This window comes from Microcoleus sp. D3_18_C2 (assembly GCF_036702395.1).
Taxonomy (GTDB): Bacteria; Cyanobacteriota; Cyanobacteriia; order Cyanobacteriales; family Microcoleaceae; genus Microcoleus.
The window spans coordinates 1-43,424 of record NZ_JAUBTG010000054.1 but is presented as its reverse complement, the minus strand read 5'-3'; the positions used below and the strand labels follow the sequence as shown (position 1 = coordinate 43,424).

Sequence of the window (43,424 nt, the reverse complement as noted above, 5' to 3'; positions counted from 1 at the left end):
GATTTTAGATTTTAGAATTGAAGCATTGACTTGCGCGAGATAAATACGTTCGGCAAGTTTCTCGGATACAGGTTTTTAATTTCTCCACGGATGAATCACGTGGCGGGTATCCTGGATGTTTTCGGTCATTACCAATTTTTTACTCTAAAATATAAAATCTAAAATGGTATGGGCTATTTTGGGTTTTGAGGGAGCGGGTATGGGCTGTTTTTTGATGTAATTGAACTATTTTGGAATTTTAAATCTGTCAGCGCAATTCTGGCGGTTGTATCCTAAAAAGTAATTTGTGGAGATGATAGAAGTATGGCAAAGATTCTGGCGATCGTCGCGGATACTGTGACTTTTCAAGTTGTGAAAGAGTTACTCAGCCAAGAGGGACATCAGGTGAGAGTCGTTTCCGACGACAAGGAGGGTTTAGACTTGGCGAAGGAATTGTCCCCCGATGCGATAATTTGCGACGGGACTTCGCGTCAAATCAACTTCTTGGAGGTGTGCCGGCTGGTGAAAGCCGAGCGAGAATTGGCGGCAGCCTATTTTATTCTGCTGACAACACCGGAGCAATTTGATGAAGTTCAAGCATTGGATGCGGCCTTTGACGATTTTCTGTTTAAACCGATAGTTAAGCAGGAATTATTGGCGCGGGTGCGCGCGTCTAAGCGATCGCACGAGTTGAGGGCGCGGTTGGAGTTAACCCAGCAAGAATTGGATCTGTCGCGCGATCGAATGCTGCAAAATGAAAAAATGTCTAGTTTGGGCGAATTGGTGTCTGGGATAGCCCACGAAATTAACAACCCCATTACTTTTATTTACAGCAATCTAACTCACGTCCAAAGCTACGCAGCCGATTTAATTGAACTGCTGCGATTGTATCAAAAAGAGCTAGTCAATCCCGGAGCGGAAATTATGCAAAAACAACAAGATATGGATGTGGAATTCGTTCTGGACGATTTATTGAAAATTGTGAGTTCCATGCGTACCGGGAGCGATCGCATCCGCCAAATAATTTTGTCGCTACAGGATTTTTCCCGCAGCGATCGATCGGGCTGGCAGTTATTTGATGTTTCCGACGGTTTAGAAAATACTCTGTTGTTGTTGCAGCACCGCTTGCCGGCTCGCGAGGGAAGGCGAGACATCAAGGTGATCAAACAATTCGGCAATTTGCCACAGATTGAGTGTTATGCAGGTCTGCTAAATCAAGCTTTTCTGAATATCATCAATCACGCGATCGATGCTTTGGAAGAGTCGGCTCAAGAGTTGGAGGAGTTGGAATCAATCAAATTTAAGCCCGTGATTTTGATAACCACTCAGGTAGTCGATGGTCAGCGAATTTCGATTGAGATTGCTGATAACGACATCGCACATAGCAAAGATATCACAGCCCAAATTTCCGATCCATTTTTGGCAGCAAAACCTGCGGAATCACCCATATCATCGGGACTTGCTCTCAGCTATCGGATAATTGTAGAGCAGCACAAAGGAGAGTTCAAGTGTTTTTCCGAACCGGGTAAAGGCACTAAAATTCAGATAGAGATTCCGCTGCGTCACAGTTAATTAGGAATGAGAATTAAATAACTTACAATGCGTGATGGTTCTTGTGGGATGGGCCTGAAAGCCCGTCCAGAAAGGGCGAGCTAAGAGTGCCCAACCCCTAGTCCCCACAAACTTGTGTAAATTATTTAATTCGCGATCCTTAATAGTATTTACCGTTGGTGGGGGCGGATTTTTGAGATTGTTGGTTTTAGCCTGAGATTATGGTGAATCCGCCCCTACAATGACTGCTTTTTTTTAAAGGTAAAATTTTGTAGAGGGAATGGCAGAAGTTATCGAGAAGAGACTTGAGTTGATCTTCCAGAGATTTGAAGGAGAGAGGAAGAGAATAGAAATATGAATAATTCCACGGAGAGGGGCAACGACGGGGGGTTGCCCCTACAAAACACGGTTATGTAGATGTTGTGTGTCTAGGAGTGAAATAACTAAAGGGAGACTTGCGCGCCTTGAGTATCGAGGGCGATCGCCCTTACATCAGCCTTTACCCCAAATTCCATCCAAGCAGCCGCCATCCCTTTCTCAACCGCATCAGCATTAGTAACATCCGTTAAAGCTAAAAGCGTTGGCCCCGCACCGCTAATTACCATTTCATAGGCCCCTGCATTCAGGGCAGCTTGCTGCACCGCTTCATATCCCTTAATCAGAGATTGCCGGTAAGGTTGGTGAATTTTGTCTTGGAGGGCGCAGCGCAGCCAGTTTTCATTGCCAGTTTCCAAAGCCCGCACTAGCAAACCGAGGTGTGCAGCATTAAAAATCGCGTCAGCCCGACTGTAATCTGCTGGCAAAACTTTGCGGGCTTCGGCTGTAGACAGTTCAAAATCTGGGATGGCTACCACCGGCACAACATTCGGATGCCAGGGAATATCGCAAATTTCCCAGGAACCCCCCCCCTGCCCCCCCTTGCTAAGGGGGGGTGATTGTGTGAGCCCCCCCTTAGCAAGGGGGGGTGATGGTAGAATTTCCGCATCTAAGGGTGATTGTTCTGTTAGCCCCGCTTCACGGAGAGAGAATTCTTCTCTTAGCCCCCCCTTACTAAGGGGAAGTTGTTCTCTTAGCCCCCCCTTACTAAGGGGGGGTTGGGGGGGTGCATTGCTAGCAGCTTCGGTAAGTGCGGGTGATTGTTCTGTTAGCCCCGCTTCACGGAGAGGGAATTCTTCTGTTAGCCCCCCCTTACTAAGGGGGGGTTGGGGGGGTGCATTGCTAGCAGCGAGGCGACATCCTCCCAGTAAAGCGGGGACAACGTTGTCGGGATGTCCTTCAAGTTCGATCGCCAATTGCATCACTTCCACCTGACTCAAAGGCGCACCGGCTAACTCATTTGCACCGACTAACCCACCGATAATAGCTGTGGCGGAACTTCCTAAACCTCTAGCCAGCGGCACTTGCATATCTATATGTATGGCTACGGGCGGCGGCGATTGGTTCAGGCGATCGTATAACTTTATAAATGCTTGATAAGCGAGATTGCTGTCATCTGTCTTGACTTTGGCGGCTTCAGAGCCTGTAACAGTAATTTTTAGTTTCTCGGTTGCTGAGGGTTCGAGTCGGGAGAATTGGAAGCGGTTGTAGAGGCTTAAAGCGGCGCCGATGCAGTCGAATCCTGGGCCTAAGTTGGCGGTTGTGGCGGGTACGGTGACGGTGACGGTGGAAGTTTCGAGCATTTTTTGAATAGTTAATTTGGAATGTTTAACCGCCGATGAATGCGGATGAACGCAGAGCGAAGGATATTATACTATGTTTTCAAAAGCACTCTATTTTTGCAGCATTTCAAGATGCTTGATGGCATCTTGATAATCGTTGGTATTGCCATCTTTTTGATATAGTTCGGCTGCTTTCTGATAATCAGCGATCGCCCCGTCTTTGTCTTCTAAGAACTCGCGGACTCTGGCGCGGTTGTAGTAGGCATCGCCGTAGTTGGGGTTGATTTCAATTGCGCGATCGAAATCTGCTTTAGCTGCTGGGTAATCTTTGAGATTGCGGCCGTGGATGATGCCGCGTTTGTTGTGGGCTTTGGCGTAGTTTGGGTTGAGGCGGATGGCTTCGGTGTAATCGGCGATCGCCCCTTGAATGTCTCCCGCCTCTGATTTGGCTAAAGCACTATTGAATAAATCTTCAGCAGGATTTTGAACAATCGTTTTTTGAGCTATTAATATTGCTGAGGATTTAGCAGAGACAGCAAGGGATATATTACCAAAGATAGTAAAGATTACTAGAGTAGCAATTAAATTGTAAAATGATGATTTCATAATTTAGGCAAAAATTTGAGCGACAGAACAACTAAAACCGGGCAACAAAGGCGAAGTTAGTTCATCATTGCTCAACAGCGTAGCAATGAGCCTTAAACTTGCTTGTTCCCTGCGATAAACTTCTATTTGCTGCAATTGCCAATTCACAACCCAGTATTCCTGCACTCCTCGCACTGAATAGAGTCTAAGTTTCAAATCTCGATCGCGTCTCTGATTGTCTGCACCGGGGGATAACACTTCAACAATTAACTCGGGTGCGGCGGTTAAATGGCCGGCTTCGTCTAGCAAGATAGCCAAGCGTTCATTACTCGCCCAAACTACATCAGGAATGACGTTATCAGCGTCCGTGAAAATAAGACCCGGATTGATGGCGGCTCGTCCCAAACCAGTAGACATCGACCAAGTATCAAGGCAAGAAAAAAATCTGCCACAAGTCTGTTGATGCCCCCAATGCGGTGCTCTAGTCATAAATAGCTCCCCATCAATAATTTCATAGCGATCGCCGTTATCGGGCAATAGTTCTAAATCGGCGGTAGTCCAGCGTACTTTATCAGATATTGTCTGGTTCATACAAGCACTCTTGATAGGTGATAGAAACATTCTAAACCATCGAGCTTCTTGTCGCTCCACAGCTTGAAACAATCCGGCTACACTGACTTTCGCTTTTTGCAGGCGAGACTCAGAATATTGAAACCCGCCTGGGCGCGGGTTTCGTTTTTGTAGGGGCGATTTCGCATCGCCAAATTGTCCGATCGCCCAATTTAAAATTATTGAAAATTTAAAATCGCGCGATTACTTCAAAATAGTTTTAGAAGCAATCCGAGTTTTCTTGCGATCGGCTTCACTCAATTGTTCGCCAGACTGCAAGCGAGTAGCAGAGGTTTGGAGCACAGTTGCGGCACTTTTATCGCCCATTTGCAGAGCAGTTTTAGCTGCAGTTTGCAGCATTGTCGCCGCACCGGCTCGATCGCCCTGTTGCAATCGGGTTTCGGCCAGTTGAGTTTGGCGGTATTTAGCCAAAGCTAAAATGTGCTGCTGCACCATTGGGTTAAGTGCCGGCTGATAAACTTTCACGACATTAGCGGAAAGTGCAACAGGATCGGAAAGCAAACCTTGGCCGACACTCGGATCGTCGTAGCGAATTTGCAATTGCCCGATCGCCTGTGTACCTTCGGGCAACTGTCCAATATAAATATTAGCCAAAACTACTCGCTCTATATCCTTCATTAAATCTCCCAGGCGTACCATAAAACGATCGCCCTCTTGCTGTACCGGTAATTCGATCGTATCCGGGGCAACTTGGGCGATCGGTTTGAGTTCGGCTAACCGTACTTTTGGCATCAGTGAAAATAGCAAATAAGCATTAGTCAAACCTACACCTTGGATGCGAGTAAATAGTTTGCTAAACTCGTCAACCGCATCTTCGGGACGCTGAATGTGAGCCAGAGCACCGCCACCAGCATCAGCAATCTTTTCCAAAATATCCTGGTTCCAGTTATCGCCAAATCCTAGAGAATTTAAAGTCATGTTGTAGTCGGCAGCCAATTTAGCCAACTTCAAACAGCGGCTGTCGTCGCCGTGTTCGTTTTCGCCGTCAGTCAGCAGAAACGCCTGAGATATAGCTTCTTTTTTGCCTTTGCCCAACTCTTCAATACCTAACTTAATGCCCTCATCAATTGCTGTGCCACCGGCCGATCGCAATTGCTCAATTTGCCGTTTAATACTGCTGGGGTCTCCCACAATTTGATTGGGGACGAGGACTTTGGCTTTATGATCGAAAGCCACCGCGCAAAAGCGATCCCCGGGCTTCAACCTGTCCAGCAACCGTCCGGCGGCTTGTTTGACTGTTTCCAAGGGGCGTCCGCCCATCGAACCGCTGTGGTCGAGAATCAGGCACAGGTTTAAGGGTACGCTGGAGTCGATCGAGCTTGCCGTCGCAGACACCGAAATCGCTAGCTGGCGCTGCGTTGAGGGCGCAGCAGCGTCAAGGTTAGGGTCGTTTAAAACCGGGAGCAAACTAACTTTCATGCGGGATACCTAAAGATTGCGTTAGTATTTCTTTAAGAATAGCTCCATCAGTTCAGGCAACATTTCGGTTATGTCAGGAACCTCAGCCTAAGTGCATGAGGCTTGTAAGAGATTCTTGCGAGCCGTCCTGACCAGCCTAAGACTTTCGAGGTCTACGTTTTTTGAGTCATGACACCCTGGGATGCGAAGCTAGTCCCCTGCCCTGTCATTTGCAGTTAAACAGTTTTAAGGTCACTGAAACAGTGCTGCAAGTTTAACAAGCTCTAAAAACATTGGCGAAGCTAACTTTACCCGTAAGGGAGTTTTGGAGAAGACCACATCTCCACGGAGGGGCAACCATACCCCTCCACCCCAATCCAATGTAAAGCCGTCCTAGAAGGACGGGGTTTCAGACTCATTTTTCTGATGAACACACCCATTAAAGCAGTGCAATCGCCATACTACGGGGAAGGGAACTCTCGGACGCCACCTCCCGATTTGCCATCCCTGTTGCTGAAGGAGCGGATCGTTTATCTGGGGATGCCTCTGGTGCCTGCGGTAACAGAACTGATTATTGCTGAACTGTTGTTCTTGCAGTACGAAGACCCCGAGAAGCCGATCAAAATCTACATCAACTCGACCGGCACTTCTGGTTACAGTGGCGAACCCGTCGGCTTTGAAACAGAAGCCTTCGCTATCTGCGATACGATCAGGTACATTAAGCCGCCCGTACACACTATTTGCCTCGGTTCGGCAATGGGGATGTCTGCGATGCTGTTAGCGGCTGGTACAAAAGGCTTTCGAGCGAGTTTGCCCCACGCTTCCATTGTGTTGCACCAACCCAAGGCTTACACGCGGGGTCAAGCAAGCGACATTCAAATTCGCGCTAAGGAAGTGCTGGCAAATAAAGCGACGATGCTTGATATTTTTGCAAGCTGTACTGGCCAACCGATCGAAAAGATTACTAAAGATATGGATCGGTTGCTGTACCTGACGCCCCAGGAAGCTAAAGAATACGGTTTGATCGATCGCGTTCTTGAAAGTTCTGAAGAATTGCCGAAACCGCTGCCGGCTGGAGTCCTCTAATTCGGTTAGGGGGTATTAGTTATTAGTTATTAGTTATTGGTTAGGGTTTATTGGTCATTATAACCACAAACTAAAAAACCGGAAATAACAACTAACAAATAACTAATAAACCATAACCAATTGCCCGATCACCAATTACCAACTAAACGGAGTTCCGAATTATGCCTATCGGTGTGCCAAAAGTTCCCTACAAGATGCCGGGGGGTTATGATACTCAGTGGATTAATATCTACGATCGCCTCTACCGGGAACGGATTATTTTCTTGGGCAGGGACGTTGACGATGAAATTGCCAATCAAATCATCGCTGTGATGCTCTATCTTGATTCGGAAGATTCAGGTAAGGATATTATTTTATACATCAATTCCCCAGGCGGGATGGTGTCGGCAGGCATGGCTATTTTTGATACCATGCAGCACATTAAATCAGACGTGGTGACGATTTGTGTGGGCTTGGCTGCTTCGATGGGTTCTTTCCTGTTAGCTGCCGGTGCGAAGGGGAAACGGTTAGCTTTGCCTCACTCGCGCATCATGATTCACCAGCCTTCTGGGGGCACGCGGGGACAAGCAACGGATATTCAGATTGAGGCCAAAGAGATTCTGCGACTGCGCCACCAACTCAACGGTATCTATGCTAAGAATACTGGCAAGCCGATCGAGAAAATCGAGAAGGACATGGATCGCGACTATTTCATGTCCGCTGAGGAAGCCAAGGAATACGGCTTGATTGACAGAGTGATCGAAGATCGTCCGTAAGTTATTTTTGCGCTACCGTAGTGCGGGCAAGCCTCGCACTACAACCCAGTTTTTCGGTAAATTTTGGCAGAATCTTTACATTGAAGGATTCTGCCATATTTAATGGTACTATCAACGCTCATTCATGCTAGATGGATATTGCAGATTATTACCGACAGTTAGGGCTGAGGTTAGGTGCGAGTTTATCGCAAGTTAAGACCTCTTATCGGCAGTTAGCGAGACAGTATCACCCCGATGTGAATCCGGGAAACGAACAGGCTAAAAATAAGTTTATTGCTATTACTGAGGCTTATAAGTTCCTGGTGAATGTTGCCCCCCACCATGTTGCGGAGTCGAAAGTTGCCAATTCCACTGTGCCGCCTAGTTCGACACCGCCGGATCGGGGGGTGAAAGCTCAACCGCAGGCAGTTAAGGTGACTCGAAAAGAGGCTGCGGTTCAATCTCATGCGGATCTGTCGGCGGTGGAACAAAAGTTAAAGCAAGATGCTTATGTTGAGTTGCAGCAGTTGCTGAAATATCACAGGTTCCCGCGGGCGATCGCCTTGATTGAGGGTTTGGCCCAGCGGGTTCCCGAAGATTTGGAGGTGCGTCAGTGGCAGGCGATCGCCTATCAGCGCTGGGGACGGCATTTGATCGGAGAAAAGCAGGTTGATAAGGCGAGAATTTATTTGAAAAAGGCTGTGAAAACTGACCCTCACAATCGGGCTTTGTGGGCGGAAGTTGAGCGGGATTTTCGCAGGTTGGAAGAGATTTATTGAAGCGATGTTGCGTCCCCCTTTTGCAGGGGGTCTGCGTCGTGAATTTTTAATTTTTCTAAAATAACTTGGGTATTTTCAGGTCTGTTTTCTGGTAGCGGTTCCATCAATTCGTCGATCGACTCTAGGAGTAACGGGTCAATATCTACAGCCTGGTTCCTCCAATTAATTTTACCAGTTTTTTCATTAACGGGAAAGTCGATCGGCTCTATGCCTGTTAATAAATGTACAAAAGTACGCCCTAGGGCAAAAAAGTCCGATCGCACGCCTGCTTTACCTAGAATTTGTTCCGGTGCAGCGTATCCAGCAGAACCTATGGGTGCGGTCTCTATCTCTGCTTCTGTGGCGGCGCCGAAGTCAATTAATCTCAATTTTCCATTGGCTTCAACCATCAGGTTGGATGGTTTAATATCCCGATGCACTACATGATATCTGTGGATTTCCTGCAAAATGTGAAGCATTTGTTGCAGCCAATCAAGGGCGAGCTTTTGAGAAACGTAGTGTTTTTTAGTTAATAATTCTGCCAAGTTTTCTCCGCTAATTTTTTCCATCACCAAACAAGACAATTTCTGGAAGTTCTGGGGGATTTTAATTGGGAAATAACCGTCTGGTTCGACTTGGGGAACAGATCCCTTTCCGGCCAGCCAAATCAAAACTCGCGCTTCTTGCTTGAACAAGCGAACTAAATCGGGGTTGTGGGCGTGTTTCAAGACTTTTAAAATTTTGACAGTGCCCCATTCGTTTTCCCCGGTTCCCAAATCTTCAACTTCAAAGATGTCTGTGGGGCGTGCGGGATTGGGCGATCGCACTGGTTTAAGGATGCGATAGCGATCGGCAATTAACAAATCCGTGCCACAAGCTTGACAATTTTGAGCAGCAGCAGGATTTTCGCGTTGTTCGCATTGAGGATTGATGCAGTAAATCATACCATTTTAGATTTTAGATTTTAGATTTTAGATTGGAAATGACGGACGCTGTATCGGTTTAGAGCTTGGTTTTGCATTTTTTTTTTGGGGAAGTCGTATCACTTTGATTGATAAATTACCATAAAACCCAGCAGTTCTGATCGTCTACAGTTATGTCAGCGCGGGCGCTACAATTTGTCCAATCTTTGGTTGCGGTTACGTCGAAGAGTTTGGTCAAAAATTCAGTCATTTTGCGGATAATCTCTTCGGCTTTGACTTCAACTTTTTTGGACTCTGGCGGCAGTTGTTCGCCTTCTTCGTCTTTGGGGCGGTATGTACGGGAGATTCCAGAAAGCACAGCGGGCTTCTGGAGTGCTTTTTGAGCTTCTGCGAGTTCTTGGACGGATCGGCTTTTGATGCCTTTTTCGATCGCAATAATCTGATTTAAGCGTGCCATTGTTCGATTTTATTGACGCTGAACTCATATCAAGCCGGGTTGATACTGATCATCAAATTGTTTATGCTGTGGCTTTTAGGGCTTTGATAACTCTCCCTCATCAGTACAAACCTCACGATCGTTCTTGAACCAAACTTGCTCATCATGTAGTATTCCATAATTCAATATAAATTACAAGCTTTTTTATCGGCGCGGTGCCAACAGAGCCCGTCGCTACCGTACTCAGCAATTTATATCTCAAAAACTCGGCAAACTCTCTAGCATCCTACCAAAGTGTAGCAAATATCACTCTTTATGAGCGCTGCGACTACCTCTTGAGATAGATGCGGAAATACCTCCCAGGGCGCGTTGTCATTTCGGGAAACATTTCTTAACATATAGATAACAAAGGGAATCCGAGGAGACACTAAAAATCCTTAAGCCCTTGGGGTGCCCGGTTAATCAAACTTTTCGCAAACAAGGGCTAAATTAATGAACAAGCAGCAAAACTCCGAAGTTTCAGCATTTTTGCCCATGCTCCAAAAAGGCATTTGGCTGTTTGGGATTCTCTCTTGGATATTCGGGCTGACAGATAGAAGTATTGCACTATTATCTGACGGATATTTGTCGGCGATCGATATTGTCCAGCTATTTACAGCATCATTTTTCTTCATTAGCTGGCTGTTTTTAAGCCCGTTTTTGGGCCTTAACTCCCAGAGTCAGCCGAAGGAAGAAGCATCTCCCTAGTTTTTAAGTTGTAATGTTAGTTTCTCGATCGCTCTTTCTTTCTTCGGGAGCAAAGCGGGCCGGCCAAATGCGATCGCAAAAAAACAAAGTTCCCGCCGTCACGCACAGCGGAATTGCCAACAAATTCAACAGCGGAATGCTCACCAAACCCAAACAAACCAAACCAAAACTCCCGCTGGCCGGCAAACTCGCCCAAATTATCTCCAACTTCTCCTGAAAAGGTCGCCTCCGCCTCTCCAAAGGTGCATCTAAAAAGTCCAAACAGACAATAGTCGCGCCCAAAGCTACGCCACCAAAACTGCTAAGAATAGAGCCGACACCAGGAATAAAATTTAGCAGCAGCAGGGGTATACCGACGCTCAACAAAATTTGTAGTTTTCGCAGTTCAAAGGCGATCGCCCTTTGAATATCGCCAAAACTACTCGCCAAATTCATTGGTGCTTCTGCGGGCAATTGACCGTTCCGCAGCAGTTCCAATTGTTCGGAAAGTTTGCCGTACCAGGGCGAACCTAAAATCACGCCAAACTGCACTAACAAAAATCCAATTATCAGCAAAAGTCCTGACACTAGGAGTACGCGCAGCAGCCAGCCGAAAGCAACTGTTAACACGCCGAGAAAGCTCAGCCAAGCGGGAAAACTCGCAATTAGAGCATTAAATCGGACGGACAAATCGGCAACTAAAACATCTATCCCAGCCAAACTAGGAAATAGCAAGCTTAAATAAAGACCAATACCAATTATAAAATTTAGCACCACGGGAACTAATACATAAGTCCACAGCTTGGGAGTTTGCAAAATCAGCGTGAAAGCTCGCAAAGGATAGGTGAAACCTGCCAGGAGTCCAATTGGTGCGGTAATGGCGGCGCGGGCGGGGTTTGAATTTAACTGTTTTGACATATTTTCTGCTTTTGAGGACTCGACTCTATTTTCTATCATCCATTTTCCATTATTATGACTGATGAGGATTTATCGCAGGTTGCCCAAAAGTGAAGCTTTTTATTTACCATACCCCGGAACTTACGCCAGCCGACAAAATGCCGGCTTGCGCGATCGCAGTTGATGTGCTGCGGGCGACTACGACAATGGCAACGGCCCTGAATAATGGGGCGGAAGCTGTCCAAGTTTTCAGCGACTTAGATAAGCTAATGGCAAGCAGCGAAAAATGGCCTGCTGATAAGCGGATTCGCGCTGGAGAGCGCGGCGGCGGGAAAGTTGACGGATTTGACATGGGGAATTCTCCTCTCGACTGCACGCCAGAAAAGGTGAGTGGGAAGCGAATTTTTATCAGCACAACTAATGGTACTCGCGCTCTGGAACGAGTGCAAGCTGCTGCAACTGTGTTAACGGCGGCTTTGATTAACCGCAAATCTGTGGTGCAGTTTTTGTTAAGTAAACGGCCGGAAACTATTTGGATTGTGGGTTCTGGTTGGGAAGGAAGTTATTCGTTGGAAGATACGGTTTGTGCTGGTGCGATCGCCCAAAGTCTCCTAGCAGAAAGCGGTATTCCTGCGAGCGATTTTGCTGGTAACGATGAAGTATTTGGGGCTATTGCTCTTTATCTCCACTGGCAAGATCGGTTGCACGAATTGTTGGAAAGAGCCAGTCACGGTCAGCGCCTCCTCGGTTTAGGTGTTATTGAAGATTTAAAATATTGCGCGCAAACGGATACTTTAGATGTGCTGCCGATGCAGCGAGAACCGGGAGTTTTGGTTAAGTCGGATTTTAAAATTCCTCAAGCTAATTTCTGGGATCAATCTTCGGAACAAACGGCGAATTAAATTTTTCTGCCAGTGGTGTAAGCTGTCGCGCATTTAAATTGTATATTCAGGGCGGGCGGGACGCTAGGGCCCCTACTCCCCACAAGACTTTGATTTTTTTTGACATACAATTTAAAGGCCGCAACAGCTTATTAGTAAGGTGCGCGGCCCTGCACACCTACTCGAACAACCACAATAAAATTGGTTTGCAGCATCGGAATGCAAGTCCTCATAAAAATCAGAGGACTTGCATTCCTCACTACAGACAACGGAAGTTAGTAGTTATATCATGTCCGGTCGATTACCCGGATTCCTGTAGGGGCGGGTTCACCAATAATATTTGCCAAAAACGGACAATCTCACAAACCCGCCCTGGCTTATGTATTATGGGCGATCCATCGGACATGATATTAGCGAACAAGATTTTTTTAAAGAAAGTAGAATTAAAGATATTTGGTAGGGACAAAACAATGTTTTGTCCCTAGTCTATTGCGGGCAATGGAGAATTGCTGAATTCACCGCCGAAGCGCTGAATTAAACACTCGGCAATTCTGGCTGCTGCACCGGGTTCTCCCATGCGGCGCCAGCCATTTTCAGCGATTAGCTGCAACCTGTCGGGGTCGCGGAGCAAAGACTGCACGGCACCGGCAACTTCGGCGGGATGTTTGACTAAAATTAATGACGGCCCTAACAGGCGACTTTGAGCTTCTGCAAAGGCGAAAGTAAATTGCGGGCCGTTTCCGGGAATGGCGATCGCCGGTTTTCCTAAACCTACAAATTGTTCTGTAGCGGTTCCGGCCATTGCTATTGCTAAATCGGCTTCGTACAAACAATCGTTAAAACTTTGCTGAGTCAAAATCATCGTGGCATTTCTCTGCACAAATGTCAGGGGCAATAGCAAATTAGGAGATTCTTTCCGAATTTCTCGAGCGCTGGAAACAGGAGGTCGCAAAATACTTGCTTCTGGCCGCTGCGTTCTAGTTTCCCCGTCTTGTCGCCAGCCGAAAAATTCTAAACTAGGTCGCAAAGCTTCTAAGTTTAACTCTGGAGAAATGGCTCCGAAAAATAACAATTTGCGATCGGCAAACAGCGATAAAATTCCGGCTACAGCCTCTACTATTAGCAGCCAATTAGCATAGGCTTCCGGCGCTCTAGAACCGGGAAGTAAGGTGATGATGAGCGATCGCTCGATTTCCCGAAACTCTGCGTCAGGGCCGTAAAAACCGGCGGGGTTTTCCGGTTCGAGTCCGTCCATCATCGGGTTTCCGAGATCGTAAGCGGGAATGCCCAGCTTTTGTAAGGTCTGGGCGGTGAGCGCGTCCCTGGCAAAAACGGCTCGACAGCGCGATCGAGTCATCAACCAGCGCTCCCAAGGCAAATAAACCGATCGCGACCAATTCCACCCACCGCTTACCCTGGATTTGCGAGCCAGAGGCCCGTCCTCGTCCCGCAAATAATACTCGGACTTGGCAGTACCGACAAAGGCATAGGGCGCGCCGCTGAGCCAAGCAAACAGCAGCGGTACAATATCCCCGCAGGCTAAAATAACGCCGTCTTGATTCCCAGACTGTTGTTGGGCCCGCACCCAAGCGCGGATGGCTTTAAACTGAGCGATGGTCAACTGCAGCAGGCCACCTTTGACATCGCGCAAAAATTCCCTTCTGTCCATGTAAATAAAGCCGCCCGAAGGCATTCGCTGCACCGGGCCGATGATGCGGGCGTTTTCTAGTTGAGCGAAAGCTTGCCCTTCACCCACTAGCGGAAACACGGCTAATTCTGGCGGATGCGGGTGCTGTTGCAGTTCCTGCAAGATGCGAAGGGCGATCGCGTCTTCTCCGTGGCCGTTACTGAGGCAAAGTAATTTCAATCCCAACTCTCTCAAAAACTGTCTCTGAATATATAGAAGCAAGATTAGCCCCAGGATGCAAGGTGGTAGAGCCGGATGTTGAAGTGAGTGGAGCGCCGATCGCACGAGTCCGGGACTTTTGGGTAAAATAGCAGATGAAACTCTATTTTATAGGTAAAATTGGATGGTAGAAACCCTGCCAAAATCTTTGACACTCCAAGAGTTTCTGAAGTTGCCAGAAACTCAACCAGCCAGCGAGTACATTGACGGTGAAATCATTCAAAAACCGATGCCTCAAGGCCAACATAGTGTCATTCAAGGCGAGTTGACAAGCGCTGCTAATGCTACTCTCAAACCTCAAAAGGTGGCGCGAGCATTTCCAGAACTACGGTGCATTTTTGGCGGTCGAGCGATCGTTCCCGACGTGACAAGCGAATTTCTTCATGTGGTACCCGCCACGTGATTTATCTCGCGCAAGTCAATCCAAAATCTCAAACTTGTGCGCTCGCGAAGTCGAAGTATCTAAAATCCTTGCGTCCCCCGAATTAATCTCGCGCAAGTCAATCCAAAATCTAAAATCTAAAATCTAAAATCGAATGACTGTATTCACTTGGGAACGCATTCCCCGTAAAGAAAATGGTGGTGTGGCAAATGTGTTTGCGATCGCCCCGGATTGGACAATTGAAATCCTCTCCCCCGACCAAAGCCAAACTAAAGTTACTAAAAATATTTTATATTGTCTCAAACATGGAACTCAAATCGGTTGGTTAATCGATCCAGAGGAGCGATCGGTTTTTGTATATCGGCCGACTCAATCAACGGAGGTGTTTGACGAACCGGAACAGTTATTGCCCGTGCCATCTTTTGCCATGGAATTGCAACTGACAGTAGGAGAATTATTTGGTTGGCTATTAGAGTGAGATCGTGTCCGATCGAGCGATCGCACATGATATAACTACTGACCACTGACCACTGACTACTGACCGAAAGCATCCAGGATACCCGCCACGTGATTCATCCGTCCAGAAATAAAAAACCTGTATCCGATAAAGGAGCCGCCGAATTTATCTCGCGCAAGTCAATACTTCAATTCTTTAATCTAAAATCTAAAATCTAAAATCTAAAATCGATTGACTACTGCCTACTGACCATCGATATATTGCTTTAAAATATTCCGAATTTGTTTGAGCTGAAATCCCTTAGCAAGTTGGCGCAGCTTCGAGACAAACGGCATTAAATTAGGTTCTAAACTCTCCAGCTTAGCACTCTCATCAAAAATTTCTTCAATGTCGCCCATAGCTGCGAGTTTCAAAAGTTTTACTACCGACTCAGAAGCCGCAGGTAACAGAGAAGAATAAGCAGGAAAATCAGAGGCTGGTGACAAACTGGGAGGTTTGCGCTTTTTGTTTTCCGAAGATTCCCCATAAATCCATTCTAGTCCCAAACGCAGGCGCAACTGTTCCAAAAAGTGATTTGCTTCGATCGGTTTGGGAAGAAAAGCATCGTACCCTGCGAGGATGCTATCTTGCTGCGTAGCCTCGAAAACGCTAGCTGACATAGCGATTAACACAACATCTTTTACTTCCGGCAACTGCCGCAGTCTTCTTGCCGTTTCTAAGCCATCCATTACAGGCATCCGCAAGTCCATTAAAATGACATCCGGTTGAAATTCAACTGTTTTGTAGAGGCATTCTTGGCCGTTTTGGGCTTCTGCCACATCAAATCCTAAACGTCGCAGCAGCCTGGACAACAAATCGCGATTCTGTTGATTGTCATCCACTATTAACACCTTCCGCTTGTTGCCGATAAAACCGACCAGCCAGCGTTTTTCCTGCAAAGGAGACACCTCCAAGTACCGTTTAGCTGCTGGCAATTCTAAATCTACCCAAAAAGTGCTGCCTTTTCCCAAAGTGCTGTGGACGCGAATTTCGGCACCCATTAGTTTCGCTAATTTCTGGCTAATCGAGAGTCCGAGACCTGTACCTTCAACAAATGTATTGCCTCCTACTTGGTGGAATGGCAAAAATATTTCTTCTAACTTGCTTTGCTCTATTCCCGTGCCGGTATCCTCGACTTGAAAGCGGATTTTTAAAGCGTGTTTGGCTGCGATCGGATTGTGGGAAAAGCGCATATAATTTTGTTTTAGTTCCGAGCTCAAAGTCGAGAACTCATAATTGTCTCCTTGCCCTCGACTCCAGGCCTCTGTGCCGACATAGCCGACTTTAAAAGTCACACCGCCGCTGTTAGTAAACTTAACCGCATTGCTGAGTAAATTTATGAGAATTTGGCGCAATCTTTTTGGATCTACACGAACGCAGCTAGGGAGGGGAGAGACTTGTTCGTAATGGAATAAAATTTCTTTTTGCGAAGCTCGCATCTGAAAGAGATCTGCAATGTTTTTCGTGAAATTTAGAAAATTCAACTCTTCCGGGTAGAGTTCCATTTTTCTAGCTTCAATTTTGGAAAGATCTAAAACATCGTCGATTAACATCAGCAGGTGTTGACCGCACTGTTGAATATTGCTGAGACTTTCTTGCTGATCTGAGCTTAAGTCTTTGTCGGTTTTGAGGATTTGAGCGTAACCTAAAACGCCGTTTAAAGGCGTGCGTAGTTCGTGGCTCATATTGGCCAGAAATTCGCTTTTGGCGCGGTTGGCGCTTTCAGCAGCTAATGCAGCTTGTTGGAGGGCAGATTCTGCAAGTTTGCGATCGACAATTTCCGTTTGTGCTTGTTGAAATAGCGTCGATTGCTGAATCGCGATCGCCAATTGCACGCACAATTGCCGGAGAGATTCTATTTCTGAGGAATCCCAGGGACGGGGGCCCCTGCAATCCTGGGCTATCAGCAGTCCCCAGAGCTGATTTTCTGCCGTCGGTTGGGTCTGGGAAATGCTTTCTCGTGCTTTTAAAATTGGTACTATTAAGTTAGCTTTTACTTCAATTTTTTCGAGAAATTTCATGTGGCATTCCGTCAAATTTTCCCGGTAAATATCTTCCATTGATCTAATACCGCCTTGCTGATAAACTTCAACAAATTTCTCTTTAAAACAGCCATCAATATTGTTAAAATTTAGCAGCGAAATTCTATCTTTTGCCACGGATTCCACAACAACAAAGCCGCTCCAGTCGGGATTAAAGCGGTAAATAACTGTGCGGTCTGTTTGCAAAAATTGCCGCACTTGTTTGACAGCAGTTGTCAGGACTTCTTCTAAATTTAGGGAGGAGCGAATGCGATCGAGCATGGCAACTACTAGCCGTTCTCGCCTTAATTGCTGCTGCAGGATCATCTCCGCTTGTTTGCGTTCGGTGATGTCGGTAATTACTCCCACTAACCCGATTAAATGACCAGTTTCATCTTTAATGCCGTCGGCGCGAAATAAAGTTGTTACCAGTTCGTTGTTTTTAGTGTTGATTTTGAGTTCGCCTTGCCAAGATTTGCCTTTACGGAGCGTTTTAAACATTTCTAGCAGCACTTTAGTTTGAGGATAAATTGCTGTTAATCCGCCTGCTGTGTTTAGTTCTTCTGCTGTGTAGCCGTACTGTTGAACAAAGGCTTGATTGTGGTAGAGCGATCGCCCTGTCAAGTCAGCAATGCCGATCGCATCGCTGGTGCTTTCCACCGCTTGAGTAACTCGCAGCAAATCTAATTCTGCTTGTTTGCGATCGCTAATATCAGTAATAGTGCCGATATAGCCTTTAATTTCCTGCTTGTCTCCGATTTCTGCAATTGCCTGACCGATCACCCAAATTACCCGACCGTCTGGACGCTGAAATCGGTATTCTGATTTAAAAGGAATTGTATCAATAATTGAGCTATGCCATTCATTTTTTACCCGATCCACATCATCGGGATGTATGGCATTCATCCAGCCAATTTCTGCTGCTAATTCTGCGTTTAATCCCGTAATTTCGCTCCACCGTTGATTCACATAAAGACAATTTCCAAATGTGTCAGTGTGAAATATGCAAACTGGCGATGCTTCTGCTAAAGTTTGGTAGCGGCGCTGGCTCGATCGCAGGGCTGATTCTACCTGTTTTCTATTAGTTATATCGCGGACTATAGAAATAATTTCGCCACCGACAAGCATTGTCAGCGACAATTCTTGAGGAAACTTAGTACCGTCACGGCGCTGACCAGTCGCTTCTATATTGCAGTACCCTTTTTGCAGAAGCATCGGCATTATTTGTAATTCAAAAAATATATTTTCTGCTTTGCTGTAGAGCATTTTCCATTTCTTGCCATACATTTCGCTAGGGCTAGCCAAGCCGTACATTTTGAGATAAGCTTCGTTGGAATAAATACATTCTTTATTATTATTAAAAATAGCGATGCCGTCATAAGCAGCGGCCATTGCTACTGCTTGTCGCTGGAGTTGGGACTCTGCTTGTTTACGAGAGGTAATGTCGTGACCGACTGAGTAGATTAAACCTTCTTCGCTAAATGGCGATGCCGTCCACAGGAAGTATTTGTAAGAACCGTCTTTGCAGATGTAGCGGTTTTCAAAGGATATACTGGACGTACCCGCTATTAGTTTTGCTCCTTCGGCAGCAGTGACTTTTCGATCGTCTGGATGAACAAAATCGATCATTGGCTTGGCAAACAATTCACTAATACTGTACCCTAAAGCTGTTGACCAAGCTGGGTTTAAACGTTTAAAACGACCATCAAAACCTACAATACAAAGCAAGTCTAAGGAGATAGTGAAAAAACGATCGCGCTCTGTTTGTGCCTGCTTTAATTCAGTGATATCCATCACTAAACCGTCCCAGAGAATATCGCCTTCGCTGCCAGATTTGCTTTCATTAGTGAGCCTTTCTGGTCTCGCAGCTCCTTGCAGCCACTTAACTTTTCCAGATGGCAAAGTCTGTCGCCACTGCTGCTGCCAAGGTTCCAGCGTAGTGGCTGAAATTGCCATTGATGCTTTTAAATCTAAGAGGTCGTCTGGGTGAATTCCATTGGAAATCAGTTCCGCATTTTGCTCTATTGCTTCTGCCTCTAATTCGTAGAGTTGGCTACTGCCTGAAGAAATGTAAGGGAAAGACATTTTTCCAGTTGCTGACATTCGTAATTGATAAATTATTCCCGGCAGGTTAGCTACCAATTTTTGAAAGCGAGCTTCGCTTTGTTCCAGGGCTTTTTGTTGCTGTCTGTATTCGGTAAAATCTCTAATTGTACCCACTATTACTTTACTGCCGTCTGCTATTTGGAAGACGCTTTTTTTGGTAGAAATTATGTGTTCTTTTCCGGCAGAGTCTGTGAAGCTTTCTTCGGTTTCCAAGCAGATACCCGTTGTCAATACTTCTTCATCTTTTGTCCAAAAAACAGCAGCTTCTGATGGGGGGAAAAAGTCATAATCTGATTTGCCGAGCAGTTCTTGCCGCGATTTGCCGACCAACTGACAAAAAGCATCATTTAATATCATCCAGCGGTGTTGCTCGTCTTTGACAAAAATTGGGTCTGGCGTAGCATTTATGGTGTGGTTTAAAAATTCTTCTGATGCTCTCAGTTTGGCTTCGTAGCGGTAGCGATCGCTCACGTCCAACACTACTTCTATTATCCGGTCGATAGACCTGTCCAGGCGGCGGATGCAGCGCAGGGAAACTCGCGTGTGAACTATTTCGCCATTTTTTCTGAGCAACCTTTTGTCTAAGATGTAACCGTCGCTCCTACCTGCTAACATCTGAGAAAAATTTTCACAATTAGCCTCCAAATCTTCTGGATGAGTCAACTCTAGCCAATTATTTTGCACGAGTTCGTAGCGCTCATAGCCCAGCAAATTGCACAGGGCATCGTTAACTTCTATCCAGTGGCAATTTAGAGGAATTTCGCTGTCAATAATTGGAGCGATGATGGCAATGCCGATCAGGGAATTTTCCACCACCGAGCGATATTTTTCTTCACTTTTTCGCAAAGCATCTTGACTGTTTTGGCGTTCTATGGCGTAGCGGAGCGATCGAATTAACAGTTCGCTGTCGATTTTTCTTTTTACCAAATAATCCTGTACGCCGACAGAAATCAACCGCAGGGCAAGTTCTTCGTCGTTTTGGGCGGTCAGAACTACGATCGGCACATTTACCCCGTACTCTTGTACCCGAGCAACCGTCTCGATTCCCCGACTATCTGGCAATGAAAGGTCTAATAAAATTATGTCAAAAGTTTCTTGATTCAATCGCTGCTGCGCTTCGCTGAGGCGCTCTACTTTCGTCAGCACTATACGCTGCGCGCCGCCTATTTCTGACAGCAAATCTTCAATCAGCTCAGCTTCATGAGGGTTGTCTTCTACTAACAGAACTTTAAAGCAGATAGGAGGCAAAGCTAAGTTAAAAACTGCTTTCATAATATTTGTTAATCAAGAAAATATTAAAATAACTGGAATTTTACCTTTTATTTTCCGGGCAGTCATTCAATTCCACGTACACATACATCGATCGTCAGATTCGGGGAGGGTAAGCAATCTTTACAAATAATATGTTTAATAAGTAAAATTATATCACGCACCAACTAGACTGTCAACGGAAAAGAAGTTTTATTCTAAATTGCCATTTATACCAATTAAAACAATGAATGCAACTGTAGCCCATATCCCCACCCCGATACTCACACTCCTTACCAACAATTATTTAATGTTTTTATCTCCCCCTATTATTTTTTTTGATTTCTACATTATATATTCGATGTAACACATTTTAAGAATAGAGAAAGTGATTAATTTTGCCAAGATTATAGCTTATACATTGGCGAAACTATACCTCAATTAAGCGAGAGTAAAGTAAAAAATTGAACCTTGCTCCGGTTCCGATTCCACCCAGATAGATCCGCCGTGAAGTTCCACAATTTTTTGACAAATTGCTAAACCAATACCAGTCCCAGAATATTCTCTTTGAGTGTGCAAGCGCTGAAAAATTTGAAAGATACGTGTTTGATGCTGTGGAGCAATCCCAATTCCATTATCTGAGACAGAAATTAACCAGTTTTCCTCCTGTTTGCAAGCGGTAATATGAACCACAGGCGTTGCATCGTGGCGATATTTAATCGCATTGCTGACTAAATTTTGAAATAGTTGTACGAGTTGAGAAATATCCCCCATTACCGCGGGTAATTCACTGTAGGTGACAACGGCTTTAGTCTCGCGGATCGCCCCTTGCAGGTTCGCGAGTGCTTGCTCGACTGCATGATTGCAATCTGTCAGTTGAAAAGGTTTCCGACTCCTGCCAACGCGGGAATATTCGAGTAAATCGTCAATTAAAGTTTGCATTCTGGTGCAGCCCTGAACGATATTGCCGATAAACTTACTACCTTGGCTGTCGAGTTGGTCTTTGTAGCGTTTTTCTAAAAGTTGAGCGTAACTAGCAATGGTTGCTAAAGGCGCTTGCAAGTCATGAGAAGCCACATAAGCAAATTGTTCTAGTTCTGCATTTGAACGCGCCAATTCTTGGTTAGATTTTAATAGAGCAGATTCGGCGCGCTGGCGGTGGGATATCTCTTGCTGGAGTACCAAATTTTGCTCTTGCAGAGCTTTTTCAACGGCGCGACGGGTGCTGATTTCTTGTTGCAAAATTTGGTTTTTCTCCTGAAGAGTTTTTTCCACTGCTAATCGGCTCGTAATTTCTTCTTGCAGCAGCATATTTTGTTCTTTTAGCTGCTTTTGTAAATTCCGCAGGCTGAGGTGACTTTCGATGCGGGCCAGCACTTCTTCAAACTGAAATGGCTTGCTGATATAGTCAACAGCTCCCACAGCAAATGCGTTTACTTTGTCAAATACTTCATCTTTAGCGCTGATAAAAATTACCGGAATTTCGCGAGTTTTAGGTTCTAATTTCAAATGCTGACAAACTTCGTAACCGTTCATTTCCGGCATCATTATGTCGAGCAAAATCAAATCTGGTGGATTAGAATTGCACGCTCTCAAAGCCATTTTTCCGTTAATCACGCAGCGGGGGGTGTATCCTCTCTGAGTCAACATCGTAGACAACAGACGCAGGTTTTCTGCTGTATCGTCTACTACTAAAATGTTTCCTAGTGGCGTCTCTGGTTGCTGATTGTTCATTGATTATTTCCCTGTTCCTGTTTTCTTCACAAAAATGTGGGCAGCTATTTTATTTAGGATTTACGGAAAACACCCGGTTTCTAGTAGGAATATCGAGAAAGAAAATGAGGAACCCGCTCCTAAACCGGGTGTTTAGCCGTTTGTGCACAAGCAAGTCCTGTTATTGTTCGTTTAGCAATCCTCAAATCCCCAGCAGCAGAGTCAGAGCATTATTGTCCCAAGTCAATCCTTTATCTAAAACCTTAAATCCCGCGACTTCGCACATAGCTTCTAAAGCATTAGCTGTAGGTAGCCACCAGCACGCCGCAAAATTGTCCATGTCAAAAACTGCTTTTTCAGTTATCCCTATAAGTGCGTTGTTGTTGATGTATGGCCGCCAATAAGCTGTTAAAATAGCTCGTTCAGCGTCGTCCAAAGCTGGAATAAACATTACTCCAGAAGGCGGAATTTCATAGCGTCCTAACTCATTCTCTATAACTTCTTGGGTAATAGCTGAAGTGAAAATTAAATGCTCGCGAGTTATCTGACGCAAGGCAACTAAAATCTGCAACGGATGGGGGTGATGGTACAAAACTCCTGCACAGTGAACTACATCGTAAGGTTCGCCAATGTCTGCAAGTTGAATCTGAGTGATATCTTGATTGATACAGTGATAATTAGCAATATTTAAACTTGTCATGCGATCGTGAAAATCTTGCCACCAGTGGAGGGATGCCGGCATGGCATCAATCATTGTCAGAGAAACTGCACCGTATTTGCTAGCTACAGATACTTTTTCGCTGACAGTTCCCCACAAGCCGCCGACTTCTGCAAAAGTCTTGCCTTTGACTACTCTGGCAATGTAGCGATCGCGAATATCCTTAGCCTCTAACTCTAATAATAGAGTAGATTCCCCTGTTTGACGCTGTTTTTCTAAAATCTCCTCTAATTTTTGGGATATTTCTGGATCTTTGGGTCTAATTTCTAATGCCATCAAGTACAACATTATGGCTTCGTTAAGCCGATCGCTCTCAGCAAACTTTTGGGCTATTTCGCAGTAAAATTCAGGAGCGTGCAGCGGCTGCATTTCGTGGTGATAGTAGCTAGTTGCTACATCTGAATCTACCGGAGTTCTTTTAGTTAGAGCCTCACCTAATTTTATGTAAATTTTCGGGAGGGACGGCTCGATTTGAAGCGCACAAAGGTAGGCGGAAACAGCATCGTTCCATGCGTGATTTCCACTCAAAGCATCGCCTAAATTGTAATAAGACCAAGAAATAGTGGGATTAAGTTCAATAGCACGTTGGTAAGCGGTAGCTGCGGCTTTCCACTGTTGGGTTTTTAACAGCGCTGCTCCTAAATTGTGGTAAGTCCAAGAGAATTCTGGATTGAGTGCGATCGCCCGCCGATAAGCGAGTGTTGCGGCTTCAAACTTTTGAAGTTGAACTAAAGTCAAAGCTAAGTTATAATGAGACCAAAATAAATCCGCATTTAGTGCGATCGCCTGTTCGTATGCAGCCTCAGCTTCCGACAATTTTTCTAGTTTAACAAGAGCATCTCCTAACTGGTGAAAAGCTGCAAAAAAATTCGGATCTAATTCAGTAGCGCGCTGGTAAGCTGCGGCGGATTCCGACCATTCTTCTAATCGATCGCAAGCTACACCGATGCTGTAGTAAGACCAAGAATAATCCGGGTTAATTTCCACCGCCGTGCGGTAGGCGATCGCAGCTTCTTGCCATTTTTCTAAATTGAGCAGCACGCTGCCTAAGTTGTAGTATGACAAAAAAGAATTGGGATTTAAATCAATACTTTTTCGGTAGGCTGCCTCCGCTTCGCGCCAGAGTTCCTTAGCTTGCAAAACATTGCCTAATTTGTAATGAAAATCAGAAATCTCCGGCTGGAGTTGAATAGCTTTGCGGTAGTTAACAATAGCTTCGTCCCACTGCTTTAGCTCGCTAGCAGCTTCTGCTAATTGGCAGTAAGCTTCGCAAAAGCTGGGGTTTAAATAAATCGTGCGGTGGTAACAAGTCAGCGCTTTTTCTGGCTTGTTTTGCGCCAACAAAGTATTACCTAAATCGAGATATTCTTCTGCTATCTCTATCGGTTCCACCATGAGTGCTTGATACCAACAATCTGCTGCTTCTTCAGCTTGACCGACTTGGGTAAATATCCGGCTCAAATTACGGTAAAATCCTGCAAAGTTTGGTTGCAGGGAGATGGCTTTTTGGTAACAGGCGATCGCCTCTTGCCACTGTTCCCAAGTAGCACAGAGAGTGCCTAGGTTAGCAAAAGCTTCGGCAAAATCGGGTTGCAGGGCGATCGCAACTTTATACCAATACCTTGCGTCTTCTAGTTTACCCTGAGCTTGCAGCGCCTTTCCCAAGGTCTTGCAAGTCTCTGCTGAATTGGGTTCAGATGCCAAAATTTGTTGGCAAAGTGCGATCGCCCGATCGAAGTTCCCTGTAGCCAAATAAATTTCTGCCTGCTGCTGGAAATTCACTTGCACTGTTTCTGAATTCATTTTTTATTTTCCTTTTGAGTTGTCATTCCATGTAAAATTATATGCTACACTTTGCCAAAATTCAAGTTTTTGTAATTAGATCAACCGAACACAGAATAATGATGAAAATCCGCCAAATTAATCTAAACTATATAATCATAGGTTAACAGCGAGCTAAATAATGTCAACAGCTACTCAAACACCGCAAGTAAGCGTAATTATACCTGTATATAATGGATCTCGCTACATCGTACAAGCCGTGGAAAGCGCCCTAGGTCAAACTTTTACTAATTTGGAGATTATAGTTGTAGATGACGGTTCGACAGATAGCACGCAGCAAGTATTGCAGCCTTATTGTGACAGAATTCGCTACATATACCAGGAAAATCAAGGAGTAGCAGCAGCCAGAAATATTGCTTGCCAACTAGCGCAAGGCGAGTTTTTAGCCTTTCTCGATGCCGATGACTATTTCCTACCATCCAAGCTAGAGAAACAACTAGCTTGCTTTGACGCTAACCCCACCTTAGATATGGTGCAAACAGGTTGGGTAATCGTCGATGAAACCGGGCGAGAGATTTCTGCTGTCAAGCCTTGGCAACAAGCGTCTAAATTAAATTTAGAAAGCTTTATTCTATATAAATGCGTGCGACCCAGTGCGATGATGCTGCGCCGAAACTGGTGGGAAAAATTGGCCGGTTTCGATTCTCAGTTGCCACTAGCAGAAGATTTAGACTTTGCCTTGCGTTTAGCTTTAAAAGGGTGCAAAGCAGTTTGGTTAGAAGAAAAACTTACCTGTTATCGCCAGCACAATTCTAATCTCATGTCAATCGGTTTTCGCGTAATGAAGAATATAGAAATTGTGATGAAAAAATTCTTCGCTCGACCCGATTTGCCCCAGTCAATCCGGCAGTTAAAAAACCCAGAACGCTATCAATGCTTAAAGTGGCTGGCATGGCGGATGTATCGCGACGGCCATCTAACAGAGATGGCCCAGTGTTTAGAAGAGTCATTGCAATATACGCCTTTTTCGCCCACACAAACAGTGTTGAATTGGCTGGAAAGTTTTCAGATGGCTTCTGAAGAATATGGTGAAAATTTTGACGCTTATTCGCTGAGTAAGTTAGCCCAATGGCAAGAGATAATTCAGATGGTGATGACTAATCCACCCCAATCTCAACAGAGTTCTATTCCCACACCTTCAAAAGCGCAAGCCCACATTCTACTCTACAACACGGACGATCCGGGCGTGGGAGGATTAGCGCAGTACAATCATGCCATTCTCTGTGAGTTAGCCTTGTTAGGCTATCGAGTCACCTGCGTGCAAACCAAACATTCTAGCCCCTTGCTTGAGCGAGAACGAGAGTTAGGTATAGAACACTTGTGGCTGGATTTTAGCGGGCATAAAGATTTACAGCGGGTGTTAAGAAATACTCAGGATGCACGAGAGCTTTTTGCTAGCAATCAACCGGATATGATTATTTTTAGCGATGGTTGGCCATTTTCCAATTTTGCAGCTAAACAGGTAGTGATGCAAATGGGAATACCATACATGATGGTGATTGGGTTAGTTATGCCAGAACACGCCACTTTTGCCTGCGGAGATGTAGTGCCTTATGTAGAAGGAGTGCTCTACCACTGCCTGCAAGCTAGAGCCTTGATTGTTGGCGCTTACGAACATTTGAATTTATTGTGCCAACATTTCAAGTTGCCAAAAGAGCGAGGACAAGTGATTTACTTGGGGCGTTCTTCTGAATATTTTGCACATCCTAATGCTGCAGCTCGTCAACGCCTGCGGCAAGAAATAGGAATTCCTGAAGAGGCGATTGTCTGTTTCACATCTGCTCGATTGGCATCGATTAAAGGGCATCAATATCAGATTGAAGCAATCAAGCAGTTGCAGCAGTCTCCTGTGTGGTCTAAACTGTATTTTGTGTGGGCAGGAACGGGTGAGGGAAGCGCTGATAATGTAGAAATAGAATTGAGGGAAACTATTAAAGAGTTAGGCGTGAGCGATCGCGTGAAGGCGATCGGACAGCGCTGGGATATACTCGATTGGCTGGATGCTAGCGACATATTCATTTTGACTTCTGTGGCAGATGCAGCGCCTTCTCTTGCAGTTATGGAAGCGATGGCTAAGGGATTGCCGGTAGTTGCAACGGCTGTGGGCGGCATTCCTGAAGGGCTTGGTGATACTGGGAAATTGTTGCCCGATCCGAATACCGATCCAGAGGGAACCGCGAGGGAATTGGCGGAAACTGTAGAAGCTTGGGCGATGAATCCAGAATTGCGACATCAAATCGGTCAAGCTTGCAAGCAGCGGGCCGAGAAAGTGTTTAAAGAGGAACGGATGTTGGCAGAGTCGATGGAGGCGATCGAAAAAGCTTTACTTTGCGATCGTCAAACAGATCCATTTGTTACTCAAAAAAAGGTGCAGAGGTCAATGGCGAAGATAGAAAACCGGGTGCACTACAGCTCTTTAGTGTGGAATGCTTGGCAGGCTTACTGTCAAGAAGATCTAAGCGGAATGCAGAAGTGGCTTCAAGAATCTTTGAAGTACACACCTTTTTTGAGTACAGAAACGCTGTTAAACTGGGTAGAATATTTTGGCAATTTTTCGTCAGCTAAAGGGCATAGTTTAGATACATATTCTCTAATTAATTCAGTAGAATGGCAACAATTAGTCGAGGAAGTACAGGGTATTGAATCTGTATTTTATGCACGTTAAAATACCAAATTTACATTTCAAATTCGGATTGCTCTCAACAGTAGAATTGCATCTGCCTTCTGCCTGACATCCGTTACATCCGTTACATCCGTTACAGAATCCGTTGCCGAACCCTTCCTTATCACCGATAAAATTCATGTCAATAGCAAATCCGACACCGCGAGTAAGTGTAATTATTCCAGCATATAATGGATATCGCTACATCGCGCAAGCGGTAGAAAGCGTCATCAGCCAAACCTATAAAAACTGGGAAATTATCGTCGTAGACGACGGCTCAACCGACGACACCCGCCAAGCATTGCAGCCTTATGTTGAAAAAATTCGCTATGTTTATCAGGAAAACCAAGGAGTAGCTGCCGCTCGCAACCGAGGAATTCAGGAATCCCGATGTGAATTAATTGCTTTTTTAGATCAAGATGACTTTTTCTTGTCCGATAAGTTAGCTGGACAAGTTGCGTTATTTGACGCTCAGCCATCACTAGGAATTGTTAATAGTGGCTGGCGAATGGTTAAAGAGCAAGGCGAAAGTATTTTCGATGTCACACCCTGGGAATACTTGCCTCAGCTAGACTTAAAAACCTGGATTGTTTATATGCCCCTACTTCCCAGCGCCATGATGTTTTCGCGGCAGTGGCTGGAACGAGTCGGTGGCTTTGATTCTCAGTATGATTCAGTAGATGATGCCGACTTAATTGTGCGTTTAGCACTATCTGGTTGCGAAGCTGCTTGGTTGCCTCAAGTGACAGTATGCTACCGCCAGCACGGGCAAAATGTGTCCATCCAGAGAGCGATAAAACAGGCAAACCTTTGTATTAAATTAAAGCAAAATTTCTTCAGTAGAGCAGACTTACCAGAGGATATCCGCCAATTAGAAAAGCTTGCTTTTTATGAGGCTCTGACATGGATGGCGTGGCAACTGTACTACAGTGGCCATCCGGCAGAAATGACTGACTATTTGCAAAAATCTTTGGATTATACCCCGTACTCCCTGACAGCAACTATAGCAGATTGGGTAAAGCGCATCACTAAAATTTCTAACACCTACGGCTGCAATATCGATGCAAATTATCTCATAAACTTACCAGAATGGAAACAGTTAATGGCTAATATCATTCCTTCAAAAAAATCGCGCGTCAGTGTCATCATCCCGGCTTACAACTGCGATCGCTACATTGTCAGAGCCGTAGAGAGTGTTCTTGACCAGACTTATCAAAACTGGGAAATTATCGTCGTAGACGACGGCTCAACTGACAACACTCGCCAAGTTTTAGCACCTTACCTCGATTTAATTCAATACATCTATCAAGATAACCAAGGAGCAGCAATTGCTCGGAATCGTGCTTGCAAATTAGCAAAAGGGGAATTTTTAGCTTTTCTAGATGCTGACGACTTCTTCTTACCAGAAAAACTAGAAAAACAAGTAGCTTGCTTTGACGCTGACCCTACATTAGATATGGTGCAGACAGGTTGGGTTATCGTTGACAAAAACGAGGAAGGCATCTATGGAGTAAAGCCTTGGGAAGAAGAACCAAAATTAGATTTAGAAGCCTTTGTTTTCTACAAATCAGTGCGTCCTAGCGCCATGATGCTGCGGCGAGAGTGGTGGGAACGCTTGGGCGGTTTCGAGCATCGCTTGCCGCCAACCGAAGATTTAGATTTTGTGCTACGTTTAGGTTTAAAAGGCTGCAAGTCAGTTTGGTTAAAAGAGATATTAACCTGCTATCGTCAGCACGACAGCAATATCATGTCTAACGGCTGCAAATTAATGAAAAATACGGAAATTTTGATGGAGCAATTTTTCGCGCGGCCAGATTTGCCTCAGCACATCCGCGACTTGAAACGGGCGGAACGTTACAAGTGTTTCGTATGGATAGCATGGCGGATGTACCGCGACGGATATTTGCCAGAAATGGTCGAATGTCTGGAAAAATCTCTGTATTACACTCATTTGACAGGCACTGAAACTGTTTTTAATTGGCTGGAAACTTTTAAGGGGGTTTCGGAACAGTACGGCTACAACTTTGATGCCTATGCCTTAACCAATTTACAGGAATGGCAAGACATAGTGGCGATCGCAGCTAACAATCCTTACCAGTTTCAATCGGCTCCCCGTTCGACTTCTCGGCAGCCAAGACAGCACGTACTCCTGTACACAGAAGACTCAGGAGTCGGCGGATTGGCTCAGTTCAACCACTCGCTGATGTGTAAATTAGCGGCGGATGGCTACCGAGTAACCAGCGTTCAAAGTCAAGCTTCTAATCCTTTAATTACCGAACAAAAACAGCTAGGTATCGAACATATTTGGCTAGAGTTCGACACGATGAAAGAGTTTTTGCGAATAGCTTACAATTTGGATGATGCTCAAAAGATTTACGCCCAAGCTAGACCGGATTTAATTATATTTAGTGACGGCTGGCCGATGGCTAACTTTGCAGCTAAACAAGTTGCGATCGAGCAAAATATACCGTACATCATCAGTCTGGGTTATATCAATCGCAATTATGAAACCTTCGATCGCGGCGATCAAATTCCCTATTTCGATGCAGTTGCCTATCAGTACATTGTAGCCAAAGCAGCAGTAGCAGTTTCCCACGAGAATTTAAACTTGTTCCAAAGTCTATTTAAAGCGCGTCTAGAACGGGGAAAAGTAATCTATTATGGCAGACCAAATAGTTATTTTGAGTCACCGAATCTTTCCACTCGCCAACGCCTGCGTCAAGAACAAGGAATCCCTGAAAATGCTGTCGTTTGTTTTACAGCGGCAAGATTGACTCCAATTAAAGGATATCAGTATCAATTGCAGGCGATCGCCCAATTGAAAAATCGTCCAATTTGGCCCCAAATTTACTTTGTTTGGGCCGGGCCGGGGTCTACTACTCACGACAATATGGAACCTGAATTAAGAGCAACTGTGAGCAAATTGGGAGTAGAAGAACAGGTTAAATTTTTAGGACAGCGCTGGGATATTGCCGATTGGCTCGACGCCAGCGACATCTTTATTTTATCTTCCCAAGCAGAAGGAATGCCGCTAGCAATTATGGAAGCAATGGCAAAAGGATTGCCCGTAATTGCCACAGCAGTCAGCGGGATTCCTGAAGAATTGGGAGATACGGGAAAGTTGCTGCCCGATCCTACAATCGACCCAGAAGGAACAGTAAAAGAGTTGGTAGAAACGGTGGAAATATGGGCAGAAAATCCCGAATCGCGTAGACTTGCAGGACAAGCGTGCAAAGCGCGAGCCGAAGAACTATTCCAAGAAGAACGGATGCTTCGGGAATATGGAGAAATAATTGAACAGGCATTGGTAAGTGACGATGAGAGCGACAGTTTCTCTATTAGTCCGAAACTCAAAAAGCAGCTACAGCAAGTGGATAGCCTGCTGAAATACTATTATTTAGTGTGGAAAGCTTGGGAGGCTTACGATCGGGGAGATATGTCCGAGATGGTGAATAATTTGCAATCTGCTTGGGCCTGCACACCTTATTTTACCACGGAAACTATCTTTGATTGGGTGAAAAACTTTGGTATTTTCGCAGCCGAAAAAGGCGTTACGTTCGATACCCACGAGCTGATCAACTCCCGGTCGTGGCAACAAGTGATAGAATCAATACAGGGTTTTGAAGTGTTTTCATCGGTTCGTTAAAACAGAGCTCTTGTAGCATTCTTAGGAACGGGATATCCGGCCCATTCCACAAAACATCAACCAAAGAAAAGATATGCAATTTACATTCAAGTTCCCACGGATTAATAAACTGCTGCCAATTTGTTTAGCTATTGTCACTGTTCTGTTAATAGCCTATTTGGGACAGCAACCAACTGTTGCCCAACTGCGATCGAACGTTACAGTAGATTTTGGACAGCCAGCCACCGGTACAATTTCCATGAGTGGCATCCTGCACGGAATTGATACTAGCCAGCCGCCGGATAGTTCTATTAAACCCTTGCAGCCCAAACTTTGGCGGGCGGGGAGACTCGATATTTACGATCGCATAATCGCCAGCGGAGCCGAGTTTCAGTTAGTAGTCAGCGACTTGTGGGGCTACGGTAGCAATCCCAATGGCTGGCCCTATCAAAACTACCCCGCGTGGGAAGCATTCGTGCGGCAATTAGCCCAGCAAAATAAAGGCAAAAAAATTATTTGGGATGTATGGAATGAGCCAGATTGGAAAGATCCATTTTGGAACGGAAGCAGAGAACAATTCTTTGAAACTTACAAAAGAGCTTACAAAATTTTGCGGGAAGAATTGGGGCCGTCAGCAATGATTGGCGGGCCCAGCCTCGGCCGCTACAGCAAAGAATATCTCGCCGCTTTTTTGGATTACTGCAAGGCTAACAAACTTGAAGTAAATTTCCTCTCGTGGCACGAACTTAACGACACGATGATCTTATTTGTTGACGATCACGTAATTGAGGCTAAACGCAATTTTCAGCAAAGTCCCTCTTACAAGGAACTGAAATTGCAAAAAATTTACGTCAACGAAATTGTCGGCAACTTAGCGCAGTACCAGCCGGGGGAAATCTTAGGTTATTTGTATAACTTAGAGTATGCAAAAGCTGACGGTGCTTGCAGAGCTTGTTGGGATACTAAAGGGCCAAATAAAGTTAGCAATTGCTTCAACAATACGCTGAGTGGGATGGTCACGCCTAATACTTTTGAACCGAGAGCTGCTTGGTGGACTTACAAAGCTTATGCTGACGGAGTTAATTCGCGGGTGCGGAGTTGGTCAAATAACAATCGCCTTGTCGCTTTAGCCAGCAAGTCCAATCCTGAAGGTAAAGCACAGATACTTTTAGGTTATTTCGACCCCAATTTTTCCTCAGCAACAACGGTAACATTAACCATCGGCAATTTGGAGCAGCTAGGTATTCAAAGGGGTCAGAAAATCACTCTAAAATTAGAAAAGATTCCCAACAATCAAGAAGGAGCCGTGCCACAGCTTGTCACAGTTAAAGAAGAAAGTTTTTCGGTTGGTAGCGGCAGCTTGGCTTATGTTATCCCTAATTTCAACGTCCACGAAGGCTACTTATTGACGGTTAGCAAGTGAGCTAGCAATCCTATTAGATTGTGAACAAATTGTAGGGACACGGCACTGCCTTTCGTCGTGTCAACTTAACGTTAAACCGATAGTCCGACAGGGGTTGAAACCCCTGCCTCAAAGCTGAAGTCCTCTAAAAGAGGACTAATGAATTATTCAGTCCTCTTTTAGAGGACTTTGACTATTAGACAGGGAATTCATTCCCTGGCGGACTGGCGGGTAGGCGCGAGGACTAGCGGACGAAAAGCTTAATTTGACACGCATTGGGCACTGCCGTGTCCTTACAAATATATAGACAAATTGTGGGACAGGGCACTGCCGCGTCCTTACAAATATATAAAGTTTAGCTGGGATTATTCAAAGATTTTTGCACAGATTCCAACCATTCTCTGACTGTTTGATTTTCGGATTGGGGGTCGTAGTAACACCCTAATTCATCGAGGATAAATGCTTCTAAATCCGCTGGGGCGATCGGCATTTCGAGCAGTTTGCTGAGCTCTTGCGATGCAGCTTCAACACTTGCGGGCGGTTCGCTGCTGCGGTAGTTGTTCACTACATCGCTGGGAGTGTCAGCTTCTAACTGCCAGTCTTGGTGAAAGTAGGAACTGAAAAATTGGGTTAAATGAGGAAATTGATCGATCATTGGGGATAGGCTGTGAGAATAAAGTATCCGGGAGGTAATTTGGCGCTGCGCTGGAGGACGATTCTCAGGCGAGATGTTGAAGTTGCTTTGGATGCGCGGCGACGCAGAGTAATACCAATGATTCTGTTGGCATTGTAGTCGATCGTATAACGATTACCTCGACTTTTCACCCAGGAGTCGATCGCACTTTGATTTCTGTTCATTGCTTCTGCAATAGCCGCTTCGGCGACGGAACGATCGATAAAAGAAGATGCAGCAGAAATTCTCGTTTCGCTTGCGAGTCGCTGTGCTAGTTGTGCTTCTGTTTTACCAACGTGTCTCTCTAAAGTGTGTCCTCCTGCTGATTCGTGAAATTCTAATCCCCCGCCCGGTATGTTGGGTACAAAAGCTACGGTGGTTTCTGGTATGGTTGAGATTTTCGGTGCAACAACCGTGGCGTAAACACCAGGTATAGCCCATTGGAATAATATAATTATGGAGGCGATCGCACAGAGGATACCTAAAAAATTTTTTAGGCGATCGAGTTGATTTTTCATTGCTGCTTAATCTCTTTCTTATATTTAGTATAGGTGTTTGCTGTTTTTTTGTCTATTTCCTAATCTACCATTCCTAAGTTAGAAATTGCGCGCTGTATTCAAATATACTGTCCGCAGTACCCACCCTACTGTTAGTTAGAAATTGCGCGCAGCATTTAAATACATGGTGTGCACGGAACACCCTAGGATTATTACTAAATACACGGTGTCCACGGATCACCCTACGATTATTTATAATAATTCGTGATTTCTGGGGTTGACAAAGCTTCACTCACTATGAGAAAAAGTTAATAATTCTTTGAATAAATCCCTGATTATTGATGATAAATTAATTGATCATCTTTTAAAAATAAAAAAAATGCAAGTAGTTATCCTAGCAGGTGGTCTCGGTACTCGTCTCAGAGAAGAAACAGAATTTCGTCCCAAACCCTTAGTGGAGGTGGGGGGACATCCAATTATTTGGCACATCATGAAGATATATGCACACTTCGGTTTCCAAAACTTTATTGTGTGCTTGGGCTATCGCGGCAACATGATTAAAGAATATTTCCTTAATTATGAAGCCATGAACAATGACTTTACTATCTGTCTGGGACGGCAAAATACGATCACTTATCACGAGGAACATCTCGAACAAGATTTTCAGGTGACACTGGCTGAAACTGGCGCGGAAAGCATGACAGGAGGGCGGGTCAAACGGATAGAAAAATATATAGATCGCGAGAATTTCATGGTGACATACGGCGATGGAGTAGCTGATGTCAATATTGAGGCTTTAGTCGATTTCCACAAGTCTCATGGTAAGCTGGCAACTGTCACCACATTCCGTCCGATTTCTCGCTTTGGAATTTTGGATGTAGACAGCGATAGCCGCGTAGTACAGTTTTCTGAAAAACCTCAAATAGATGGCTGGATCAGTGTTGGATATATGATATTTAACCGCCGGGTATTTGAGTATTTGGGGGGAGATGATTGTATTTTAGAACAGGAGCCGATGCAGCGTTTAGCAGCAGACGGACAGTTGATGGCTTACCGTCATGATGGCTTCTTCTTTGCGATGGATACTTATCGAGAATACAAGTATTTAAACGAACTTTGGGATGAAGGAAAGGCTCCTTGGAAAATGTGGAAATAAATTAGTTTTGGGTATTCTCAGTAAGCCTTTTATGAACGGGCTATCCTGCCCGTTCCACAACAAATTTACTTTTTGTGGAACAGGCCGGAGAGCCTGTTCTAGAGACTGGTGCAAAATGTGAGTAAATAAGTTAGTTTGAGGGCAGATTTTTAGGCTGGTTCACAATGATTTAGAGAAAAACAGCTATAAAATAATTATATAAAATGGATTCCCCATATATTCTCAACAGCACAGAAAGTTACCTGCAAAAGTGCGTTTCACCCCACGCGGAAATTATCGACAGCGACTCGGAAGCGCTAGAAACAGCATTTGCGGGATTGGAAGATCGATCGCTCTTAGCATTGCGAGTTCCCCAAAAATGGGGCGGTGCCGAAATTGCACCCGAGATTTTTTACAAATATCAGGAATTGACGGCTCGATATTCCGGCGCTTTGTCTTTCCTGCAAACTCAGCACCACAGCGCAACTGGGATGATTGCCAACAGCGACAATGAAATGCTAAAAAGCAGATACTTGCCCGCGATCGCCCAAAAAGAGTTACGCTTGGGTATTGGGTTTTCGCATTTAAGGCGATCGGGCAATCCGGCAGTCACCGCAACTCCCACAAAAGCGGGCTATTTACTGTCAGGAAAAGTTCCTTGGGTAACAGGTTTTTGCTTGTTTCAAAAGTTTATTGTAGCGGCGGTACTTCCTGACGAACGCGCTGTTTTCGGTTTAGTGCCTTTTGCCAATATTGAAGGCGAATATGGTAAAATAGCTTGTAGCGAAATCATGCAGTTAATCGCCATGAACTCGACTAATACTGTGACAGCAAATCTCGATAATTGGTTGCTGCATGAATCGGAAATAATTTCAATTAAACCTGTCGGCTGGATTGCGGAAAACGACACCAAAAATATACTGAATTTTGTTCCGGCTACTTTTGGCTGTATTCGAGCGGGATTGGATGTAATTGCAGCAGCCGGGGCTGCTAAGAATTCACCTTTTATAACGGCGGCTTGCCAAAAACTAGAGCAAAAGCTCGATCGGCTAAAACAGAATTTCCCACAATCTCAACATAGCTCGAAAGCAGAACAATTAGCGCTGCGAGCTCAAGCCATTGATTTAGCCGTGCGTTGCGGACACGCTGCGGTAGCAGTTTCTAGCGGTGCTGCTAACGGTGCGGTACACCCGGCGGGGAGAGTTTATCGAGAAGCTTTGGTGTATACTGTTTCCGGGCAAACAAAGGATGTGATGGAAGCAACCCTCGATCGACTAATCGAATTTTAGATTTTAGATTTTAGATTTTAGATTGAGAGTGCAGACGGTCAATCGATTTTAGATTTTAGATTTTAGATTTTAGATTTTAGATTTTAGAATTGAATAAACTGTGTTTAATAAATAATAGATATATTTTACCTGATGACAGACCAATTAAACTCCAATAATCTCAAAACGATCGCCTATAGCACAATTGTAGACTTAACCCATTCAATTCACCCAAATATTCCCATTTGGCCAGGAGATCCAGCGACAGAAATTGCCACAGTATCTCAAATAGAAACAGACGGGTATTTCCTGCGAAAATTTTCGATGGGCGAACACAGCGGCACTCACATTAACGCACCCAACAGCTTTTATGCAGGAGGCGCCAGCATTGATAATTATTCCCCGCAGTCGCTCGTTGTGCCGGCAATTGCGATCGACATCCGAGAGCAAAGTCTTGCCAATCCCGACTACACTTTAACAATTGATGATATATTGACTTGGGAACGGCAGCACAAACTTATAGAACCGGGAAATCTAGTTTTATTGTATACTGGCTGGCAAGAAAAATGGGATGACGAGAAAGCATTTTTCAACCGAGACGATCGCGGAATTTGCCACTTTCCGGGATTTGGCAAAGCAGCAACTCAATTTTTGCTAGAAGAACGCTCTATCGCGGGAATTGGCACCGACACCCACGGAGTCGATACCGGGCGAGATGAAAGTTTTGCGGTTAACAAATTGGTATTGGAAAAGCAACGAATAGTGCTGGAAAATCTAGCAAATCTCGACTTGTTACCTGCGGCTGAAATCACTTTAGTTATCGGAATATTGCGTCTTTTGGGAGGTTCCGGTTCGCCTGTATCGGTGTTAGCTTTTGTTGCTTAATGCGGTAAAACTTACATCTTGTACTATGCTCAAGAACGGGCAAGATGCCCGTTCCACAAGAAAATTCACTCTTTGTGGAACAGGCCGAAAAGCCTGTTCCTAAACAAGTAATTGAAAATGGTGCAATATCTCAGGTAAAATTAGATTGAGAGAAGTCGAGTAAAAACAATTAAATTAATGACAGAACTGCCCAAGGATCTCAACGAGGCGATCGCCCAATCCCGCATTGCCACCGCCGCTGCCCTCTCGGACGGCAAAACTCTACTGCAAGTCGAATTAGTATTTCCAGAAATCGCCCTGCAAGCACAGTCTATCACCCTACAATTTCTCCCAGAATTTGAGGAAATATACCCCGGAGTAAAAGTCTTTTTTCCCGACACCGGTGCGGCAGCCCTCGCGCGCCGCGACTGGGGAGAAACACCGTTTAAAGTCACTGATTTGGGTAGCAGTCGCACCCCTGTTGAAGATAAAATATCACCGGAAGATCAACTTTTCATTTTGATCAATCCAGCAGCCGTAGAAGTTGCCCAAGTCGAAAAAATTTATATAGCTGCGGCCGGTCGCCCCGTAATTCTACTCAACCCGCGTCTGGAAGATGTTGCCACCATAGGTATAGGCTATGCGGGCCGCCAATTGCGCGATCGATTCCTCAGCAAAATTGAATCCTGCTACTATATCAGACCCCTCGACACTGCTGCTTTATTCCGCTGCTACCCCCAATCGTGGCAAGTCTGGCTGGAAACAAACGACGAATACCAACTAATTTCTGAAACCGCCCAAAAACCTGTCGGAGACGATTTAGAGCGGATTTTAGCCGGTTCTCTCCCAAGCGCCGATCCTGATTCCACCGCACCTGCCAAACCCTTAAAAAAGAAAGGTTTTTTGGCAGAACTCCAGACATTCCTCAAAGCTTTGACTCAGTGACAATCGTTAAGGCTCGATCGTATTTTACGGTGTGTCAGCTAGGATTATTTTCGACTTAATCCGTCGGCTAATCGCTGATGCACCCTAAAGCGTGAAATAACTCAAAGCTTTGCCTCAGTAACAGCAGTTGCAGAAGCAGAATTAGCAGCTTGCCTGTGTTTATATCAGTAGCTACGCAAACAGGTACTGGTGAGCTTTACAGAATCTTTATAAAAAGCACTATAATGGGTGACACCCCTCCACCGTAAAAGAGGGGAGGCAAATAACAGCAAAATCAGATGCTATAAGCTAGAGATGGGGCTTTTGAGTCAGGGAAGCGGATAAACACAATGGAGCATCGGCGCATTGTTATCGGGGACGTACACGGGCATTACGACGGGTTAATGACCCTGCTAGAGGCACTTGCCCCCGGCTTGGACGATCGCGTCTATTTTTTAGGAGACTTAATCGATCGTGGCCCCAAAAGCGCTCAGGTATTAGATTTTGTGCAGCAAAGCCCCTACCACACTCTGTTGGGCAACCACGAACAACTGATGCTGGAGGCTTTGTCGGGAACGCCGATGGATATGCGAGCGTGGCAATCTTGGCTATACAGTGGTGGCGATGCGACAGTAGCGAGCTACAGAGATACAGGGATGATGCCGTATAAACACTTAGAGTGGCTGCGATCGCTCCCCACGCACCTGGACTTAGGGGACATCTGGCTGGTTCACGCCGGCGTTGACCCCCATCTGTCGCTCGATGAACAGTCGATCGAACAACTGTGTTGGATTCGCAGGGAATTTCACACCATGTCGAAACCCTATTTTCCCAATAAATTAATTATCACCGGTCACACGATCACCTTTACCTTTCATGGGGTCAGACCGGGCGAATTAGTCAGGGGCGAAGGGTGGTTGGATATTGACACGGGTGCTTATCATCCCAAAAGCGGCTGGCTGACAGGATTTGACCTCAGCTACCGCAGAGTTTATCAAGTAAATGTATTTAACAATCAAGTCCGAATTTTGCCCTTTGACGAAGTTGTCCGGCAATTGAAGCCGCAGCCGATTCCACCCCCCCAAGCTGCGATCGATTATGTTGTTCCACAGGAGTGTTAAATCAATTTGTAGTTTTAGGGTGCGTCAGTTTAAGTTCGATCAATTAAATCGAAATTAACCTGCTTCTGACGTACCCTAGTAATATCATGTCCGGTGGAGGAACCGCGATTTTTGTAGGGGCCCGTGAGCCAACAATACGTGCCAATAATTGACAATCTCAAAAACCCGCCCCGACCGGGCTATTATGGTTAATCCATGGGACATGATATAACTGGATTTATTTTTTAACGAACCGCGAAGGCGCGAAGAGCGCGAAGTAAGAAAAGAGAAGAAAAGAGAAGAGAAAACAATAGAGCCCCTGACAGATTGAGAATTTCTACGAACCTAAAAGCCTGCGGATTTCTAGCCTGTAATCCTCATTATTCAAACCTTCACCGCTAGCAAGATCCGGATCTATCGCCTGTGAAATAGCAGCAATACGATCGCCAGTTGCCGGGTGAGTGCTCAAAATGCTAGGAGGAGAAGGCTTGTTGAGCAACTTTTTCATAAAATCAACCATCCCAGATTGAGCGTAGCCTGCTCGCCCCATAGTTTGCAATCCCAACTGATCGGCTTCATACTCAGCTTGGCGACTGTGGGGACGGCGCAAAGCCAATTCCACCCCAATCTGAACCGCCTGAGATCGATCGAGCCCAGTGGCGGAAGCTACGCCTGAAGCGATGGCCATTTGACGCATTTGTTGAATCGCGTGGCGAGCATTAATGTGAGCGATTTCGTGGGCGATCACACTTGCCAATTCTGCCTCATTGTCCGCCGCTGTCATCAAGCCTTTATTCACATAAACAAAACCGCCCATAGTTGCAAAAGCATTAATCGCGTCGTCGTCAATCACTTGAAAAGTATAAGGAATATTGGGGCGAGTGCTTTCTTGAGCGAGTCGTTGACCGATACGGTTAATATATTCTGTAGTGTCCCGATCGCGGTCAATCTTAAACTGGCTCCTGGTTAACTGCTGATTAATTTGTCGGCCAATAGTCACCTCTTGGCGATCGGACATATTCGACAATTGAATAACTTGAATGCCTCGAAAAATAAGTTCGGGCAAAGAAAATGCTTGAGTCGGTTCCGGGGAAACCACCCAGATACCCGCAGCCACCATCAGGGACAGAAACAGATAAATCCCCCGGCCACAAGTACGCCGGCAAGTCAACCAAAAACTTTTTAACATGATTGATACGTGGGAGAAGTTAGATAAAATTTGAGGAAAAACTCGAAAAGTCACTCAATAGGCAGACGTAATTTGAGGCTGCTTAGTTGCTATTCTAGCTTTTTGTCAATTTTTAACCGCGCCACCAGCTTCTGGGCGATCGACCCACGGCCAACCAACCGCCGTCAACGGCCTTCCGGGTTAAGTGGCCCAGTCATGCGGATTTGGGGCGATCGTTGTGGTAATATCTTTTAGCTTCAGGACTTACGCATCAATAAAGTATGTCATTGCCAGCGGTAGCCAAGCAATCACAGCATCTGTTTTTCATCGATTTCTGTGTAAGTCCTGAGCTTGTAAACATACTCCTGTCGCTATCAGTATAATAGGCGATTTATGAAAATTTTAGATTCTCAAGGCCGACTGTTCGGCAAACTCAGCATTCTAGACGTAGCTGCCGCTCTGATCGTACTGCTAGTTGCAGTCGGAATCTTTTTCTTTCCCGGCACTTCTGGCGGTTCCGTCGCCCAAGTCGGCACCAGTATCAAACCTGTAGAGATTGATGCAATTGCGATCGGTCTCAAAGGAACAAACGTTCCAGAGTTGTTCAAAACAGGTGATAAAATCAATGTGGTGATCCGCAATCAACCGTCCGGTCAGATTACCATCAAATCGGTCAAAACTCTCACCAGAACCCTAGCAGTTCCTCAGCCCAACGGCACTCTGAAAGCTCTCCCCGATCCCAGAGAAGAAGAAGCCTTCAGCAGAAATATGATGTTTACCTTAGAGGGAAAAGGTCAACTTACTGAAAATGGCCCGGTTTTAGGTAATACGAAAGTCAAAATTGGCACTACGCTAGAGCTTGAAGGCAACAAGTACATTTTCAACGCCAGCGTTATCGACGTGCGAGTAAAAGAATAATTAGTAGTCAGTAGTCATTAGTCATTAGTCATTGGTGTCAAATTCAGACTAAAATTCATGAGAAATCTCGCTTCTAGCAGAGTATAGATCCCCCCTAGCCCCCCTTAAGAAAGGGGGGGGCAAGATTATTGTCAAAGTCCCCCTTATTAAGGGGGATTTAGGGGGATCTAGACTTGGATATAAACGAGAGATACAGCCGTCTTTAGGATTAAGTTGACATCTATGGGTTGTGGGGAATTAATCTTCCTTCTTCCCTCGATCCAGGAACCTCTATCCGTGACATCCGTTACATCCGTTACAAAATCCGTTGCCGAACTTCTTTACCCTTCCGAAAGCAATTTTAAGTATTGCCTAATTAAGCCAATCGTGACAGCGGGAATTTCTAACTGCGGAGTCAAACCTACGTTTTCCAGAGGTTGAAAAACTTTGATTGCTTCGGGGTTGAGGTTTGCCAACCGCTGGCCGATATCGGGCCCGGTAAACTGCGATTTTTCTCCCCAAATAATCGCTGTCGGCGTTGTTAGCTGAGTGATGTACAGCGACAAGTCAAAGCACAAATCTCCCCGCACAAAAGACAGGGCTGCATATTCTGCATTTGGTTCCAAAGCAGATTGGAGGTAAGCATCAACAATTTCTTCGTAAACGCGACGCGAATCTGCAAATTGGCGCTGTTCTAGGAAGTTACGGATGCCGCCGTCTGTGGCGATTCCGGTACTGTAGAGCAAGCGATCTAAAATCGGCGTGTTGACTAGCTTAGCGAAGAAACTGCTGCCGTAGTCTTGTCCGAAGTCCGACAAACCGCTGGGTATGGTCAAAATTAGGGATTTGAAGAGATCCGGCCGTGCGATCGCAGCTCGAATCGCGATCGCCCCTGTTAGCGAAGAAGCAATCACCTCTGTCGGACTGCCGCAAGTTTTTTCGAGAAATTCGATCAAAGTTGTGATATAATCTTCCACCTGATAATTTCTTGCCGGATGTTCCGATCGCCCCCAACCGATTAAATCCGGTGCTAAAATTCGATATTCTGCGGCAAAAGCCGGATAAACTTTTGACCATTCGTAGGCACTCGACCCGCCGCCAAAACCGTGAAAAAATACTAAGTTCGGCTTATTTTCCGAAGTTGAGGTCGGCAACCCCATCCAAGGCATTTTTTCAGCAGTGTAGTAAACCATTCTGCCGAGAGAAGTAACTATTGATCGCTGACCGAAGCCGAGGGGTACAAGCATAAACTAACCTTAATCGCTGTTATATTTTAGATTCTTTTCCGTCGCCCCGTCTTTGTTTAAAAAACTTGCAAAGCTGGTGGCGTTTTTGTAAAGATTGAGTAATGATTTAAATCTATTTTAGTACAGGTGAAGCGTGAAACTACAGACAGCAAGTAAGTTTTGCGATTTGGGCAATTCGGCTGTGTAGTTATCCTTACTGTTGCAAACTACCGCCGATCGGAGATAATAGCAAAATGATGGGTGAGACCCCTCAACAAAATAGAGTCTGTTCGCTAACCCCGAAAGCAGGCGCTCGGAAAGGAGGACTATTAGAACTCGCTTTCAGGCAGGCGGCAGGTTGGCCGACGCTCGCCAATCACAAATCATTAATCACGATATTTTGCGGAGCAGTGGCTTTTGAGGTCGAAAGTCTTTGTTGGAGGGCGGGCAATGGGGTTTCGATTCCTAATTGCAGGTTTGGCAATCACGGGCCTCGCCGTTATCAATTCCAAAACACAAGAAATAACTAATCTCAGGGAGGTCTACTAAAATGCAACTGCTCAGAAAAAGGGATCGCGAGGGTTTTATGGTTGATGCGAAAAGTCTTCAATCTGACGGGTTGGCAGAGTTTGACACAGCCTGTCGAAGCATGGATTTAAACGGCAAAAAGTCTGTTGTCGCCACTCCAGAACGCTCAGGCGCAGGGTCAGAGGTGCGATCGCGCGCCACGGTACCTGCGATCGTCCGGGTAGCTTTAGAAGACTTGAAATGCTTTGAAGTAGTAGAACACCAGTTTGCACATTGGGGGGTGACTTTTAGCAATGCCGTCGCCATCCAACCTTCAAACCCAGCATTTTTCACAGGTTCTGGGGCAACAGTGTTAATGGGGGCCCCCAAAAGCGGACTGATAGAAGTAACTTTTAAGTATCCAGTTCGCTGGGTGTCAGGACTTGTCACCAGTTCGCGACGAACTGTTTTATCTGCTTGTGACATTGACGGCAACCCAATAGTTCAGGATGAAATGCCGGCGCCCAATCTGGTGGGGTCTAATTCTCCGATCGACCCTAGGACTCCCCTGCGCGTAAAAGCTCCGAATATTCATAAAATTACTTTTTACGCTTTTGACGGTCAGCTAATAGTCGATGACTTGATGTTTGGATTGTGAACTACCAGACGCTGACCACTTAAGGGGTACAGCGCTGGCTTCCTGATTCAACGGGGCGGGGCGTCCAACAAAACCGAAGTTTTACCAGATCGACTTACATCCCCTCCACAGGCAGAAGCGCTAGTTCCTAACGCCAAAATCCGC

31 protein-coding genes and 2 pseudogenes are annotated in these 43,424 nt (G+C 45.4%); 18 read left to right on the top strand and 15 right to left on the bottom strand.

The features are described from left to right. Nucleotides 1–303: 303 nt before the first annotated feature. A complete protein-coding gene (locus QUA88_RS24025; protein ID WP_333055705.1) occupies nt 304–1,551 on the top strand; it encodes a response regulator in 1,248 nt (415 codons plus the stop codon). A gap of 422 nt (nt 1,552–1,973) precedes the next feature. Here the strand turns inward: QUA88_RS24025 and QUA88_RS24020 are convergent, their stop codons facing one another. From QUA88_RS24020 to QUA88_RS24005, 4 genes are all read right to left on the bottom strand, one after another. Next, nucleotides 1,974–3,209, bottom strand: a complete 1,236-nt coding sequence (locus QUA88_RS24020; protein ID WP_333274218.1) for a homoserine kinase — start codon at nt 3,207–3,209, stop codon at nt 1,974–1,976. 90 nt (nt 3,210–3,299) lie between these two features. Next, nucleotides 3,300–3,794 carry a tetratricopeptide repeat protein gene (locus tag QUA88_RS24015; protein WP_333055703.1) on the bottom strand — a complete coding sequence of 165 codons (495 nt, stop codon included), beginning with the start codon at nt 3,792–3,794 and terminating at the stop codon, nt 3,300–3,302. Nucleotides 3,795–3,797: 3 nt separating this feature from the next. Further along, nucleotides 3,798–4,364: a Uma2 family endonuclease gene (locus tag QUA88_RS24010; protein WP_333055702.1), complete on the bottom strand. Its 567-nt coding sequence runs from the start codon at nt 4,362–4,364 to the stop codon at nt 3,798–3,800. A gap of 222 nt (nt 4,365–4,586) precedes the next feature. Continuing rightward, nucleotides 4,587–5,822: a VWA domain-containing protein gene (locus QUA88_RS24005; RefSeq protein ID WP_333055701.1), complete on the bottom strand. Its 1,236-nt coding sequence runs from the start codon at nt 5,820–5,822 to the stop codon at nt 4,587–4,589. 405 nt (nt 5,823–6,227) lie between these two features. Here QUA88_RS24005 and QUA88_RS24000 point away from each other — a divergent pair, with 405 nt between their 5' ends. From QUA88_RS24000 to QUA88_RS23990, 3 genes are all read left to right on the top strand, one after another. Further along, on the top strand, nt 6,228–6,887 hold the full coding sequence (locus tag QUA88_RS24000; RefSeq protein WP_333055700.1) for an ATP-dependent Clp protease proteolytic subunit: 660 nt from the start codon (nt 6,228–6,230) through the stop codon (nt 6,885–6,887). Nucleotides 6,888–7,048: 161 nt separating this feature from the next. Further along, nucleotides 7,049–7,642, top strand: coding sequence for an ATP-dependent Clp protease proteolytic subunit (locus QUA88_RS23995; RefSeq protein ID WP_333055699.1), 594 nt, complete (start codon nt 7,049–7,051; stop codon nt 7,640–7,642). 131 nt (nt 7,643–7,773) lie between these two features. Beyond that, nucleotides 7,774–8,400: a DnaJ domain-containing protein gene (locus tag QUA88_RS23990; RefSeq protein WP_333055698.1), complete on the top strand. Its 627-nt coding sequence runs from the start codon at nt 7,774–7,776 to the stop codon at nt 8,398–8,400. Here the strand turns inward: QUA88_RS23990 and QUA88_RS23985 are convergent. Together QUA88_RS23985 and QUA88_RS23980 are read right to left on the bottom strand one after the other, a co-directional pair. Then, on the bottom strand, nt 8,394–9,323 hold the full coding sequence (locus QUA88_RS23985; RefSeq protein ID WP_333055697.1) for a serine/threonine-protein kinase: 930 nt from the start codon (nt 9,321–9,323) through the stop codon (nt 8,394–8,396). The genes QUA88_RS23990 and QUA88_RS23985 overlap by 7 nt on opposite strands. A gap of 115 nt (nt 9,324–9,438) precedes the next feature. Next, complete coding sequence (locus QUA88_RS23980) at nt 9,439–9,759, bottom strand: DUF7873 family protein (RefSeq protein WP_333233796.1); 321 nt, start codon at nt 9,757–9,759, stop codon at nt 9,439–9,441. A 471-nt stretch (nt 9,760–10,230) separates the two neighbouring features. On the opposite strand from QUA88_RS23980, the gene QUA88_RS23975 reads away from it, so the two are divergent. Further along, entirely contained in the window at nt 10,231–10,485 is a 255-nt protein-coding gene (locus tag QUA88_RS23975; protein ID WP_333207675.1) for a hypothetical protein, read from the top strand. 3 nt (nt 10,486–10,488) lie between these two features. On the opposite strand, the gene QUA88_RS23970 is transcribed toward QUA88_RS23975, so the two are convergent. Next, the gene (locus QUA88_RS23970) at nt 10,489–11,382 is read right to left on the bottom strand and encodes an EI24 domain-containing protein (protein ID WP_333260707.1); all 894 of its coding nucleotides are present in this window, start codon (nt 11,380–11,382) and stop codon (nt 10,489–10,491) included. Between the two features lie 89 nt (nt 11,383–11,471). On the opposite strand from QUA88_RS23970, the gene QUA88_RS23965 reads away from it, so the two are divergent. Further along, nucleotides 11,472–12,263 carry a 2-phosphosulfolactate phosphatase family protein gene (locus tag QUA88_RS23965; protein WP_333055691.1) on the top strand — a complete coding sequence of 264 codons (792 nt, stop codon included), beginning with the start codon at nt 11,472–11,474 and terminating at the stop codon, nt 12,261–12,263. A gap of 460 nt (nt 12,264–12,723) precedes the next feature. Here QUA88_RS23965 and QUA88_RS23960 read toward each other — a convergent pair whose 3' ends face one another. After that, nucleotides 12,724–14,109, bottom strand: a complete 1,386-nt coding sequence (locus QUA88_RS23960; RefSeq protein ID WP_333274211.1) for a lipid-A-disaccharide synthase-related protein — start codon at nt 14,107–14,109, stop codon at nt 12,724–12,726. Nucleotides 14,110–14,272: 163 nt separating this feature from the next. On the opposite strand from QUA88_RS23960, the pseudogene QUA88_RS23955 reads away from it, so the two are divergent. Both QUA88_RS23955 and QUA88_RS23950 read left to right on the top strand, forming a co-directional pair. Then, nucleotides 14,273–14,515, top strand: a pseudogene (locus QUA88_RS23955) (Uma2 family endonuclease); the annotation flags it as partial. Between the two features lie 169 nt (nt 14,516–14,684). Then, a pseudogene (locus tag QUA88_RS23950) lies at nt 14,685–15,008 on the top strand (Uma2 family endonuclease); the annotation flags it as partial. A 221-nt stretch (nt 15,009–15,229) separates the two neighbouring features. Here the strand turns inward: QUA88_RS23950 and QUA88_RS23945 are convergent. The 3 genes from QUA88_RS23945 to QUA88_RS23935 form a co-directional block, all read right to left on the bottom strand. After that, nucleotides 15,230–20,425 (bottom strand): PAS domain S-box protein, encoded by a 5,196-nt coding sequence (locus QUA88_RS23945; RefSeq protein WP_333274207.1) that lies wholly within the window; start codon nt 20,423–20,425, stop codon nt 15,230–15,232. Nucleotides 20,426–20,842: 417 nt separating this feature from the next. Further along, nucleotides 20,843–22,135: an ATP-binding protein gene (locus QUA88_RS23940; protein ID WP_333055688.1), complete on the bottom strand. Its 1,293-nt coding sequence runs from the start codon at nt 22,133–22,135 to the stop codon at nt 20,843–20,845. A gap of 181 nt (nt 22,136–22,316) precedes the next feature. Beyond that, nucleotides 22,317–24,635 carry a tetratricopeptide repeat protein gene (locus QUA88_RS23935; protein WP_333274203.1) on the bottom strand — a complete coding sequence of 773 codons (2,319 nt, stop codon included), beginning with the start codon at nt 24,633–24,635 and terminating at the stop codon, nt 22,317–22,319. Between the two features lie 160 nt (nt 24,636–24,795). Between QUA88_RS23935 and QUA88_RS23930 the strand changes: the two genes are divergently transcribed. From QUA88_RS23930 to QUA88_RS23920, 3 genes are all read left to right on the top strand, one after another. Then, the gene (locus tag QUA88_RS23930; RefSeq protein ID WP_333274201.1) at nt 24,796–27,339 is read left to right on the top strand and encodes a glycosyltransferase; all 2,544 of its coding nucleotides are present in this window, start codon (nt 24,796–24,798) and stop codon (nt 27,337–27,339) included. Between the two features lie 136 nt (nt 27,340–27,475). After that, on the top strand, nt 27,476–30,982 hold the full coding sequence (locus QUA88_RS23925; RefSeq protein ID WP_333207670.1) for a glycosyltransferase: 3,507 nt from the start codon (nt 27,476–27,478) through the stop codon (nt 30,980–30,982). Nucleotides 30,983–31,055: 73 nt separating this feature from the next. Further along, nucleotides 31,056–32,384, top strand: a complete 1,329-nt coding sequence (locus QUA88_RS23920) for a GH39 family glycosyl hydrolase (protein ID WP_333055684.1) — start codon at nt 31,056–31,058, stop codon at nt 32,382–32,384. Between the two features lie 334 nt (nt 32,385–32,718). Here QUA88_RS23920 and QUA88_RS23915 read toward each other — a convergent pair whose 3' ends face one another. Together QUA88_RS23915 and QUA88_RS23910 are read right to left on the bottom strand one after the other, a co-directional pair. Next, nucleotides 32,719–33,018: a contact-dependent growth inhibition system immunity protein gene (locus tag QUA88_RS23915; protein WP_333055683.1), complete on the bottom strand. Its 300-nt coding sequence runs from the start codon at nt 33,016–33,018 to the stop codon at nt 32,719–32,721. Then, nucleotides 33,015–33,554 (bottom strand): RNase A-like domain-containing protein, encoded by a 540-nt coding sequence (locus QUA88_RS23910; RefSeq protein ID WP_333055682.1) that lies wholly within the window; start codon nt 33,552–33,554, stop codon nt 33,015–33,017. Before QUA88_RS23910 ends, QUA88_RS23915 begins: the two co-directional genes overlap by 4 nt. Before the next feature lie 358 nt (nt 33,555–33,912). Here QUA88_RS23910 and rfbF point away from each other — a divergent pair, with 358 nt between their 5' ends. The 5 genes from rfbF (at nt 33,913) to QUA88_RS23885 (ending at nt 38,845) form a co-directional block, all read left to right on the top strand. Then, the gene (rfbF, locus tag QUA88_RS23905; RefSeq protein ID WP_333055681.1) at nt 33,913–34,689 is read left to right on the top strand and encodes a glucose-1-phosphate cytidylyltransferase; all 777 of its coding nucleotides are present in this window, start codon (nt 33,913–33,915) and stop codon (nt 34,687–34,689) included. 203 nt (nt 34,690–34,892) lie between these two features. Continuing rightward, a complete protein-coding gene (locus QUA88_RS23900; RefSeq protein WP_333260700.1) occupies nt 34,893–35,957 on the top strand; it encodes an acyl-CoA dehydrogenase family protein in 1,065 nt (354 codons plus the stop codon). A gap of 132 nt (nt 35,958–36,089) precedes the next feature. After that, nucleotides 36,090–36,821: a cyclase family protein gene (locus QUA88_RS23895; RefSeq protein ID WP_333055679.1), complete on the top strand. Its 732-nt coding sequence runs from the start codon at nt 36,090–36,092 to the stop codon at nt 36,819–36,821. A gap of 177 nt (nt 36,822–36,998) precedes the next feature. Then, complete coding sequence (locus QUA88_RS23890; RefSeq protein ID WP_333055678.1) at nt 36,999–37,745, top strand: DUF1995 family protein; 747 nt, start codon at nt 36,999–37,001, stop codon at nt 37,743–37,745. A 329-nt stretch (nt 37,746–38,074) separates the two neighbouring features. Further along, nucleotides 38,075–38,845 (top strand): metallophosphoesterase family protein, encoded by a 771-nt coding sequence (locus QUA88_RS23885; RefSeq protein WP_333055677.1) that lies wholly within the window; start codon nt 38,075–38,077, stop codon nt 38,843–38,845. A gap of 316 nt (nt 38,846–39,161) precedes the next feature. Here QUA88_RS23885 and QUA88_RS23880 read toward each other — a convergent pair whose 3' ends face one another. Then, nucleotides 39,162–40,013 (bottom strand): M48 family metallopeptidase, encoded by an 852-nt coding sequence (locus tag QUA88_RS23880; protein ID WP_333055676.1) that lies wholly within the window; start codon nt 40,011–40,013, stop codon nt 39,162–39,164. Nucleotides 40,014–40,385: 372 nt separating this feature from the next. Between QUA88_RS23880 and QUA88_RS23875 the strand changes: the two genes are divergently transcribed. After that, complete coding sequence (locus QUA88_RS23875) at nt 40,386–40,910, top strand: DUF4330 domain-containing protein (protein WP_333055675.1); 525 nt, start codon at nt 40,386–40,388, stop codon at nt 40,908–40,910. Between the two features lie 320 nt (nt 40,911–41,230). On the opposite strand, the gene QUA88_RS23870 is transcribed toward QUA88_RS23875, so the two are convergent. After that, nucleotides 41,231–42,136, bottom strand: coding sequence for an alpha/beta fold hydrolase (locus tag QUA88_RS23870; RefSeq protein ID WP_333274193.1), 906 nt, complete (start codon nt 42,134–42,136; stop codon nt 41,231–41,233). A gap of 529 nt (nt 42,137–42,665) precedes the next feature. Between QUA88_RS23870 and QUA88_RS23865 the strand changes: the two genes are divergently transcribed. Further along, nucleotides 42,666–43,280 (top strand): hypothetical protein, encoded by a 615-nt coding sequence (locus QUA88_RS23865; protein WP_333260697.1) that lies wholly within the window; start codon nt 42,666–42,668, stop codon nt 43,278–43,280. Nucleotides 43,281–43,424 lie beyond the last annotated feature (144 nt).

What these genes read in the sequence shown, in the direction of transcription:
- QUA88_RS23895 (WP_333055679.1), top strand. Translation starts at nt 36,090, where the DNA reads ATGACAGACCAATTAAACTCCAATAATCTCAAAACGATCGCCTATAGC.
- QUA88_RS23900 (WP_333260700.1), top strand. Translation starts at nt 34,893, where the DNA reads ATGGATTCCCCATATATTCTCAACAGCACAGAAAGTTACCTGCAAAAG.
- QUA88_RS23880 (WP_333055676.1), bottom strand. Translation starts at nt 40,013, where the DNA reads ATGTTAAAAAGTTTTTGGTTGACTTGCCGGCGTACTTGTGGCCGGGGG.
- QUA88_RS23910 (WP_333055682.1), bottom strand. Translation starts at nt 33,554, where the DNA reads ATGAAAAATCAACTCGATCGCCTAAAAAATTTTTTAGGTATCCTCTGT.
- QUA88_RS23940 (WP_333055688.1), bottom strand. Translation starts at nt 22,135, where the DNA reads ATGAACAATCAGCAACCAGAGACGCCACTAGGAAACATTTTAGTAGTA.
- QUA88_RS23885 (WP_333055677.1), top strand. Translation starts at nt 38,075, where the DNA reads ATGGAGCATCGGCGCATTGTTATCGGGGACGTACACGGGCATTACGAC.
- QUA88_RS24010 (WP_333055702.1), bottom strand. Translation starts at nt 4,364, where the DNA reads ATGAACCAGACAATATCTGATAAAGTACGCTGGACTACCGCCGATTTA.
- QUA88_RS23935 (WP_333274203.1), bottom strand. Translation starts at nt 24,635, where the DNA reads ATGAATTCAGAAACAGTGCAAGTGAATTTCCAGCAGCAGGCAGAAATT.
- QUA88_RS23990 (WP_333055698.1), top strand. Translation starts at nt 7,774, where the DNA reads ATGGATATTGCAGATTATTACCGACAGTTAGGGCTGAGGTTAGGTGCG.
- QUA88_RS23915 (WP_333055683.1), bottom strand. Translation starts at nt 33,018, where the DNA reads ATGATCGATCAATTTCCTCATTTAACCCAATTTTTCAGTTCCTACTTT.
- QUA88_RS23890 (WP_333055678.1), top strand. Translation starts at nt 36,999, where the DNA reads ATGACAGAACTGCCCAAGGATCTCAACGAGGCGATCGCCCAATCCCGC.
- QUA88_RS23930 (WP_333274201.1), top strand. Translation starts at nt 24,796, where the DNA reads ATGTCAACAGCTACTCAAACACCGCAAGTAAGCGTAATTATACCTGTA.
- QUA88_RS23985 (WP_333055697.1), bottom strand. Translation starts at nt 9,323, where the DNA reads ATGATTTACTGCATCAATCCTCAATGCGAACAACGCGAAAATCCTGCT.
- QUA88_RS24015 (WP_333055703.1), bottom strand. Translation starts at nt 3,794, where the DNA reads ATGAAATCATCATTTTACAATTTAATTGCTACTCTAGTAATCTTTACT.
- QUA88_RS24005 (WP_333055701.1), bottom strand. Translation starts at nt 5,822, where the DNA reads ATGAAAGTTAGTTTGCTCCCGGTTTTAAACGACCCTAACCTTGACGCT.
- QUA88_RS23980 (WP_333233796.1), bottom strand. Translation starts at nt 9,759, where the DNA reads ATGGCACGCTTAAATCAGATTATTGCGATCGAAAAAGGCATCAAAAGC.
- rfbF (WP_333055681.1), top strand. Translation starts at nt 33,913, where the DNA reads ATGCAAGTAGTTATCCTAGCAGGTGGTCTCGGTACTCGTCTCAGAGAA.
- QUA88_RS23995 (WP_333055699.1), top strand. Translation starts at nt 7,049, where the DNA reads ATGCCTATCGGTGTGCCAAAAGTTCCCTACAAGATGCCGGGGGGTTAT.
- QUA88_RS23920 (WP_333055684.1), top strand. Translation starts at nt 31,056, where the DNA reads ATGCAATTTACATTCAAGTTCCCACGGATTAATAAACTGCTGCCAATT.
- QUA88_RS23970 (WP_333260707.1), bottom strand. Translation starts at nt 11,382, where the DNA reads ATGTCAAAACAGTTAAATTCAAACCCCGCCCGCGCCGCCATTACCGCA.
- QUA88_RS24025 (WP_333055705.1), top strand. Translation starts at nt 304, where the DNA reads ATGGCAAAGATTCTGGCGATCGTCGCGGATACTGTGACTTTTCAAGTT.
- QUA88_RS24020 (WP_333274218.1), bottom strand. Translation starts at nt 3,209, where the DNA reads ATGCTCGAAACTTCCACCGTCACCGTCACCGTACCCGCCACAACCGCC.
- QUA88_RS23925 (WP_333207670.1), top strand. Translation starts at nt 27,476, where the DNA reads ATGTCAATAGCAAATCCGACACCGCGAGTAAGTGTAATTATTCCAGCA.
- QUA88_RS23875 (WP_333055675.1), top strand. Translation starts at nt 40,386, where the DNA reads ATGAAAATTTTAGATTCTCAAGGCCGACTGTTCGGCAAACTCAGCATT.
- QUA88_RS23975 (WP_333207675.1), top strand. Translation starts at nt 10,231, where the DNA reads ATGAACAAGCAGCAAAACTCCGAAGTTTCAGCATTTTTGCCCATGCTC.
- QUA88_RS23870 (WP_333274193.1), bottom strand. Translation starts at nt 42,136, where the DNA reads ATGCTTGTACCCCTCGGCTTCGGTCAGCGATCAATAGTTACTTCTCTC.
- QUA88_RS23945 (WP_333274207.1), bottom strand. Translation starts at nt 20,425, where the DNA reads ATGAAAGCAGTTTTTAACTTAGCTTTGCCTCCTATCTGCTTTAAAGTT.
- QUA88_RS23865 (WP_333260697.1), top strand. Translation starts at nt 42,666, where the DNA reads ATGCAACTGCTCAGAAAAAGGGATCGCGAGGGTTTTATGGTTGATGCG.
- QUA88_RS24000 (WP_333055700.1), top strand. Translation starts at nt 6,228, where the DNA reads ATGAACACACCCATTAAAGCAGTGCAATCGCCATACTACGGGGAAGGG.